Raw genomic sequence first — 55,076 nt, 5'->3', positions numbered from 1 at the left:
AGATAAGCCATGTCGGACGCATTGAGAAAATCCAGCCCGTCGCGCTGCTTCAGCATGGTGATGGTGGAACAGCTGCCGGCCGCCACCGCCACCGGCGCCAGCACGCTGACCGAGCGCCAGTAGCGCACCGGCATACCATCGCGCGGATCGAGAATGTGGCAATAGCGCTGCCCATCCAGTTCAAAAAAGCGCTCGTAGTCGCCGCTGGTGGCCAGCGCGCCCTCGCTGACATTGATCGTCGCCAGCACGCCCTCCGGATCACGCGGGTCCTGAATGCCGATGGCCCACGGCCTGCCATCCATGCGCGGGCCGATGAAGCGCATGTCGCCCCCCAGGTTCACATAGCCGTGCCGCACGCCGGCTTCCGCCAGCAGCGTGGCCGCGCGGTCGGCCGCATACTCCTTGCCGAAACCGCCGAAGTCGATCTCCATGCCGGCACGCCGCAGATACACGTCGAACACGCCGCACTCCACGTGATGCCAGCCCACCAGCGCCAGCAAGGGTTCCAGCACCTCCGCCGCCGGTACGCGCGGCTGGCGGAAATCCCAGGCCTTGCGCAGCACGCCGGACGTGATGTCAAACAAACCGCCGCTGGCGCCGTGCAGCGCCGCCGCGTAGCCGAACAGATCGGCCGTCTCGCTGTCGACCGACACTGCCTTGCTGCCGGCGGCGGCGTTGATGCGGGAAACGATGCTGTCCGCCCGGTAGCGCGAATATTTGTGCTCGATGCGGCGCACTTCATCCACCGCGCGATGCATCAGCTGCTGCGCGCTGTCGCCGTCCGGCGCGGCCAGCCGGATCTCGCAACGGCTGCCCATGGCGTCGAACAACATGCGGTGGATGGCGTCTACCATTGGCGGTTAATCGCTATCTGGATGGTTTGCGCGCGCAACGCGTCCAGTCCCGGACTGCCCTGATGGAACAGGCGCCAGCTGCCGCGCTGCTGGTAGGCGGACACCTTGGCGTCCACCGACCACAATTTATCGATCTGTTTGCTGGCCTTCAGTCCCAGGGTGACCGCGCCAAAGCCGGACAAGCGCTGGTCGGCCGACATATAGCCGGTGCCGTTGTACCCCGGCGGGAAGGGCGCACCAAGCTTGCTGTCGTACACCGGGTCATAATAAAAACTGGCGGCGCTTTGCGTGTACAGCCGGACCTCCGGCGTCAGCGTCCAACCGCCGGACAGCGGCTGCACGTACTCGGCGCCGAGCGTGTGGCCACGAATGCCGAAGCTGTCGCGGTAGTAGCGGTACGTCAGCCGCGAGGTGCCGTCAGTGGACGCGAAGTGGTGGTTCCAGCGCGCCAGCAGCGTGGTTTCGTAGCGGCTGCGCGGGCGGTTGTCGAAGGCCTTGTAGGGATCGGAGAAATAGCCGCTGCCGTCGTCGTAACCGAACGTCAGCTGCGCCACGTCGTTCACCGTCAGCACCTGCGTTACGCCCAGCAGGACGTTGGTGGTGCGCTTGCGTTCATTGGTGACGATGCGGTTGACCGGATCGATCTTGTCATCGGCATGGCCAATGCCGGCGGTCCAGGTGGTGTTGCGGTCCTCGCTCTCGTAGCTGCCCTGCAGCGACAGCGCGCGCGACACGTAATCATGCTCGGTCGAATACGCCGCGCCGACCGTCACGCTGCCACGGTCCAGGTAACGGGTCAGCGCCACGTCGCCGGCCTTGCGGTCATCGCTCATGCGCGAGGCGCCCGACACCGCCGTGTGATAGCGCGGCGACGCGCCGGAGACGTCATCCCGCACCAGCGAGCCGCTGACGCTCCACACCCCCGCCACCGGCGCCATGATGGACACCGACGGCGCATGCACGCGGATGCGGTCCAGGCCCGACTGGCTGTCGCGGTAGTCGAGATAACCGACGCTGATCACGCCGTTGGTCGGCGGCGCTTCGGCGTGCGCCTGCACACCCGGCAGCATCAGCGCCGCCGACAGGATGGATGCGGCCATGCCGCTTTCTTTGTTGATCGTCATGGGTCGCCCTTAATTGCAGCCGCAACCACCGCCACCCACGCCGGCGCCGCCGGAGGAGGCTTCGCGGCTGGTGTAGATATGGTCGTCGTAGCGGTTGAACAGCGTGCCGTCCTTGAAGGTCATTTCGCTACGCGCCAGCGTACCCTTCTCCCACGGCTGCACGTTGCCGATGGCGGCGCAGCCGCTCAGCGCGGCCACCAAGGCCAAGGTCAGCATGGCCCTCATTTGACGCCTCCCAGCGCGGATTGGATCCTGCTTTCCAGCTCCGCGCGGTCAGCCTCGCGGAAGCCCGAATGCTCCATCAGCACCTTGCCATCCGGCCCAATCAGCACGCTGCTCGGCATGCCCTTGATGCCGTAGCTGCGCGGCGTGGCGCCCTGCGGATCGAAGGCGATGGCGAAGCGCGCCGGCGTCGCGGCCAGGAACTGGCGTGCATCGTCGGTCTTGGCGTCGACATTGACGCCGACGATCTGCAAGCCCTTGGCGCCATAGCGCGCCTGCATCTCGTTCATCCATGGGAAGGACTGGCGGCATGGGCCGCACCAGGATGCCCAGAAGTCCACGTACACCACCTTGCCCTGCAGCTTGGCCAGCTTGACCGCGCCATCCAGGCCCGGCAGGTCGAACTGCGGCGCGGGCGCGCCCTTCTCCAGCGCCTGGGCCGAGGATGCCGCCAGCAAGGCGGCCAGCATCATCATCTTCAGTTTCATTTGGCACCTCCAGAGTTGCGGCGGCGATGACGCCAGCCGATAACGATCAGGGACAGGATCAGCAGCGCGGTCAGCGTCGGATCGGTGACGTCCTGCGAGGCCGAGCAACCGCCGCCACCGCGATTCGACGGCGCGGCATTCGGCGCCGCTGCCACGCCCTGTCCGCTCAAGGCGATGTTCCAGGTGGTGCCGCCGGCGGCCAGCGTGACGCCGCCATTGCTGGCGCCCGTGGTGCCAGGCGTGTAGCTGACCACCAGATCGCACGCGGCGCCCGGCTGCAGCGTGAACGGGAAGGCGGCGCAGCCGGTGCTGTCGGCGACGGCGGCGAACGGGCCGCTGAAGGTGGCGCCGGACAGCGTCACGGCGGCGGCGCCGCTGTTGGTCAGCGTGAAGCGGCGGGTCGGCGCGGCGGCGCCGATGGCGACCGAACCAAAGTCAAAGCTCTGCGGGCTGATGCTCAGCGACGGCGCGGTCACCACCACCGCCACGCCGTTGCCGTTCAGCGCCAGGTGGAACTGTGCGCCGCCGTCGGTCACCAGCAGCAGGTCGGCGCTGCGGGCGCCGGCCGCCGTCGGCTTGAAGGCGGTGGTAATGGTGCAGCTGGCGCCGGAGCTGACCGACACATTGGCCGCGCAGGTGCCGCCGACCACGAAGTCGCCCGGATTGGTGCCACCCAGCGTCAGCGTGGCGATCTTCAGCGCGGCATTGCCGCTGTTGCTCAGTGTGGTGGTGTGCGCGTCGGCGCTGCTGCCGACTTGCGTATCGGCGAACGCGATCGGGCCGGTCTCCGACAGCGCCGGCTGCGCCGTTGCCTGCGTGGTGCCGGTGCCGGTAATACCCACTTGCAGCGCCGGCGCATTCGACGCCACCGCCAGCGACGCCGTCACCGCGCCTTCCACCGTCGGCGCAAAGCGCACGGTGGCGACGCAGTTGGCACCCACGGCCAGCGTGCTGCCGCAGGTGTTGGCGCTCAGCGTCACGGCCGGCGAACCGGTCACACCGATGCTGCCGATGTTCAACGCCACATTGCCGCTGTTGGCCAGCGTGACGGTCTGCGTGGCGGCCGCCGTGCCGATGGTCTGCGCGCCAAACGCCACGGCGGACGGCGTCGCCGTCAGCGCGGGCGCCGGCGTGGCGGCGCTGCCGGTCAGGCTGACCGTCACCGAGCCGCCGGCGCTGGCGGCATTGGCCGCGTTGGAGGTCAGCGTCAGGCTGGCGGCAATGGCGCCGGCGCTGGCTGGCGTGGCCTGCACGGTCACCGTGCAGCTGCCGCCTGCGGCCACCGGCGTGCCGACCGCGCAAGTGCCGCCAAGCGCGATGATCGACGCATTGGCGCCGCCGATGGCGATACCGCTGAAGTTCAGCGCCGCCTGGCCGCTATTGGCGACGGTGATGGTCGCTACCGCCGATGGCGTCCCCACCAGCAGCTTGCCGAGATCAACGCTGGCGGCCGACAGCGCGATCGTCGCCTGCGGCGTCGCATTGCCGGTGCCGTTCAGCGCCACCGTGCTGCTGCCGCCGGTGGCGTTGTGGGTGATGGTGAGCGTGGCGGCGCGCGCGCCGGCGGCCGTTGGCGTGAAGCTGGCTTGCACGGTGCAGTTGGCGCCGGCCGCGATCGCGGCGCCATTGGCGCAGCTGCCGCCGGCCAGCGCAAAGTCGCCCGCCGCCGCGCCGCTGATGCCGATGGTGCCGATGTTCAGCGCGGCGTTGCCGGTGTTGGTCAGCGTGGCGGACAGCGGCGCGCTGGCCTGGCCGATGTTGGCGCCGCTGAAGGTCAGCGTGGACGGCGCCAGCGAGGCCGCCGGCGAGGCCGTCACGTTCGGATTGCCGATGAAGGCCGCCAAATCGGCGATCTCGGACGCCGAGAATTTGCCGTTGAACAGACTACCCATGCCGCCCTTGTTGGCGGCGAAAGCGCTGGAGATCACCGACGGCTGGTTGGCCGCTGCCAGGATGCCGTTCACATTGTTGGCCGGCGTGGGGCCGTGGCAGGATGCGCAGGTGGCGCCGCCGCCCACCGGGCCGTTCAGGTACAGGCTCTTGCCGTTCAGGGCGTCCGCCGCCTGCGCCGCCTGCCATGCCAGGCCAAGCAGCAGGACGGCGAATGCCGCCCGCGCTATCAATCGATTCATGCCATTCTCCAGTTGAAGTTATAGACCGCAGACAGAGATGGCAAAGGCATTCATCGCGCCATGGGCGCAGGCGCACCAGCGCCAGTCGCGCGTACGCTGATAGAGCATGGCCAGCACCAGCCCGGGCACGGTCACCGCCAGCGCATGCGGCCAGCCGGCGCGCACATGCAGCAGCCCGAAGACCAGCGCCGACGCCAGCACCGGCCACACCCGCGCCTGTGGCGCGCGCCGCATCAGCCATTCCTGTACGCCGGCGCGCACCACCACCTCCTCCAGCACGGGGGATAGCGCGAGCAGCAGCAATAGCCGCTGCCAATCAGGCGGTGATAACCAGCACACAGGAGGTGAACCTTTGCTTGCACATCTAGTCTGGCCGTGTATTCCGGCCAACGTGGCGAAGGTTCTAAGAAATCGGAATTATTTTTTGCCGATCAAACGGCCCAGCCATTTGACGGCGATGCGCTTATTGGCCTTGAAGGTATAGTCGAGCACCGCGAACTGCTCGTGCAGCGCTTCCTGCAGCACGCTGGCCGGATCAGCCGGCAGCAGTTTGAGGTAGGCGTCCGCCTCGCCGTACTCGCGGTGGATTTCCATGCCGGCCTTCTTCGCAATGTGCATCATGGTCTTGTTGGACGACAGGCAGTGCATGTACAGCGTATCCACGTCGTTGTTGCGGCAGTGGATGGCGGCGCGCTCGAACAGCCGGGAGCCGACGCCCATGCCGCGCGCCGAGCGGCTGACCGAGACGCCGAATTCCGCCACCCGTTCCTTGTCGGTGACGGTGCTCGATTCGTCGCGCGGCGCAAACGCCAGGTGGCCGACCGCCACCAGCCGGAACACGCGGTTGTACACGCCAAACACCATGTCGCGCGAGAAGTCGATGCCGTTCACATAGCTGGTGACCTGTTCATCCGGCAGCATGGAGCCGAAGCGCAGCAGGCGGTCGCTGTCCTCCAGTTCAAGAAAGTGGCGCAGCATGCGGCGCCGGTCGCGCTCGCGCAGTTCCTTCACCAGCACCGTCGGACGTTTGCCGTCGCGGTGCCTGCCCCAGCGGCGCAGTGGATTCTGGAACAAGTCACCCGAGTTCACTCGGGCGCCCCGTCGTCATCCGCCAGCTTGAGCGCCTGCTTGACGGCGCCGACGCGCGCCATGTGCACGCGCTCCGGAATGCGCTGCGGCTGGTCGGCGCAGGCTTGCGCGATCTCGCCGGCGTTGACGGCGCGGGCCGCCTCCAGCGCCGCTTCCAGATGCGCCATCTGCGGGAACGGCGTATCCGCAAAGCTGGCGCTCGGGCCGATGCGGCCGCGCGCGTCGCACTCGGTGGCCTGCAGCATCTGCACGAAGCGCGCCGGCTTACGGAAGGCGTCGCAACGCTCCAGCAGCTTGACGATGGTGTTGGCGCGCAGTTGCAGCGCGCGGCCGACGTTGCCGTGTTCGCGCGCCGTCATCACCGCCAGGTCGCGGCAGTCGGTCGGCACGCGCAGGCGCTTGCACACCTGTTCCACCAGCTTGACGCCCAGTTCTTCATGCCCGTGATGCGATGGCCATTTGTCGGACGGCGTCACGCCCTTGCCCAGATCGTGCATCATGCAGGCGAAGCGCACCGGCAGCTCGCGTTGCAGCCTGGCGGAGCAGTCCACTACTTGCAGCACGTGGATGCCGGTGTCGATTTCAGGATGCCATTTCTCCGGCTGCGGCACGCCCCACAGCGCGTCCAGCTCCGGCAGGATGCGCGCCAGCGCGCCGCAGTCGCGCAGCACTTCCAGCATGCGCGATGGTTTGGCTTCCATCAGCCCGCGCGACAGTTCCTGCCACACGCGCTCCGGCACCAGCGCATCCACTTCGCCGTCCGCCACCATCTGCTTCATCAGCGCGTTGGTCTCAGGCGCCACGGTGAAGTCGCTGAAGCGGGCGGCAAAGCGCGCCAGCCGCAGGATGCGCACCGGGTCTTCCGCGAACGCTTCGGACACATGGCGGAACACGCGCTGCTCGATGTCGCGCTGGCCGCCGTAGGGATCGGTGAGCGTGCCGTCGTCGGCGCGGGCGATGGCGTTGATGGTGAGGTCGCGCCGCACCAGGTCCTCTTCCAGCGTCACGTCGGGCGAGGTGTGGAACACAAAGCCCTTATACCCGGGCGCGGTTTTGCGCTCGGTGCGCGCCAGCGCGTATTCCTCCTGCGTTTGCGGATGCAGGAACACCGGGAAGTCCTTGCCGACCGGGCGAAAGCCCTTGGCGATCATGTCGTCCGGCGTGGCGCCGACCACCACGTGATCGTGATCCTTGACCGGCAGGCCAAGCAGCGCGTCGCGCACCGCGCCGCCGACTACGTAAGTGTGCATCATCTCAGTCCGGCATGTCGGCGTCGTGCTTGGGCGCCGTTTCGGTTTCCGCCAGCGCTTCGCTGACCCAGCGCGCCACCGCAGGGTGGGCCAGCACGCGCTGGCAGTAGGCGTCCAGCGCCGGCGCCAGCGTGACGCCGTAGGTGCGGAAGCGCAGCACCACCGGCGCATAGTAGGCGTCGGCCAGCGAGAAGTCGCCAAACAGGAACTGGTGGTGGCCGAAGCGCGACAGGCACTCCTCCCAGATTTCGCTGATGCGGCCTATGTCCGCCTGGGTGCCGGGCGTGCGGCCCTTGCCGGGGAAGCTGGCGCGGATGTTCATCGACATCGACGTGCGCAGGTCGGTGAAGCCGGCGTGCATCTCGGCGCACACCGAACGCGCCATGGCGCGCGCCGCCACGTCCTGTGGCCACAGATGCAGCTCGGGGAACTGCTCGGCCAGATATTCGCAGATGGCCAGGCTGTCCCAGATGGTCATCTCGTCGCCAGCCAGCAGCACCGGCACGCGGCCAGAGGCCGAGTAGCTGCAGATGCGGTTGGCGGTGTCCTCGCGGTCCAGCAGCACGCGCACTTCCTGGAACGGAATGCCGAAGGCGACCATCGCCACCCACGGCCGCATCGACCACGAGGAGTAATTCTTGTTACCGATGACGAGCGTGAGGCCTGGCTCGCGCGCCGCCGCAAGCGTTTGCGACAGGCTGGGATCGAGGTGGGTAGTCTGCATGGTACGAAGTCCTGGGTTGTAAGCGGTCAGCGGGCGAAGCTGGTTTCCTGTTCTTCCTGCTCCGTGTAGCCCTTGGGCAGCACGGTGCCAAGGCGTGCCTTCAGCGATTGCGGGCGTCCTTCAAACAGCGCCGCGTAGTAGGTTGAATTCGACATCACGTTTTTGACGTAGGTGCGGGTTTCGGCGTACGGAATCGATTCGATGAAGATGGTGCTGTCCATCGGCTTGGTCAGCGTCGAGCGCCAGGTGCGCAGGCGGCCCGGCCCGGCGTTGTAGGCGGCGGTGGCCAGCACCTCGTTGCCGTCCATATTCCCCAGCACCATGTTCAGGTAGTTCGTGCCCAGCATGATGTTGTAGCGGACGTCGCTCAGCATGTCCTGCGCAAAGTCGGTCAGGCCCAGCTTCTTGGCCACCCAGCGGCCGGTGGACGGCATCACCTGCATCAAACCGGATGCGCCGACGTGCGATTGCGCGTCCATGATGAAGCGCGACTCCTGGCGGATCAGGCCATACACCCAGGCCTTGTCCAGGCCCAGCGTCTGCGTGGCCGGATGCATGACGTCATTGTGCGGCGACGGGAAGCGCTGCGTGTAGTCGACCTGGATGCGGGTGCGCTCCGAGGTATTGACCATGCGGTCGAGGATATTGTTCTGGCGCGCGTATTCGGCGGCGGCCAGGTGTTCGCGCTCGCTCATGCCGCGCAGGCCCCAGTTCCATTCGCGCGTGCCCTCGAAGCGCAGGCGCATGCCGAAGAACTTCAGCGCGCGCTGGAAGTTGGGGTTGGCGGCGATCGGCGCGATCTCCGCCTGCGTGACCGGCGCGCCGGCAGCCGGGATGGTAATCAGCTTGCCGGATTCCTCCAGCGCCAGCTGGCCGTAGTAGTTCGACTGGTCCGAGATGCTGCGGAACAGTTGCAGCGCTTCGCCGCTCGGCTGGGTGGAGACGCCGTCGCGCGCCATCAGCGCGCGGCCCAGCCAGTAGATCCAGGTCGGCTCGTTGCGCAGCGCAGCCGGCATGGCGCGGATGTTGTTCTCCACCTGGCGCCAGTCGCCATTGCGCAGCGCGATGCGGGTCTTCCATTGCATCTGGTCGATGGACAGCGGCGCGCCGTTGGCGCGCTTCCAGTAATCGGTGGTTTCCGGCGCCAGCGTGTACGACGATTGCAGCGCGATCGCGGCCCAGCCTTCCTGCGCCTCCAGCGGCGTCATTTTCGGCGCGGCCTTGTTGAGCGCCAGCGTGGCCAGCTTGATGCTGGTCTTGGCCAGGCGGCCGATGGCGACGATGTAGATCTGGTGTTCCACCTTGCTCGGGCCCATGCCCTTGGCCACCGCCACCGTCGGCAGATCGACCGCCTGCACGGCTTTCTTTTCCGGGCCGTCGAGCAACGCGACGATGCGGCGAGCCTGGCCGGTGGCGTTGAATTCGCCGGACAGGCGCAGTTGCGCGTACAGGTCCTCGGTGGTGAACTGGCCGTTCTGGTACAGCGTGGCGATCAGGTCCGCGCAGGGCTGGCCGTAGACCGACGGGGATGTGAGCAAGGCGCGCGCCTCGTCGGCCACCTTCTGGCCCTTGAGCGCGCGCGAGATCAGCGCGTAGCATTTGACCTGGGTGTCGTCGTTGAGCACAAACTGCGGGTACTGCTCGTCGAAGGTGGCCCAGTCGCGCTTGCGGCCCAGTTCCAGCAGCCAGTCGTTGCGCAGGCGGTCGACGATGGCCTGGCCTTGATAACGCTGCATGAAATCGCGGATTTCGGCCTGGGTGGCATCCTTCAGATGGGATTTCAGCCGATAATAATCGACATAGGATGGAATGGAGTAGTTGGTCAGGCGGGCGGCGTAGAACTCCGCTTTGCTGGCATCGTCCTGGCGCACGGCGTCGCGCAGCAGCAGGAAGGCATCGTCGTCCCTGCGGCTGTCCGGGTTGATGTCGTCGGCATGGGCAAACGAGGTAAAGGCAACGACGACCGCGCCGGCAATCCATTTCGAAACAGAAATCAAAGTGCAACTCTCTATAGTCTTGAACCAAATATGACCAGCGACCCTAGAATACCACGCAGCGCATCCGGATCACCAGTACAGAAGGCGGATTTGCGCAAGCAGTTGCTGACCGCGCGGCGGGCGCTGGACCCTGCCACGCGCGCGCTATGGGACCGGGCGATCGGCGAGCGTGTGGTGGCGTGGTGGCAGGTGGCGCGGCCAGCGGCGCTGGGCGTCTACTGGCCCTTGCGCGACGAGCCGGATCTGCATCCGGCGTATGCGGAGCTGGCGCGTTTGGGCGCGCGGCTGCTGCTGCCGGTGGTGGTGCAAAAGGATGCGGCGCTGGAGTTTGCCGAGTGGCGCATCGGCGAGCCGATGGTGAAGGATAAGATGGGGGTCGCGGTGCCGGCGGATTTGCGTTTGCAGGCGGCGTATCCGCCGGCGTTGCTGGTGCCTTGCCTGGGATTCAATCCGCAGGGTTATCGATTGGGCTATGGCGGCGGGTTTTATGACCGCACGCTGGCGCGGCCCCCCCGCCCGCGCACGGTGGGCATCGCGTACAGCAGCTTGCAGGTCGTTTTCGCCGAGGACGCGCACGATGTGGCGCTGGACTGCATACTTACCGAAGCCGCCGCCCTTCAACCCGCACTGCGGCCAGCAGGGGTCTGACCCCGTACGGGGTCAGACCCCACGCCTCCGGTGTGCGGGGTTGGCTCAGACCAGCCGTTGCCACAGCGCGGTGGTCGCCGCGGCCTGGTTCATGCTGTAGAAGTGCAGGCCGGGCGCGCCGCCTTGCAGCAGGCGTTCGCACAGCGCCGTCACCACATCCAGCCCGAACGCCTTGATCGACGCCGTGTCGTCGCCAAAGCTGGCCAGCTTCAGTCGCACCCAGCGCGGGATCTCGGCGCCGCACATGTCGGAGAAGCGCATCAGCTGCGTGTAGTTCGTGATCGGCATGATGCCGGCCACCACCGGCACGTCGATGCCCAGCTTGCGCACCTGCTCGACGAACTGGAAATAGGCGTCCGCATTGTAGAAATACTGCGTGATCGCCGAATTGGCGCCGGCCTTGATCTTGCGCTCGAACGCCAGCAGATCGTCCTGCGGCGAGCGCGCCTGCGGGTGCACCTCCGGATACGCCGCCACCTCGATGTGGAACCAGTCGCCGGTCTCCTGGCGGATGAACTCCACCAGCTCATTCGCATACCGGAACTCGCCCGCCGCGCCGTAGCCACTCGGCAGGTCGCCGCGCAGCGCGACGATGCGCTTGATGTTGTGCGATTTGAATTCCTGCAGAATCGCGCGGATCGACTCGCGCGTGCCGCCGACGCACGACAGGTGCGGCGCGGCGTCATGGCCGGCAGCCAGGATCTCGACCACCGTGTCCAGCGTGCCACGCTGCGTGCTGCCGCCGGCGCCAAAGGTCACGGAAAAATACTTGGGATTCAGCTCGGCCAGTTTGGCGCGCGTGGCGCGCAGCTTTTCCGCGCCTTCCGCCGTCTTGGGCGGAAAAAATTCGATACTGAAATTGGGGTTATCCATCTGAGTTCTTCAAAAGTAAGGTGGAAAGAGCCCAGGAAATAATGCTGTACAACACGGCGCCACCGACAGCGGACAGGAAGCTGTCGACATGGAAACCATCCACCCATTGCGCCACCAGCCAGAACATGAAGCCGTTGACGATGAAGATGAACAGGCCGAGCGACACCAGCGTCACAGGCAGCGTCAGCAGGAGCAACACCGGCCGTATCAGCGTATTGACCAGGCCCAGTACAAGAGCCGCGACGAGGGCTGCGCCTATGCTTGTGACATCGACGGAATGCATCAGGTAAGGCACGGCCAGCAGGGCCAGCGCATTGATTAACCAGGTAAGGACCAAACGCATAAGAAGTTCTCGCTGCAAGAGAAGCCGTCATTCCGGCGCAGGCCGGAATGACGGGGTGGTTTTTAGTAACGGTAGTGGTCTGGCTTGTACGGACCTTCCTGCGTCACGCCGATGTAAGCGGCTTGCTCAGGGGTCAGCACGGTCAGCTGCGCGTTCAGCTTCTTCAGCTGCAGGCGCGCCACCTTCTCATCCAGATGCTTCGGCAGCACGTACACGCCGACCGGGTACTTGTCGGTGTTGGCGAACAGCTCGATCTGGGCGATGGTCTGGTTGGCGAACGACGACGACATCACGTACGACGGGTGACCAGTGCCGCAACCCAGGTTGACCAGGCGGCCTTCGGCCAGCAGGATGATGCGCTTGCCGTTCGGGAAGATCACGTGATCGACCTGCGGCTTGATGTTTTCCCAGGTGTACTTCTTCAGCGCGGCGACATCGATCTCGTTGTCGAAGTGGCCGATGTTGCAGACGATGGCCTGGTCCTTCATCTTGAGCATGTGCTCTTCGGTCAGGATGTGGTAGTTGCCGGTGCAGGTGACGAAGATATCGCCGTGTTCGGCGGCGTAGTCCATGGTCACCACGCGGTAGCCTTCCATCGCGGCCTGCAGCGCGCAGATCGGGTCGATCTCGGTGACCCACACCTGTGCCGACAGCGCGCGCATCGCCTGCGCCGAGCCCTTGCCGACGTCACCGTAGCCGGCGATCACGGCGATCTTGCCGGCGATCATGACGTCGGTGGCGCGCTTGATGCCGTCCACCAGCGACTCGCGGCAGCCGTACAGGTTGTCGAACTTGGACTTGGTGACCGAGTCGTTGACGTTGATGGCCGGGAAGGCCAGCTTGCCTTCCTTGTGCATCTGGTACAGGCGGTGCACGCCGGTGGTGGTTTCCTCGGTCACGCCCAGGATGTGCGGCAGGCGCTTGGAGTACCAGGCCGAGTCCTTGGCCAGGTGGGCCTTGATGGCGTTGAACAGGCAGATTTCCTCTTCCGAGCCCGGCGCGGCCAGCACCGAGATGTCTTTTTCAGCGCGCGCGCCCAGGTGCAGCAGCAGCGTGGCGTCGCCGCCGTCGTCCAGGATCATGTTCGAGTAGACCGGGTTGCCGGCGGCGTCGTTCGGCCATTCGAAGATGCGGTGGGTGTAGTCCCAGTATTCATCCAGGGTTTCGCCCTTGATGGCGAACACCGGCGTGCCGTTGGCGGCGATGGCGGCGGCGGCGTGGTCCTGGGTCGAGTAGATGTTGCACGAGGCCCAGCGCACTTGCGCGCCCAGCGCTTCCAGCGTCTGGATCAGCACGGCAGTCTGGATGGTCATGTGCAGCGAACCGGTGATGCGCGCGCCCTTCAGCGGCTGGGCGGCGGCGAATTCCTCGCGGATCGCCATCAGGCCTGGCATTTCGGTTTCAGCGATCTTGATTTCTTTGTTGCCCCATGGCGCCAGGGAGATGTCGGCAACCAGGTAGTCTTGAGCGGATTTGAGTACGGCGTTCATCACGCCCTCCTTTCATGTGTTGAAAAAAGTAACGTGAGCGCGGTTGGGGATCTCCGAGCCTGGCGAAGTGCATTCGTCGCAGCGCTCCTCGGAACGTGCATTTTAGCATCGTTCCCCGGCGCTGGCGACAACAATCCGCCCGTTTGTGCCAGCGCAAACCCTGCCGTTGCGGGCCGGCTTATGCTGTTTTTTTATGCAGAGCTCATCATGAATACTGATCCGCGCGATGCTATCTGGAATGAAGCATACGCATTGCTGTATAACACCAGCTATTCGGAGGAGCTGGAACTGGCCTTGCTTGGCCGGTGGACGTGGCTGGATAGTATCAGCAAGATTACCGTCGCCATCGCATCGGCGGGCTCAGCGCTGGCCGGCCTCATCTTCTGGGAAAACAGCAACTATGCCTTTTTATGGCCGCTCTTCACTTCGACCAGCGCGTTACTGGCCATTATTTCCAAACAACTATCGGTGGGTGAAAAGCTCAAAATTCACGCCGGGCGGTGACGGAGCTTTCAGGATTGATGATCGACATCAATGCCTTCATCATCAGAATGAAAATTAATGCAGAATTTTCGGTCGCCGACTTTGAAAAGAAGCTACTCGGTTTACACGGCAGGTATCGCATAGAAAACGGGGATTCGCCGTACGATTTGCTGCTTACCGCGCGCCTACGCGCCAAAATACAGCGTAAGATCGATGCTGTGTTTTCTGACTGACACCGGAGGCCATATGTACTGGGAAAATCAACGCGACAAATATCTGCCGCTTAAACCACCGCCACCGCCACCCAAGCGCCCCAAATGACAACGCCCCGGAATCCGGGGCGTTGGTGTTTTTAGCTACGGCAGAGGCTGATTACTTCAGGCCGGCGGCGGCGCGGAGGATGGCGGCCTTGTCGGTGCGCTCCCACGAGAATTCCGGCTCTTCCCGGCCGAAGTGGCCGTAGGCGGCGGTCTTGCCGTAGATCGGACGCAGCAGGTCCAGCATCTGCACGATGCCTTTCGGACGCAGGTCGAAGTGCTCCATCACCAGCTGGGCGATTTTCTCGTCCGGGATCACGCCGGTGCCCTCGGTGTAGACGGTGATGTTGATCGGACGGGCCACGCCGATCGCGTACGACACCTGCACCTGGCACTGGCGCGCCAGGCCGGCGGCCACCACGTTCTTGGCCACGTAGCGGGCGGCGTAGGCGGCCGAGCGGTCCACTTTCGACGGGTCCTTGCCCGAGAACGCGCCGCCGCCGTGCGGCGAAGCGCCGCCGTAGGTGTCGACGATGATCTTGCGGCCGGTCAGGCCGCAGTCGCCCTGCGGGCCGCCGATGACGAAGCGGCCGGTCGGGTTGACCAGGTACTTGGTGTCCTGCAGCCATTCCTTCGGCAGCACCGGCTTGATGATCTCCTCGATCACCGCTTCCTCGATCTGCTTGTGCTGCATTTCCGGCGCGTGCTGGGTCGACAGCACCACGGTGTCCACCGCCACCGGGCGGCCGTTGACATAGCGCAGCGTGACCTGCGACTTGGCGTCCGGCCGCAGCCATGGCAGGCGGCCGTCCTTGCGCAGTTGCGACTGGCGCTCGACCAGGCGGTGCGCGTAGTGGATCGCGGCCGGCATCAGTTCATTGGTTTCGTCGCAGGCGTAGCCGAACATCAGGCCCTGGTCGCCGGCGCCCTGGTCCAGGTCCAGGCCGGCGCCCTCGTCCACGCCCTGGGCGATGTCGGGCGACTGCTTGTCGTAGGCCACCAGCACCGCGCAACCCTTGTAGTCGATGCCGTAGTCGGTGTTGTCGTAGCCGATGCGCTTGATGGTTTCGCGCGCGACCTGGATATAGTCGACGTTCGCGTGGGTGGTGATTTCACCGGCCAGCACGACCAGACCGGTGTTGCACAGCGTTTCCGCCGCCACACGGGCTTTCGGGTCCTGGGCCAGAATCGCGTCGAGGATAGCGTCGGAAATCTGGTCCGCTACCTTGTCCGGGTGACCTTCCGAGACGGATTCCGAGGTGAAAAGATAATCATTAGACATGCGCAAGCTCCTGATATGTTTGAAAATTCTGTCGCATACCAACACGGCTTGCGACGCTTTAGCGACATTTATATCCCGCATCGCAAGTTGTCATTAACTCAGCGGCTACTACTTAACGTGGTATTTTACGCTTTTTTGAAAAACCTTGCTTTCCAACACAGGGCAGATTTCCAACATGCTGGTTCCAATTTTCCGTTTTTTATCAATCTTCCCGTTGTCCGTGCTGCACGCCATCGGCGCCGCCATGGGCTGGCTGGTGTACTGGGCCTCGCCCGCCTACCGCCGCCGCCTGCGCGCCAACCTGGCCCAGGCCGGCTTTAGCCAGCACCTGCACGCCGCCGTCGCCGAGGCCGGCAAAAGCATGTTCGAGCTGCCCTTCATCTGGTGCGCCGATCCGGCCCGCGTGTCGCGCCACGCCACGCTGGAAAACTGGGACCTGGTGCAAACCGAGCTGGACGCCGGCCGCGGCATCGTCTTCATGACACCGCACCTGGGCTGCTTCGAGATTGTGGCACAGGAAATCGCCCTGCGCACTGAACTGATGGTCATGTACCGCCCTCCGAAAAAAGAGGCACTCAAGCCGCTGATCGAGGGCGCGCGCGCGCGCAAGAACCTGTTGCTGGCGCCGGCCAACATGTCCGGCGTGCGCATGCTGGCCAAGTTCCTCAAGAAGGGCCAGCCAGTTGGCGTGCTGCCCGACCAGGTGCCGCAGGAGGGCGAAGGCGTATGGGCCACCTTCTTCGGCCGCGCCGCCTACACCATGACCTTGCCGGCCAAGCTGGCGCAGCTGGGCGACGCCACCGTCATCATCACCTACGCCGAACGCCTGCCGGGCGGACGCGGCTATGTGGTACGCTTCGTGCCCTTCGACGGCTCGCTGGACGGCGACAGCGCGTCCCAGGCGCAGGCCATCAACCACGCCATGGAGCGCCTGATCGCCCGCAGCCCGTCGCAATACTACTGGAGCTATAACCGCTACAAGGTGCCGCATGGCATTGCGGCACCGTCGGCGGGAGAACACGCATGAAACTGTTGTTGGGATTGATGTGGCTGCTGCACTGGCTGCCGCTGCCGCTGCTGGGCCGCCTCGGCGACGCCGTCGGCAGCCTGTTGTTTGTCGTCATGCGGCCGCGCCGCCAGATCGCGCTGACCAATCTGCGCCTGACCATGCCTGAGCTGAGCGAGGCCGAGCGGGTCGCCATCGCCCGCCGCCATTTTCAGGCCTACTCGCGCAGCGTGTGGGAGCGCGCCATCCTGTGGTGGGCGCCGGAGTCGCGCCTGAAGCGCCTGATCACGATCGAGCCGGGCGGCGCAATCCCGGTGGCGGCCATGACCGGGAAGCCGACCATCCTGCTGTGCCCGCACTTCGTCTGCCTCGACGTGGCCGGCGCGGCGATCGCCATGGAAGCGTCGGCCTCGTCGATGTACGTGACGCAGAAAAACGCCGCCTTCGACGCCGTGCTGCGCGCCGGCCGCGCCCGCTTCAAGCCGGTCAAGCTGTTCACCCGCCAGGACGGCATCAAGCCCATCCTGCGCGCGCTGCGCGACAAGCTGCCCTACTTCATGCTGCCGGACATGGATTTCGGCGAAAAGGACGCCGAGTTCGTGCCCTTCTTCGGCGTCCAGGCCGCCACGCTGACGGCCACCGCCCGCATCGCCGCGACCACCGGCGCGCAGGTGATGCCGGTGATCGCCACCTTCCTGCCCAATTACCAGGGATGGCGTGTGAAATTCTATCCAGTGTGGGACAATTATCCGGGCGAGGACATGGTGGCCGCCACCCGCCGCATGAACGAGTTCATCGAGGAACGCGTGCGCGAGACGCCGGCTGAATATTTCTGGACCCACAAACGCTTCAAGACCCGCCCCAACGGCGAGCCGTCGCTGTACAAAAAATAAACTGCCCATGAAACTCAAATTCACCAAAATGCACGGCGCCGGCAACGACTTCGTCGTCATCGACGGCATCAACCAGCACATCGACTTCACGCCCGCGCAGTGGAAGCTGCTGGGCGACCGCCGCTTTGGCGTGGGCGCCGACCAGATCCTGCTGGTGGAAAAGCCCACCGAGGCCGGCTGCGATTTCCGTTACCGCATCTTCAACGCCGATGGCGGCGAGGTCGAGCAGTGCGGCAACGGTTCGCGCGCCTTCGTCAAATTCGTGTCGGAAAAAGGCCTGACCGACAAGCAGTCGATCACGGTGCAGACCAAGGCCGGTGTCATCGCGCCACGGCTGGAGGCCAACGGCAGCATCACCGTGGACATGGGCGCGCCGATCCTGGAACCGGGCCGCGTGCCATTCGACGCCGACGGCCTGCAAGGCCAGCGGCAAGGCGACGACACGCTGTGGCCGCTGGTGCTGGAACTGGGCGGCGCGCGCGAGAGCGTGCTGATTTCGGCGGTGTCGATGGGCAATCCGCACGCGGTGCAGGTGGTGGACGACGTCGAGACGGCGCCGGTGGAACTGACCGGGCCGCTGATCGAGCACCACGCGCGCTTCCCCAACCGCGTCAACGCCGGCTTCATGCAGGTGCTGGACCGCCAGCACGTGAAATTGCGCGTGTTCGAGCGCGGCGTCGGCGAGACGCTGGCGTGCGGCACCGGCGCCTGCGCGGCGGCCGTGGCCGGCATCCGCCGCGGCCTGCTGGACAGCCCGGTGAGGGTCGACGCGCGCGGCGGCCAGTTGTCGATCAGCTGGGCCGGCGAAGGCCAGCCCGTGTTCCTGACCGGTCCGGCGGTCACCGTGTTCGAAGGCGAAATCGACATCTGACCAGTCGTTGCGGCGCAAGCCGGAACCCATAGAACGCCAGCGCGGCATAGACCGCGCAGCGACCGCCGAACGACGCGGGTCACGCCGCCGCCAGCAAATCTTCCTGCAACCAGGTCTTCAGCCGGTACAAACGCTGGCGGTAATTGCCCTCCAGCCCCTCCGGCCCGCTATCAATCGACTCGAACAGGCGCACGATGCGGTCCAGCGCCTGCCGCTCGCGCGCCGTGCGCAGCAGCACCAGCCGGCGCTTGCTGCGGCCATAGCTGGCGCGGATATCCACCACCAGGCAATGGCCCTGATCGGCCGCCTTCACATCCAGCAGCAACGCTTCCGCCCGGCTCAGGCCGAACAGCGCGGCCAGTTCCAGCCGCGCCGCCAGCAGCGGCTGGCTCTCCAGCAACTCGCGCGTCAGGCAGGTGACCACGCTGGTCATCCAGTCCGCCTCCTTGGGCGCGGCGGCCACGCGCTGCAGCGCCGCCTCCGCCTCGGCGCAGCCCTGCGCGGCCGCCTTCTGCAGCCAGTAGGCGGCGCGCACGTCGCTGTGCTCGTCGGTGCGGCGGTTGCGCCAGGCATACATGCCGCACTCCAGCTGGGCGCCGCAGTGGCCCATCTCGGCCGCGCGCTCCAGGTAACTTTGCGCCTCGGCCACGCAGCGCTGTGAAAACTCCGGCTTCAGATAAATGCGCGACAGCGCGAACCACGCCTCGGCCAGCCCCTGCTCGCCGGCCAGCGTCAGCCAGCGGATGGCGCGCTTGAAGTTGACGGCGGCAATGCCGTGACTCAGGCGCTTGCCGTCGCTGTCCATGCGCGCAAACCACAGCCCCAGCGCCAGCTGGGCGTGGCGTTCGCCGGCGTAGGCCGCCAGCTCGCGGCACTGGTGCAGCGCGGCATCGGCGCCGTCCGCCGGCGCCAGCGCGGCGCAGCGCGACAGCAGGCACAGCAATGGCGGCGCGGCGTGCCAGTCGGCCAGCCGCGCCGCTTCCGCGTCGGCCGGCGCCTCGGCCAGCAAGCGCGCCAGTAACGGCCGCGCCTGCTGAAGAAAGGCCGGCCGCTGGTGCGGCCACAGCGGCTCCAGCCGCGTCAGCTGCAACGTCTGATCGGTGCTCAGCGCCAGCGCGCCGCCGCACGAAGCAACGGCCATCGAAGCGGCGGGGGAAGGCGCGTTTGGCGGCGGCACGGCCTGCGGGCGCAAGGGCGCGCCGCGCGGCGGCGTCTGCTGCCGCAACTGCGCCAGCACCTGGGCGGCGGCGGCAATGCCGGCGTCGCTGGCGCGCTGATACCAGCGCAGCACGTCCGGCAGCGCCTGGCGCGCGGTGTCAACGGGAATATGGCTGCCGATCAGGCGCCACGCCTCGTCGCGCTCCTGCTGTGCCGCGCGCGCCAGCCAGTGCAGCGCGGTCGGTACATTGAGCGGCAGGCTGGCGCCACCGAACAGATACAGCTTGCCCAGCGCCAGTTGGCAGTCCGCGTCTCCGGCGCGGGCGCCCCTGATGATCCCTAACTCTTCTCGATTGGCCATTGTCTCTCTATGATTCATCGAAGCGGGAAGCGCCGCTGTGCGGTCTGCGGCGCGATTTGATTTGTGTCTTAGTGTAACGTGCCATCCGCGCCACACCCTAAAACAATATGCGCGCGCGCTTGATATGCCACAAGCGGCGCCCCCCCTGCCCGCTTGTACGCTAGAGCTGTTTTCATGCCCGGATGAAAGCAAAAGCAGTCGCAAAACGGGCCGACCGAGGCGCCTGACAAGCGTTTCAAAAATACAACAAGAAGCCGGGCTGGCACGGCTTTCGACCAAAACAAACCGTTCCAATCGACCATTCCGGCTCCACGGCGCCAGCGACCCATTAAGGTTTCAGCAACCGGTCAAGCAGCGGGGATGAGAAATACACTTATAAAGGAATAACAAATGAAAAAAACTTTGGCGGCTCTGGCTCTCACTGGCGTGGCATGCGGCGCGTCCGCGCAATCGTCGGTCACCATTTACGGCACCCTGGACGCCGGCGTTTCGCGCCGGACCGACACCGACGTCACCGCCGTGGGCAAGCGCGACAACAACAAGCTGGGCTTCCGCGGCGTGGAAGACCTCGGCAGCGGCCTGAAAGCGCTGTTCCAGTTGGAAATCCGTTACGAGCCCGACACCGGCGCAATCGAGAACACCGTGCGGCCGCTGTTCCAGGGCCAGAGCCGGGTCGGCCTGCAGGGCGACTTCGGCACGCTGCGCTTCGGCCGCGCGCTGAGCGCCTTCCAGGAAACCAGCACCGCCTTCGAGCCATGGTCCGGCATGCCGGCCGTGGCCGGCTACCAGACCGACCTGCAAGTGGCCGGCTACACCAGCGACCCGCTGAGCGTGGCCGGCAACTCGCTGAACCGCTTCTCCAACGCGGTGTTCTACAACTCGCCGGTGATCGGCAACATCTTCCAGCTGAACATCACCGTGGCCAGCAAGGAGGCCAACAACAACCCGGCCATCATCGGCCGCGGCACCGCCGCCGCGCCGCAGTTCCCGGCCAACAGCATGGCGCCGGTCAACCCATACTCGGTCAGCGCCACCGTCACCCAGGGCCCGTTCGCCGCCTACGGCGCCTACGAGCGCAACGCCGTGTCCACCAAGCTGTGGTCGGTGGGCGCCTCGTACAAGCCGATCAACGACCTCAAGCTGATGGCCACCTACCAGCGCCAGGACCAGGACTACAGCGTGCCGGTCAACCCGATCACCAAGGCCTGGATGGTGGGCGCCAACTGGAACGTCGGCCTCGGCCTGGTGCGCGCCGGCATCGGCCGCAAGACGCCGGACAACATCTTCAACAGCCCCAACATCGCCAAGACCAAGCAGTTCTCGCTGGGCTACGACTACAATCTGTCGCCGCGCACCTACGTGTACGTCGACGGCACGCGCCGCAAAGCCACCGCCGCCGCCACCTTCAACTACTACAGCGTCGGCATCCACCACAACTTCTAAGCGGGCGTGGCGTCGCCATGACGGGCATGGGTCCACCATGCCCGTTTTTTTTCGTTTAAAATTGCACACCACCTTGCCTACAACGTATCTCTCATGACCGCCCCACTGGATTCCACCCTCGTCGCACAGTACCTGACCGAGCACCCGCAATTCTTCGAAGAACACGCCGACTTGCTGGGTGAGATCAAACTGGCCAGCCCGCTGACCGGCCGCGCCGTCTCGCTGCAGGAACGCCAGATGGAAGTGTTGCGCGACAAATACAAAACGCTGGAACTGCGCATGAGCAACCTGATGCGCCTGGCCTCGGAAAACGAAGCCATCGCCAACAAGTTCCACCGCTGGACGCAGGTGCTGCTGCAGTCGGAGGACGTCGGCTCGATGCCGCACGCCGTCACCAACGGCCTGAAGACCGCCTTCGACGTGCCGCAAGTGACGGTGCGCATCTGGGGCACCGCGCCCGACTATGTCGACGAATGGTTCGTCAAGGGCGTGTCGGACGACGCCCGCATCTTTGCCAACAGCCTGCTGGCCCCGTACTGCGGCGCCAACAAGGACTTCGAGGCGGTGCGCTGGCTGGACGACCCGTCGGCCGTGGTGTCGACCGTCATCATCCCGCTGCGCAAGCCGGGCGACAAGCAAGCCTTCGGCCTGCTGATCATGGGCTCGCAGGACGCCAACCGCTTCACCTCGCTGATGGCCACCGACTTCCTGGTCCACATCGGCGAGACCTCCAGCACCGCGCTGGCCTGGCTGCTGGCCTGAGCACCGCGCCATGAGCGACGCTCCAGACAGCAAACTGGCCTGGATCGACGCCTATCTCGCCCACCTGCAGCGCGAACGCCAGCTGTCGCCGCACACCTGCGCCGCCTACGCCCGCGATTTGCAGGCGCTGGCGGCGCTGACCGGCGCCAGCGCCTGGCCGCAGCTCGACCACCACGCGGTGCGCCGGCTGACCGCCAAACTGCACGCGCAGGAACTCGATCCCCGTTCAATCGCCCGCAAGCTGTCCAGCTGGCGCGGCTTTTTCCGCTGGCTGGGCGAGCAGATGCCGCTGGCCGCCAACCCGGTGCAGGGCGTGCGCGCGCCGAAACGCGCCAAAACCCTGCCGCGCGCGTTGTCGGTGGACGACGCCGTGCAGCTGGTGGCGCCGTCGCGCCCGGCGGCCGGCAACGGCGACGATCCGGCCGCGCTGTGCAACCGCGCCATGTTCGAGCTGCTGTACTCCAGCGGCCTGCGGGTGTCCGAACTGGCCGGGCTGGACCTGACGCCCAGCAAGCAAGCGCTCGGCTGGGTGGACCTCGGCAACCGCGAGGTGACCGTCACCGGCAAGGGCAACAAGCGCCGCACGGTGCCGGTCGGCGCCGCCGCGCTGGACGCGCTGCACGCCTGGCTGGCGCTGCGGCCGGCGCCCACCGACGGCGGCGACGCCCTGTTTCTCAGCAGCCGCGGCACGCGGGTGTCGCCGCGCGTGATCCAGCAGCGGCTGCGCCAGCACGGCGTGGCGCACGGGGCGCCGGTGCAGGTGCACCCGCACATGCTGCGCCACTCGTTTGCCTCGCACGTGCTGCAGTCGTCCGGCGATTTGCGGGCGGTGCAGGAGATGCTGGGCCACGCCAGCATCAGTTCGACCCAGGTGTACACGGCGCTGGACTTCCAGCACCTGGCCGAGGTCTACGACAAGGCCCACCCGCGCGCCAAAGTGAAATAGCACACGTGTGCTGATATTGCTCAATTGGACGAATTGCTAGCGTCCGAAAAATTCCGGCATAATCAGCCGATTGCATTAACGCATTTTCAAATAAGACAACCATGGCCATGATTCCCACCACCATCCTGACCGGCTTCCTCGGCGCCGGCAAGACCACGCTGCTGAACCGCATCCTGCAGGAAGAACACGGCATGCGCATCGCCGTCATCGAAAACGAATTCGGCCAGGAAAACATCGACAACGAAATCCTGGTGCAGGACACCGGCGAGCAAATCGTCGAGATGAACAACGGCTGCATCTGCTGCACCGTGCGCGGCGACCTGATCGTGGCCCTGAGCAACCTGGCGCAGAAGCGCGAGGCCGGCGAGATCCAGTTCGACCGCGTGGTGATCGAGACCACCGGCCTGGCCAATCCCGGCCCGGTGGCGCAGACCTTCTTCGTTGACGAGGAAGTGGGCGCTCACTACATGCTGGACGCGGTGGTCACGGTGGTGGACGCGCGCCACGCCATGGACCAGCTGGACCAGCACGAGGAAGCCCAGCGCCAGGTCGGGTTCGCCGACAAGCTCCTGCTGTCCAAAACCGACCTGGTGAGCGAGGAGCAACTGGCCGCGCTGACCGCCCGCCTGTCGCGCATCAACCCGCGCGCGCCGATCAGCAAGTCCGACTTTGGCCGCGCGCCGATCAGCGGGGTGCTGGACCTGAAAGGCTTCAACCTCAACGACAAGCTGGAACTCGACCCGGACTTCCTGCTGAGCGAGCAGGCGCACGAGGAAGGCCATGTGCACGACGAGCACTGCGGCCACGACCACCACCCTCATGACCACGGCCATGATCACGACCATCACCACAGCCATCACACCGACGACATCGCCGCTTTTGTGTTCAAGAGCAACCGTCCGTTCGACACGGCCAAGCTGGACGAGTTCCTTGGCGGCCTGGTCAATGTGTACGGTCCTCGCATGCTGCGCTACAAAGGCGTATTGTTTATGCAGGACGCCGACCGCAAGGTGGTGTTCCAGGGGGTGCACCAGATTATGGGCAGCGATCTGGGCGCAAAATGGGGGGAAAACGACGTTCGTGGCAGCAAAATGGTATTTATTGGCAAAAATCTGCCCAAAGACATCTTTATTAGCGGTTTAGAACAATGTCTGGTATAAACTATCCGGGTTTTGTGGGGATGGCTAAAAAGCCACAAAATTCGGGCTGATTAATTGAAAACTCTGTCGTATCGAAGGTAAGCGAAGTTATGACCAAAACTAATAAATCGACCCCCGCAGCCGCCGAGCGCATCCTGACCGAAGAAGAAATTCTGAAGATGGATGACAAGGATTATATGAATCCAGCGCAAATGGCCTTCTTCAAGGCCAAGCTGCAAGCCCTGGAAAAAGAGCTGCTGAAAAACGCCGGCGAAACCACCGAACACCTGCGCGAAACCGTGCTCGTGCCGGACCCGGCCGACCGCGCCACCATCGAAGAAGAGCACGCGCTGGAGCTGCGCACCCGCGACCGCGAGCGCAAGCTGCTGAAGAAGGTTCAGCAGTCGATCGTTGCGATCGATAACAATGATTATGGCTGGTGCGAGGAAACCGGCGAACCGATCGGCATTCCACGCCTGATCGCGCGACCGACCGCGACCTTGTCGCTGGAAGCACAGCAGCGCCGTGAGCTGAAGCAGAAGCTGTACGGCGATTGATATAGAGCCACCACGAAAAAAAAGCACGCAGACCAGCGTGCTTTTTTTTTCACCCCGACCGAAAGGGTCTGACCCCGTACGGGGTCAGACCCTGGCGCAGCGGTGTGCGGGGTAAACGGGTGCCATCCGCCGCCAAGGCGTTCTTTACCTGAATTTTCATTTCCCATCCCACCCGTAATGCGGCAACCCCGCCGCTTGCGGCTACACTATGCCGATGGGACTGTTCTCTCTCTTCAAGAAAGCCGACACGCTGCCGCCGCTCACCGACGACGAGCAGGCGCGGCTGGCCGCCAACAGCGAACTGGAACGCCAACACCTGCAGGCCCGCCAGCGCGAACTGGCCCGCGCCACCGCCATGAAGATCGACGCCATCGAGTCGGCCATGGAAGCCGACATCTTCAACCTGCCCGAGCCCGCCTGGGGCAGCCAACGCCCCCCCCGTCCCGTCGCGGCCACCACCGCCGGCGATGCGGTCGCCACCACCCTGCTGCTGACCGAAGCGCTGCCGCTGGCCCAGGCCGACGACCACGCGTCGGCGGTCGACGAAATCGCCATTCTCTATGCCAACGGCCAGGCCGCCGTGGCGCAGCAGATGCTGCTGGCGGCGGTGGCCGACAACAACCGCCTCAACAGCGACCGCAGCGCCTGGTGGATGCTGTTCGATCTGTACCAGGTGAGCGGCCAGCAGGACGCCTTCGACAACCTGTCGATCGACTACGCCAGCACCTTTGAAACCTCGCCGCCGCCGTGGCAAGCGCCGGCCGCGCTGGCCGCCGCCTCGCCGGACTGGGCCGGCCTGACGCCAACCGTCGCGCTGTCCGGCCTGCTGGACGCCGGCATCGCGCCCCAGCTCGACCGCCTGCGCCAGCAGGCCGACGCCAGCCCGGTGCTGCGGCTGGAATTCAGCCGCGTGACGGCGGTGGACGCCGCCGGCTGCGCGCTGCTGCTGGCGACGCTGCGGCAGTTGCAGGCCGGGCAGCGCGAACTGATCCTGGTCGGCGCGCCGGCGCTGGCCACGCTGCTGCGCAACGGCATCGCGGTCGGCCGCCGCGACGACGGCGAGGCGCCCTGGCTGCTGCTGCTGGAACTGCTGCAACTGCAGAACCGCGAAAAGGAATTCGAACACGCGGCCATGGACTACTGCGTGACGTTCGAGGTATCGCCCCCCTCCTTCACGCCGCCGCACAAGGTGGCCATGGCGCCGGCACAACACCTGTCGTCGTCGCCCGACCGCTTTATGTTGCCTCCCGTCATAGAACATCAACTGGGCCCTTTACTGCCGGCGATCCGGCAGTATGCTGATGAGTATGCAGCGCTGGTGTTCGACTGCTCGCGCCTGACCCGCATCGACTACCCCAGCGCCATCCAGCTGCACGGCGTGCTGCAGGCGATGGCCGACGCCCAACCGGGCCGCCACATCGCCTTCCGCGACGTCAATCACCTGGTGACCGCGTTGCTGCGGCTGCTGGGTTTTGCCACGTTGGCAAGAATCTACGCCCACAAGTACTAGCTTGCAATTTCGCTTTCCAGCCCCACTTTTCGGTCTTGACGCAGTCTGCATCATTACTTTGAGGTAACTATGGAACAATTTCACGGCACCACCATCCTGTGCGTGCGCCGCGGCAAGCAAGTCGCGCTGGGCGGCGACGGCCAGGTCACGCTGGGCAATATCGTCATGAAGGGCACGGCCCGCAAGGTACGCAAGGTCTACCAGGGCAAGGTCCTGGTCGGCTTCGCCGGCGGCACCGCCGACGCCTTCACCCTGCTGGACCGCTTTGAAGGCAAGCTGGAAAAACACCAGGGCAACCTGCTGCGCGCCTCGGTCGAACTGGCCAAGGACTGGCGCACCGACCGCGTGCTGCGCCGCCTGGAGGCGATGCTGCTGGTGGCCGACGCCGACTCGACGCTGGTCATCACCGGCAACGGCGACGTGCTGGAACCGGAGGACGGCGTTGGCGCCATCGGCTCCGGCGGCACCTATGCGCAATCGGCCGCCAAGGCCCTGGTCGAGAACACGGAACTGTCGCCGGCGGACGTCGTCAAAAAGTCACTGACCATCGCCGGTGAACTGTGCATCTACACCAATCTGAACCACATCATCGAGACACTGGACCCAGCATGAACATGACTCCGCAAGAAATCGTCGGCGAACTCGACAAACACGTGGTGGGCCAGGGCAAGGCCAAGAAGGCGGTCGCCATCGCGCTGCGCAACCGCTGGCGCCGCCAGCAGGTCGAGGAGCCGCTGCGCCACGAGATCACGCCGAAAAACATCCTGATGATCGGCCCCACCGGCGTCGGCAAGACCGAGATCGCGCGCCGCCTGGCCAAGCTGGCCGACGCGCCGTTCATCAAGATCGAGGCCACCAAGTTCACCGAGGTGGGCTATGTGGGGCGCGACGTCGACACCATCATCCGCGACCTGATCGACATCGGCGTCAAGCAGACCCGCCAGGCCGAGATGGCCAAGGTGCGCGCGCGCGCCGAGGACGCGGCCGAGGACCGCGTGCTGGACATCCTGCTGCCGCCGGCGCGCGACTTCGGCTTCACGCCGTCGGGCACGGAAACGCCGAAGGACGACAGCACCCGCCAGACCTTCCGCAAGCGCCTGCGCCAGGGCGAGCTGGACGACAAGGAGATCGAGATCGAACTGGCCGAGGCCGGCCCGCAGATGGAAATCATGGCGCCGCCCGGCATGGAGGAAATGACCGAGCAGATCAAGACCATGTTCTCCGGCATCGGCGCCCAGCGCAAGAAGGCGCGCAAGGTCAAGATCAAGGAAGCCATGAAGGTGCTGATCGACGAGGAAGCCGCCAAGCTGGTCAACGAAGACGAGATGAAGCAGAAGGCCATCCAGAACGTCGAGCAGAACGGCATCGTGTTCCTGGACGAGATCGACAAGATCGCCTCGCGTTCGGAAGTGGGCGGCGCCGACGTCTCGCGCGCCGGCGTGCAGCGCGACCTGCTGCCGCTGGTGGAAGGCACCACCGTCAACACCAAGTACGGCATGATCAAGACCGACCACATCCTGTTCATCGCCTCGGGCGCCTTCCACCTGGCCAAGCCGTCGGACCTGATTCCCGAGCTGCAGGGCCGCTTCCCGATCCGCGTGGAACTGGAGTCGCTGTCGATCGCCGACTTCGAGCGCATCCTGACCAGCACCGACGCCTGCCTGACCAAGCAGTACGAGGCGCTGCTGGCCACCGAGAACGTCAAGCTGGAGTTCGCGCCGGACGGCATCAACCGCCTGGCGGAGATCGCCTACTCGGTTAACGAGCGCACCGAAAACATCGGCGCCCGCCGCCTGTACACGGTGATGGAAAAGTTGCTGGAAGAACTGTCGTTCACGGCGACCGAAGACAGCGGCAAAACCATCGTGGTCGACGCCGCCTACGTGAACGCGCGCCTGGACGCGCTGGCGGTCAACGAAGACCTGTCGCGCTACGTGCTGTAAGGGCAGTCCAACCGTCAGCGGGCGCCGGGGGTGGCGCCCGCTCTCGGGTTATCGTTTCAAAAGCCGACCGACACGCCGGTCGACACCATCGTGTGATCGACGTTATCCCGGACGCCGAGCTTGACCTGCGTGTAACCGACATCGGCCCGCAGCCGCACGTTCTCGCTCAGCGCATACGAAGCGCCCAGACTGGTCAGCGGCGCCACCTTGGCATAACTGCCGCCAGGCTCGCTGCCCGGCCGGCCCACATCGGCATGGTTGTAGGCCACGCCTACCCTGCCGGCCAGCGCCACCCGGTCAGTCACTTTCAGCATCGGCGCCCACGCCAAGGCGGCACCTACCACCCGCGCTTCGCGCTGGAAGGTGTAGCCATGGCTGCTCCGGTCAGCGCGAAAGCGCATTTTGTACAACTGCGCTTCGGCCGCGTTGACCAGCTCCATGCCCAACAATTGCGCAGTGCCGAGCTGGTAGCCGAGATAGACGCGGCCATTGCCGCCCACCTGCGTATGATTGCCACCGGTACCCACATCGAAGCCGGCGTACCATGCTTGATCGTCGGCGCTGGCGCAACCGCAAGCGCCCAGCGCGATCATCCCTGCAACAAGTAACTTCATCACATCCTCCAGAAAGTCTAGAAGCCGTACCCCACGCCCACGGAATACATATTGACGCTGGTCTTGTCGCCGGCGCCCAGCTTGACCGGCACGTGCAGCCAGTCGCCATGCAGCGACCAGTGCTTGTCCAATGCGTACGACAGGCCCAGGCCGTAATTCACGCCAACGCGGTTATGCCGCACGCTGCCATTCGCGCCATAGTTGTCCAGTCCGGTCATGGTGGCGTACTGCACGCTGCTGCGCGCGAGGCTCAGGCCGACCTTGCCCCGCAGCGACAGCCCCTGCGTCAACTCCAGTCCCGACACATAATTCAGCGAGCCACCATAGACCTTGCTTTTACCGTTGAGATAAAACGAATCAGCGGCCTGAATCACGCTGCGCGCGTGGCCAAAACCAAATGCGCTGAGTTCCAGCGCATGCGTATTGCGAAGGTCAAACAAAGGGCTGCTGCCCAGCGTGTAGCCGCCATACAGGCGTCCGCTGAAATCGCCACGGTCATCGCAGTCGTTCGCCGTCGGGCAACGCAAGTCCTTGTATTGGCTGCTGACGCCAAGATCGGCGCCGAGGTAGTACGGCGAGGTTTCCTGCGCCCGTGCGCTGCAGGCGGCCAGCAGCAACAAACCACCTGCAAGTTTCAATGTACAAGACATGATTTCCTGGCGTTGAAGTGAGTCCTGGTGCCGCCCCTTCTGCGAGGGGCGACGCATTGCAGTGTGCTACACAGCAGACTCATGTACTAATTGATTATTCCAAGCGCAGGTTTTCAGACCGTCGGGTATCGTGCTACGATACCTTGATATCTTTGCAAGGCTGACATATGAGTTCACCGGAATTGCTGTTGCAAGTGCTGCGGACGCAGATGCGCGCCGCTGGCGTCACCTACAAAATGCTGGCCGAGCGCATCTCGATGAGCGAATCGAGCGTCAAGCGCATGTTTGGCCAGCAAGACATGTCGCTGTCGCGGCTGGCGCAAATCTGCAAGGCCGCCAACATCCCGCTGGAAGACGTGCTGCGCGGCGCCGCCGACGCCACGCCGCAGGCCGACTGCCTGACGCTGACCCAGGAAAAATCGCTGCTGGCCAATCCCCACCTGCTGCTGATGGCGATCTGCTGCCTCGGCCACTGGACGCTGGAGCAGGTGCTGGAAACCTACGAGCTGACCGAGCCGGAATGCATCGTCCTGCTGGCCGAGCTGGACCGCCTTGGCCTGATCGAACTGAAGCCGCTCAACCGCTACCGCCTGCGCGTGTCGAACGCCTTCCGCTGGCTGCCGGACGGCCCGGTGCAGCAATTCTTCCGCGCGCACGCGGTGCACGACTATTTCAGCGGCAGCTTCGACGGCGCCGGCGAGACGCTGCTGTGCCTGCCGGCGCGGCTGTCGCTGCCGAGCGCACAGGAACTGGTCGGCCGCATCCAGCAACTGGCCGGCGAACTGGCGCGCCTGCACCAGGGCGACCGCCGCCTGGCGCCAACCGAACGCGACGGATTTACATTGCTGGTAGGATTCCGCTCCTGGGAATTCGCAGCGTTCACCGCGCTGCGCCGTACAGCACCAAGCAAACCGACATGAAAATCGCAACCATCATCAGCCTGGCCGGCACTGTCACCAGTGCCGGCATCTTCACCGCGCAAAAACAATGGGTGCTGGCCGCCGCCTTCATCCTCATGACCCTCTACACCGTGCTCGACAAAGTCTTCCGCATCGGCGCCATTCCACCGATGGTGGTGGACGCCTTTCCGCTGGTGGCGCTGGTGCTGATCCTGTACGAAGTGCTGCGCAAGGTCGTGGCCAAATAATGGCGCGGCGGGTCGCAGGGCTGCTGTGCGCCGCGCTGCTGACGGCACCCGTGGCGCGCGCCGCCGACTGGGTGGCGTTCCGCTGGACCGGCCCGCACGCTTTTCCGCATGCCGCAGTGCTGTTGCCGGCCAGGGTCGATGGCATGGACTGCTATGTACAGCTCGACACCGGCGCCAATGGCCGCTTCATCCCCGCCGGGCGTGCCGACGCCACCGATACGCCAGCGCGCGAAGTGACGGTCAGCGTGGCTGGCCACAGCGTCAAGGCCAGCGTGCCGCAGGTGCTACTGGTGGCGCTGTCCAGCGACGGCCATCGCCGCGCCGGCACGGTGGGCAACGGTTTCTTCGAAAACGGTACGCTGACGTTGGATCTGCGGCACGCGCGCGTTTCCTACAGTGACGACGCGCTGCTGCGCGACGACAGCGACGCCGCGCCCATCACCTACGTGCGTCATGAAGGCTGGGAAGGTGGCCACATCACCGTGCCGATCACGCTGCCCGGAGAGCCGCAGCAGCAGGCGCTGTTCGATACCGGCGCCGCGCTGTTCACCTTTGCGCCGCTGCGGCAATCGCTGTATGAGGCACTGCGCAGCGCGGAGAGCCGGCCACTGACTGCATCCAGCTGGGGCGAGGACATCGGCTGCGACATCAGCCCACTAACCACACCGCTGCGGGTCAGCCAGTACACGCTGGATAGCGGCGTGCTGGGTCACTGCAGGAAGGCCGTCGACATTGGCGTGCCGATCGCCGGCATCGTTGGCCTGGGCGGCTTTGCCGACCGGACCATCACCATCGATTACCCTTCGCGCAAATGGAAGGTCACCAGATAGGACCGAGGAACAGATAGGCGCTGCTGTTGCCGCCCTTGGTGGTGCCGGCGCCGAAGTACAGCGGCCCGAATCGCGTATCGACGGCGATGAAGCCGCTGGCCGAGTTTTTCAGTTTCCCCCAACGCAGCGGGTCCTGCGGACTATACGCGCCGCCGGCTTCCAGCGAAAAGCCGAGCCGCACATCGCCGCCCAGCGCGGCCGGCATGGCGCCGATGCTGCGCGCCATCACCACCCGCCCCAGCACCGTGCGGCTGCCCACCACCGAATCCGGCGTGGTGCCGGACAGGCGCAGGAAGCCGCCCAGATTGTTGTCCGACGCCCCGCCCTGGCTGCGCGCCCACTCCGCATACACGTGGCCCGCCCAGCGCCCGGTGTGGAACGCCTCCATCCCCTTCACTTCCTGCCGCGCCGGTACCGCCGCCGTGGTGCCGCCACTGTGCAGGGCGCGTTGCCATTCGAGGTTGAACAAGGTGCCGCGCGTCGGGAAGGCGATCGTATCCAGCGTATCGACATTGAAGCTCAGCGCCTGCACCGTCTGCGACACATGCTGCCGGTTCAAGTCTTCCGGAATGATGAAGTGCGCGTTGCTGTTGGTGCGCGCCACCGCGTAGCGCAGATCGCCCCAGCGGCCCAACTGGCGGCCCATGGCGATGGCGGCCGACGTGGCGTCGTAGGCATAGCGCGACTGGCGCAGGCCGTAGTTGTTGAAGATGTCGCTCGCGCCGGACGAATACTCCAGCGTCGGCGCAACATACCACTGCGAGCCGGCGCCCAGCGGCTGCCAGAACTGCGTATTCAGCACCCGCGCCGTGCCCACGCGCGCGGTGGTGCGCAGCTCCGCGCCCCAGTCGTTGAGCGACGACAGCACGTGCAGCGCCTTGATCTCGAAGGCGTTGTTCTCGCTGAAATCACTATTCAGCTCCAGGCCCACGCGCAGGCGGCTGTGCGCCCAATCGGCCTCGGTCGGCTTGATCAGCACACTGCGGCCGCTCTCGTCGTCGCGCACCTCGGTTTCCACGCGCGCCAGGTCGCCACGGCCGAACAACTGGTTGCCGGCTGCCGTGGCCTGCTCGCTGGTGACCAATTGGCCGATCCGCAGGCCGGACTGCACTTCCAATTCCTTCGGATTGATGCGGCCACTCGGCGCCACTTCCAGCTTGGCCAGCCGCACCGGCTGGTCGATCGCCAGCGGCGCCGACAGGCGCTTTACCTCATACGCCGCATACTGCGCCTCCGGCAGCGCAAGCTTGACCAGTTGCTCGCTCATGGCGCGCACCGCCGCCTCGCCCTCCTTCATGGCGCGGTCGTAACGGCCGAAGTCGAGGAAGCCGATGCCGCCCAGATTCGGCTGCACCAGGATATCGTTCGGCCGCAATTCCTTCAGCGAGCGCTGAACGTTTTGCTCGGTCAGGATCTGCAGCATCTGCTGCGCCACGCTGACCGCGCTGACCAGTTCCTTCTCCGGCGCCAGCGGCGTGCCGACGTTGACGGCAATGATGATGTCCGCGCCCATTTCGCGCGCCACGTCGACCGGCAAGTTGCGCACCAGGCCACCATCCACCAGCAGGCGCTGATTGACGCGCACCGGCGCGAACACGCCCGGCACCGCCAGCGAGGCGCGCATGGCCAGGAACAGCGGCGCGTCGCTCAGCTCCACCAGCTCCCCGGTCACCAGGTCCGAGGCGATGGAGCGGAATGGCAGTTGCAGCAGATTGGCCGGCTTGTCGCGCGCGCCGGCCGGCAGCACGCTGGTCAGCGCCAGCTCCAGCGCCTCGTTGCCGGCGGCGGCCGGCGGCAGCGACACGCCATCTTCGTGCACGCCGAATTCAATCCGCGACGGCAGCAGCAGGTCTTCCTCGCGGCGGCGATAGATCAGCTCATCGCGCGGCGGACGGTCGGCCACCACGGCGTTCCAGTCGGTACGGCGCACCAGCTGCTCGAGCTGCTCGACCGAGCTGCCGGCCGCATAGGCGCCACCCACCACGCTGCCCATGCTGGTGCCGACCACGAAGTCCACCGGCACGCGCAGCTCCTGCAAGGCGCGCAGCACGCCGATGTGGGCGAAGCCGCGCGCGCCGCCGCCGGACAGCACCAGCGCAATCTTCGGCCGTGGCTTGATGCTGGCATCCGGCGCCACCGAGGTGGCACCAGGCTGCTGCGACGCCGGCGCTGGCGCCGCGAGTGCGGCAGACAAGAAAAAGCCGCAGCATAAAGCTGCGGCCAGTGTGCGGATGGAAGCCATGGGCTTGTCCTACTGACGATCGTTGGAGGGAATGGACGGAATCCCCATCGGCGCGATGGGTCGCTGCGAGCCGTTTTGCGATTGCGCCGGCACCTGGGGCTGGGCCTGTACCGCCGGCTGCGGCATCGACGGCGTCGACGGCAGCGGTTGCGCCGCCGGCTGCGGCTGCACCGGCATCGCTTGTACCCCCGGCGGGCTGGCCATGCCTGGTTGCGCCGCCATGCCCGGCATACTGGCCGGCCCGCTGGACACGCCCACATCGCTCGGCAGGTCGACCCGCTTGTTCACGCCGCCCTCGGACAGGATCACGTGCTTGGCATGGACTTCCTTCACCGTCACGCCCGGCACTACTTCCTTGCCGATGGCGATGGCCAGCGCCGGCTTGTTATCCACCGAGATGATGGCCGCGCTGTCGTCGCCGCGCGCCGCCACCACGCCTTTCAGCTGGTAGTTGCTGACCGCCGCCACCACCACCTGACCGCCGAACAGGCCCTTGGCGGCGTCCAGGTTGATGCCCAGCGGCGCGGGCGGCGGCGGCGCGGCAATCGCGCGCTGCTGCGGTTTGAACAATTGCAGTCCCCAGTAAGCCAGCGATGCCGACAACAGCACCACGGCGAGAACAGTAACGATTAAGGGCAAACGCTTCATGGTGTCCTTGTTGTATTCCTGACGATCAGCGTACCAGCTGATTGATTTCGATAATAGGCATCAGCACCGCCAGCACGATCAGCAGCACCACCACGCCCATGGCCAGGATCAGCGCCGGCTCCAGCAGGCCGGCGATGGTCAGCGTGCGGCGCTCCAGGTCGGCCTCCTGGGCGGCGGCTGCGCGGTCCAGCATGGCCGGCAGTTCGCCGGTGATTTCGCCGGCGCGGATCATGTGGATCAGCATCGGCGGGAAGTGCTTCTGCGCCGACAGCGCGCGCGCCAGGCTGACGCCTTCGCGCACGCCGTCGCTGGCCTCCTCCACCAGCTCCTGCATGGCGACGTTGTTGAGCGTATCGCGGCTGGTTTCCAGCGCGCGCAGGATCGGCACGCCCGAGCCGGTGGTGATCGCCAGCGTGCTGGCGAAGCGCGCGGTGTTCAGGCTGCGCTCAAACTTGCCGTACAGCGGCGCGGTCAGCAGCCAGGTGTGCCAGCGCCGCTTCAACGCCACGTTCTGCAACGCGCGCCGCCAGCCGAACCAGGCGCCGATCAGCGCGATGGCGACCACGATGCCGTAGTGGCGCACGAAGTCCGACACCGCCAGCATGACGATGGTCAGGAACGGCAGTTTCTGCTTGGTGTTGGCGAACACCGAGACGATCTGCGGCACCACATAGGTCAGCAGGAAGATCACGATGGAGAACGCCACCACCGTCACGATGGCCGGATAGGTGAACGCCAGCCGGACCTTCTGCATCAACGCGTTGCGCCGCTCGATGTAGTCGGCAAGGCGCGACAGCACGCGCGACAACTGGCCAATCTGCTCACCGGAGGCCACCAGCGCGCGGTAGATTTCGGCGAAGTCGCGCGGGTGGCGGCCCAGCACCACGGACAGCGCATCGCCGCCGATGACCTCCGAGCGCACCGACGCGATCAGGTCGCGCAGATACGGGCGCTCGGCCTGCTCCAGCAGCGCGGTGAAGGCCTGCTCCAGCGGCAGGCCGGCCTCCAGCAAACTGGCCAGCTGGCGCGTGAACAGCGCCAGCTCGGTCGAGGTCAGGCGCTCGCCAAAGCCGCGGCTTTTGGCCACGCCGGCGGCATCCACCTGCGCGGCGATGGCGTCGACCTTGAGCGGCACCAGTCCCTGCGCGCGCAGCTCGGCGCGGGCGGAACGTGCGCTGTCCGAATTGAGCACGCCTTTTTTGGTGGCGCCGCCGGCATCGACGGCTTCATAACGAAATGCGGGCATGGTGGTTCGCCTAGTCCTTGGTCACGCGCATCAACTCGGCCTGCGTGGTGACGCCTTGCGCCAGCCAGCGCTCGCCGTCGTCGCGCATGGTCTGCATGCCGTCACCGATGGCGGCGGCCTTGATCTCCGCCTCCGAGGCGCGGTTGTGGATCTGGGCGCGGATATGCTCCGTCGTCTCCAGGAATTCGTACACGCCCACGCGGCCCTGATAGCCGGTGTGGCCGCAATGCTCGCAGCCGACCGCGTGCCACTGCTGACCGTCGAAGGTCTTGCAGCTCGGGCACAGCTTGCGCACCAGGCGCTGGGCCAGCACGCCGAGCAGCGTGGACGACAGCAGGAACGGCTCGATGCCCATGTCCAGCAGGCGGGTGACGGCGGCGGCGGCGTCGTTGGTGTGCAGCGTGGCCAGCACCAGGTGGCCGGTCAGCGAAGCCTGCACCGCGATCTGCGCGGTTTCCAGGTCGCGGATCTCGCCGATCATGATCACGTCCGGGTCCTGGCGCAGGATGGCACGCAGGGCCTTGGCAAAGGTCATGTCGATACGCGGGTTGACCTGGGTCTGGCCGACACCGGCCAGGTCGTATTCGATCGGGTCTTCCACCGTCATGATGTTGGTGGTGGAGGCGTTCAGCAGCGACAGGGCGGCGTACAGCGTGGTGGTTTTACCGGAGCCGGTGGGACCGGTTACCAGCACGATGCCGTGCGGCTGGTTGATCATGGCGTCGAACTTCGGCAGCATGGTGTCGCTCATGCCAAGGTGGTTCAGGTCGAGGCGGTTGGCTTCCTTGTCCAGCAGACGCAGCACCGCGCGCTCGCCGTGGCCGGTCGGCAGCGTCGACACGCGCACGTCCACCGGCTTGCCGCCGATGCGCAGCGTGATGCGGCCATCCTGCGGCAGGCGCTTTTCGGCGATGTCCAGTTGCGCCATGATCTTGATACGCGAGATCAGCGAGCCGTGGATGGCCTTGCGCGGACGGACGATGTCGCGCAGCGTGCCATCGACGCGGAAGCGCACCACCGAGGTCTGCTCGAACGGCTCGATGTGGATATCGGAGGCGCCGTCGCGCAGCGCCTGCGTCAGCAGCGCGTTGATCATGCGGATCACCGGCGCGTCGTCGGACGATTCCAGCAGGTCCTCGATGGCCGGCACGTCCTGCAGCAGCTTGGTCAGATCGAGGTCGGCGTCAAATTCCTCCGCCACCATGGAGGCGTTGCCGCCCGAACTGGCGTAGGCGGCGGCGATGGCGGTTTCCAGGTCGGCGCGCGTCATGTGCTTGAGCTGAATGCGGCCGAAGCGGCGCGACACCTCGGCGATGGCGGCCGGCGCGGTGGCGCCGCACATCAGCACGTCGACGGTGTTTTCCGCGTCCTCGCTGGGCTGGGCCAGCACCACGAAATCGCGGGCAAAGGCGTAGGGGAGTAGATTGCTCATATCACTGTTGCGGTTGCGCCGCTGGCTGGAGGTTGGAGGCGCCGCCCGGCAAACGGGCCGGCAGCGGCGCCGGCGGCACCGGCGCGGCCACCGCGCCGCCGCTGACCGGGGCGCCGTTCTGCAGTTGCGGCAGCAGCGGCTGGCCCAGGTCCTTGACCAGCGCGCCTTCCGGCGGGGCGATGTTCTCCTGCTGGCCGCGCATGTAGTCGTAACGGTCGGTGGCCAGGCTCACGCTCTGCTCCTTGCTGCGGATGACCACGGGACGCAGGAACACCATCAGGTTGGTCTTCTTGCGGGTGCGGCTCTGGTACTTGAACAGATTGCCCACCACCGGCAGGCTGCCCAGGCCCGGCACCTTGTCGGTGCCATCGCCCTCGGTGTCCTCGATCAGGCCACCCAGCACGATGATCTGGCCATCGTCGGCGATGACGTTGTTCTCGATGACACGGTTGTTCAGCGTGATGCCGGAAGCGGCGGTCAGCGTCGACTTGTCGACGCTGGAAGTCTCGTGATAAATCGCCAGCTTGATGGTGCCGCCTTCCGAAATCTGCGGGCGCACCTTCAGCGTCAGGCCCACGTCCTTGCGGTCGATGGTCTGGAAGGGATTGCTGTTGGTGCCGGAGGTGGTGGTGAACTGGCCGGTCAGGATAGGCACGTTCTGGCCGACGCGGATGGTGGCCAGCTCGTTATCCAGCGTGATCATGTTGGGCGTGGACAGGATGTTGGCGTTGGCGTCCGACTCCAGCGCGTGCGCCAGCAGGCCCAGGCCGGTCTTGTTGAACAGGCCGAGCGAGATGCCGTTGCTTGGCAGGACCGTGCCCTTGCCGGCGTAGATCGAGGTCAGGTTGTTGTTGGTGCCGCCGGTGGTGAACGACTGCAGCACGCCCACGCGGGTGGAGCTGTTGGAATTGCCGGAGGCGCCCAGCCACTGCACGCCAAACTCGGACGCCTTGTCCGACGTGACCTCGACGATCAGCGATTCGATGTAGACCTGGGCGCGGCGCACGTCCAGCTGGTCGATCACCGCGCGCAGATTGCGGTACACCGATTCCGGCGCGGTGATGATCAGCGTGTTGGTGGTGGCGTCGGCCTGAATGAAGCCGGCCGTGCCGCCGCCGCCCTGCTGCTGCGTGTTGTTGTTACCGGTCAGCAGAGGATTGGTCGGGCCGGAGTTGGAGCTGCCGGAGCCGCTGGTGCTGCTGTTGTTCAGATTATTATTGAAGCTGCTGTTGCCGCCGCTATTCTGCGTGTTGCTACCGGTGCCGGTATTGGAGCCGCTGTTGGTCTGCGCAGTGTCGCCGGAGACCACCGAGCGCAGCGTCTGCGCCAGCTTGGTCGCTTCCGCGTTTTTCAGGTAGACCACGTGCACATTGCCCAGCTCCTGGGTCGGCTGATCCAGCTTGGCGATCAGCGACTTGGCCAGGTTGGCGCGCGCCAGCGACGGTGCGCGCAGGATCAGCGAATTGGTGCGCGGATCGGCCAGCACCGACACCTTGCCGGCATCGCCGGCACCGGCGCCGCCGCCGGAACCGTCCAGCAGCTTGTTGATCATCGCCGCCAGGTCGCTGGCGATGGCGTAGCGCACCGGGATCACATCCAGGTCGGTGACGGCCGGCGTGTCCAGCGCGGCGACGATTTTCGCCAGGCGCTTGACGTTGTCAGCGTAGTCGGTCACCACCACGCTGTTGTTGCCAGGGTTGGCGTTGACCGTGTTATTGGGCGAGATCAGGGGACGCAGCACCGTCACCACGTTGGCCGCCGACTCGTAATTCAGGTGGAAGATCTGGCTGACGATCTGGTCGCCCTTGGCGGCCGGCTGCGAGCCCACCTGCGTGGGGCTGGCCTGCAGCTTGGCGTCCGCCTCCGGCACCACCTTGGCGAAGCCGTCGCCGCTGACCACCGCGTAGCCCTGCAGGCGCAGCGCGGAGGTCAGCAGGCTGAATGCCTGCGACTTGGTCACCGGTTTTTCCGACACCACGGTCAGCGTGCCTTTCACGCGCGGGTCGATGACGAAGGTGATGTTGGTGTAGTGCCCCACGGCCTTGATGACCGACTCGATGTCGGCGCCGACGAAATTCAGCGCGGCGTCGTCCGCGGCGGCCTGCGCCAGCGTCGGCGCCAGCAGCAGCGCGGCGGTGGGCGCGGCGCTGATCGCGCAGCACAGCATCGCACCCGCGCTCAGGCGGCGCAGCGCGGGAAGACGGGATTTGCTAACGGACTGTTTTTTCATGGTCGGACTTTAAATTAGTGGAACTCTAATGCGATGACGTTACGGTCGCTACCTGGCTTGCGCTGGCCCAGCAAATTCAACAGATTGGCCAGCGTCTCTTCGTATCCTTGTGCTGCCTCGGCCTGCCCGGAGAACTGCAGGCGGCCGTTGTTCAAACTGCCCTGGCCACTCAGCAGCAGCGGCCCTTTGACGGAACTGAGCGCGAGCTGCGCCTGCTGGCCGTGCCAGTCCAGCGCCAGCGCATAGCTGCCCAGCGGCCGGATCGACGACAGCCGCGAGGCCATGTCGCTCATTTCCAGCGTGGTGCGGCCATTGACGCTGGCCTGGCGGTTTTCCAGCGCCAGCTCCAAACCGGTCCACGACAGCCGCATGGTGCCGCTCGGCGCCAGCGTGTTGAGCGGCGCGCCCAGGCCGGACAGGCCCTCGGCCGGCAGCAGCAGCGCCGACGGGCTCAGTTGCCAGCGCGACCAGCTGCCGCGGAAGGTCACCGGCTGCGCCAGCGCGTCCGGGTTCTCCAGCTGCAGCTCGACCATGCCGATCAGCGACAGCGGCGAAATCTTCCAGCTGAAGCGCCCCGGCAGCAGCGGCGTGACCGGGCTGTTGTTGCCGGCCGCGCCGCCAATGAAGGCCGAACCGCGCCACAGCGTACCTTGCGCATCCCCCAGCGTCAAACGGCCGCCGGTGCGCGCTTCGACGATGGAACCGAGCCACGCCGCCGGAAAGAATACCAGCAGCGTGATGGCCATCGTCAGCGCGACAGTCAGCAACCATAGCACGGCGCGTTTCATCGGACTCCCTGGCGCAGCGTCAGCGTGGCGTTGACCACGCCCGGCGCGTCCTGCGCGGTAAAGCTGGCGTCCACCACGTTGATGCGGCTCTCGGTGCGGATCGCGTCCAGCCAGGCCACGATGCCGGCGTACTGCGCGCCGTTGAACTGCAGCTTGGCGTATTCGCCGGTGACGTTGAGCGACTGCGGATTGAGGCCGCGCGCGGACAGGCCGGCATTCAGCGTCTCGCGCGTCATCGGCGTCGGCGCGATGGTGTTCTGGCCTTGCAGCGCCTGCGCCTCGCGCGCCATCACCTGCATTTCTGCGGCCTGCTGGTGCAGCTGCGGCAGTTCCTTGTGCAGCCGCGCGGCGCCGTCCATCGCCGGGCCGATGGCGATGCTGTAGAACAGCGCCAGGCCGACAACGATGCCGCCGATACGCAGCAGCTTGCGTTCCTGCTCGGTGCGCACCTGCCAGAAGGCGTCGGCGCGCGCGCGCAGCGTGTTCAATGGATTCGGCTTGCTCATGATTTTCCTCCAGCGGTGAGCGGCTGGATTTTCCATGCGCCCGGCGACGGTTCCTGCATGTCCAGCTTGCGGCCGGCCAGCGCGCCGCGCAGCTGCTGCACGGCGGCGCCGTCCACGGTGTTCGGCTTGATCTTGACCAGCAGCGCGCGGTCCTTGTACTCCAGCGAAGCGATGATGTCCTTGCGCGGCAACACGTTCAGCGCCTCGCCAAAGCCGGCGCTGAGGGTGACGAATTCGTCGCCGCCCGCCTCGCCGCTATTGGCCTTGGCCAGGCCGATGTTGCGGCGCATCTGGTCCATCGGCGCCACCCGCAGCGGCTCGTTCGGGTAGACCGACTTGAAGGTCTGGATCATCGACAGGCTGACCGCCTGCGCTTCGCGCTTGAGGCGCATCCATTCGATGTTCAGGCCCACCACGTTGACCAGCACCGCCAGCGCAGCGATGCGCAGCGGCCAGCGCCAGCGCTGCCAGGCGCGCGCCGAGGCGCCGGTGTTGCCCAGCGCCGGCGCCAGGTCCAGGCCGGCGCCGCGCGCGCCGGCCACCCAGTGCGCCCAATGGTCGTCCTCCAGCGTCAGGTGCGGGATGTCGGCGGCCAGCGGCGCCAGTTGCGCCCTCTGCGCGGCCGACACGTACAGCGTGACCGGCTGCTCGCCGGCCAGCGCGCGCAGCGTCTGCAACGCGGCCTGCGGCTGCGCCGGCAGCGTCATGCCCAGGCCCTCGAATTGCGACTGGCGCAGCACCAGGTCGAAGCCGGCGTCGCCAGCCACCAGCGCGGCCGACACGGCGCCCGGCTGGAACGGCAGGCACAGTTGCGACGGCACCACCGACACCGCCTGCGCGCCCTGCGCCAGCAGCGCCTTGACCAGCACCTCCAGCCACGCGCGCTGCACCACGGCCACGCTGCGCATGCCGTCATCGTCGGCGGCGGTGGCGGCCAGCACGCAGTCGGCCGGATCGCCCAACACCTGCTCCTCCACCAGCGCCGGCAGCGCCGCCTTCAGTTTGGCGCCCGACAGCGGCGGCGTTTTCACGCGCAGCAGCGCGGTGTCCGACGCCGCCAGCAGCAGCGTCACGCGGCGCGCGGCGGCCACCATGGCGCCCAGGTTGCCCAGCGGCGCCGCGCCCTGCTGCAGCAGATTGCCGCCGTCGCCCACCAGCGCGAACGCGCAGGTCTGGCCGGCGCCGCTGTCGACGCTGGCCTTGGCCGGATAGCGGATAATTAGTGTAGTCAAAGGATCTCGCTTTCGTTCATCGCTGTTCTAGTATTCCCGTATCCAGGCCACCGTGGTGGTCGGCACCCGCCCCGGCCGCGCCAGCAAGGCCTGCGTTTCCAGCGTCGCCCGGTCGAGTTTTACCCGGCTGTAGGCCAGGAAGTAATCGCTGCGCACATCATACGGCACAAACACCTGCTTGCCGGACATCTGCGCCGTGCCGGTGAAGTCGGCCTTCTGGCGGTAGTACACGGTCTTGCGGGCGTTGACCATGGCCGCCGCTTCCGACAGCGACAGTTGCGGCACCAGCGCCGACAGCAGCTCGGCCGGCGCGGTGTTGACGTTGATGTTGGTCCCGTTGGTGGGCAGCACGATCACATAGTCCCGCAGCTGGTCGATGGCCGGCGGCGTGAAGCCGCTCACCGCCAGCAGGTCTTCCGCCCGCACCAGCTCCATCGGCTCGTCGGTGGTGGCCTGCTTCTGCTGCAGCGGCAGCGTTTGCGAGCGCGCCACCAGGTCGGCCACGCCCTGCGCCAGGCCGGGGTCCAGCCGCAGATTGGTCAGCAGCTTCTGGAACACGGCCAGCTGGTTCGGATCCACCTGCTTCGACGCGGCCAGGTTGGCGAGATTGTAGCGCGACTGCGCGTCCGTCATGCGGCCGGACAGCGTGGCGTCGAAATTTTCGCCCTGCAGGCGTTCGCGCTCGACATAGTCGTCCAGCCGCGTTTCCTCCAGCGGCGTGGCCCACACGCCGTTCAGCTGCGTGATGTTGGGCGAGTCCATCACGTCCTGGTTCAGAATCAGCCGGCTCAGGTCCAGCGCGCCGCGCAGGATCCAGCGCGTTTGCAGTTGCAGGCGCTGGTTCTCCATCGAGCGCACCTGCACCTGCTGCTGCCAGAACAGGCTGGCGACGATGGTCACCGCCAGGGTGGTCAGCAGCAGCGCGGTGATCACCGCGACCCCGCGTTGGCGCCGCAGCTTCATAGCGCCCCCAGCAGGAAGGACTTGATCAGCGGGACCTGCTGGCCGCGCAGCGTCAGCGCCACTTCCAGCCCGGTCGGCAGGCCGGCCACGCCGGCGCTGGAGACGCCGGCCGCCGCCACCCAGCCGCCGGCGTTGGCGGGGGTGGGCGCCGCGCCGGCCGCCGCCGACGGCACCCACAGGCGCATGTTCATGCTCTGCACGTTGGACTGCAGCGCCACCGCGCTGTTGGCGTCGGCCGTGTCGGTGTCGCTGAGCGCCGCCTGCCACAGGCTGTCGAGCTGCGTCAGCTCGCGGGTGGCGTTCGATTCGCGCCGCGTCAGCACGCCGTCGGCGTTCACGCGGTAGGACACCACCTGCAGCCGCGTGGGCTGGTTCTCGGCCATTACCACGCGCACCAGCGTGACGCGGTTGTCTTCGGCCTGGATGAAGGCGCGGCGGTGCAGCAGCGCGCTGCCGGCCAGGTTTTCGCAATCGCTCTGCAACTGCGCGAAGGCCAGTTGCAGGCCGCGGGTCTGCTCCATGTCGCTGGTCAGCGTCACGCGCGAGCGGATGATGCTGTCCAGCCCACGCCAGCCCAGCACCGCGATGATGGCCAGGATGGAAATGGCCAGCAGCAGTTCGATCAGCGTGAAGCCACGCGCGCGCGCGGTCATGAATTCAGCACCAGTTGGACCAGCTTGATGATGCGGCGCTCCGGATGGCTGGCCTCATACACGCTGACCTCCACCCGGCGGAAACGCGGATTGGGGCTGGCGATGACTTCTTCCTCGCACACCAGTGGCAGGTCGCCCTGCGGGCATTCAAAGGTGGTCTTGCCGATCGGCGGGAACACGCGCGACAGGCGCAGTTGCACCAGCCGGTTCTCGGCCGACCAGGTGGCCATCATGTTGGCGCGCAGGCCGTCACTGTTGCCGGTCAGGCTGCCGACTGCGCGCAGCGAGGCGATCAGCGCCGTGGCCACGATCATCAGCGCGACCAGCACTTCCAGCATGGTGAAACCGCGAGAGGAACGGCGCATGGTCAGTCCACCGTGAAGTGGCCGATGCCGTCGGCGCGGATGGCGACCGTGGTGCCGTCGCTGGCGGCCATGGTCAGCACGAAGGGTTTGTCGACCGGCTCGCGGCCGAAGACGATGCGCAGGTTGGCGTCCTGCAGCGCCGGCGCCGGGTCCAGCAGCAGCGTCACCGGGGCGTTCTTGAATTCGCGCTCGCGCAGCAGGTCGTCCTGCACTACCTGCTCCCATTGCTTGTTGTCGTTGCGGATCATGAAGCGGTAGCTGTCGCTGCCCGCCTCAAAGGCGATCTGGCGGTTGCGCACGATGGCCTCGTCGCGCGCCAGTTGCAGCAGCAACGCGATGCGCCTGGCATCCTGCTGCATGGCCTGTTTCTGGCCCGGCATGGCGCTGAGCGACACCAGCCCCAGCGTGATGCCCAGGATGACCATCACCACCAGCAGTTCGATCAGCGTGAAGCCACGCTGGCCGGCGCGCATGATCCCGCGTCCCGTCTGTGATCAGTTTTCCCAGGAACCGATGTCGGCGTCGTCGCCCGTGCCGCCCGGCTGGCCGTCGGCGCCGTAGGAGAACACGTCCACCTCGCCCTTGATGCCCGGCGACAGGTACTGGTACGGATTGCCCCACGGGTCCTTCGGCATCTTCTCGACGTAGCCGCCGGCCTTCCAGCCGTTGGCGGCCGGGCCGCTGGTCGGCTTTTCGATCAGCGCCTGCAGGCCCTGCTCGGTGGTCGGGTAGCGCTGGTTATCCAGCTTGTACAGCTTGAGCGCCTGCATGATGGTGGCGATATCGACCTTGGCGGCGGCCACTTTCGACTCGCCGGCGCGGTTCAGCAGCTTGGGCACCACCAGCGCGGCCAGCACGCCCATGATGACCACCACCACCATGATTTCGATCAGCGTAAAGCCGCGTTGCAGGCGTTGCGCGGCGCGGCGGCGAAGTGTGAGCTTTTTCATAATTTGATAACAAATTCAAAGAGTGCAGAGTATAAGGCGGAATCAGGGCGATGGCGATATCTACTTACTCAGTCGCGCTTGCGGGCGCTGGCGTCGATGCGGGCACGGGCACCGTCGTTGCTGCCGCCGTAGTCCGCCGTCGCCGGCGCGGTGGCGGTCATCACCTTGGGGGCGTCGGCGACGAAGGGCGCGATGCCCAGCGCCGCGTCGATCTCGCGCGGGTAGATCAGGAAGCCGCGCGTGATCACCGCCGCCACCTTGCGCACGTCCTCGATGTTCTTGGTCGGGTCGCCGTCCACCAGCACGATGTCGGCCAGCTTGCCCGGCGTGATGCTGCCGCGCTCATTGCTGGTGCGGGTGTAGCGCGCGCCGTTGCGGGTGGCCACCTGCAGCGCCTGCGCCGGCGTCAGCCCGGCCTTGACCAGCAGCGCCAGCTCCGAGTGCAGCGTAAAGCCGGGAACGTCGTCGGTGCCGGCCACGATCGGCACGCCGGCCTTGTACATGATGCCGACGAATTGCACCATCTTGGCGTACGACTTCTCGTAGCGCTTCAGTTGGGCGTCGCCTTCGATCTTCATGGTGCCTACCTTGAAGCCGCGCGCCACGTCCGGCGGCATGTGCGACGCCACCGCCGCATACGGCTCGTTCATGTCGCCGTCGCGCTGCTTGAGGAAGGCGAAGGTGGCCATGGTCGGGTCGATGGAAATCTGCTTCTTCGCCAGGTAGGCGACGAAGTCCTTGACCGGCCTGGAATTGAAGTCCAGGTCCGCCACCTTCTCGGCCGGCAGCACGAAGCGGTTGAGATTACGGGTTTCGGTGTCCGGCTTGACCAGGAAATTCAGCAGCACCTGGTTGATGTGCTGGATTTCGTCGTAGCCGGCGTCCAGCGCCTCCTGCGCGCGCAGCCCGGCCGGAATGTGGCCCGAGACGCGCATGCCGCGGCTGTGCGCATACGCCACCGTCTCCTTCAGGATGGCTTTCGGGAACGAGTTATAGATCTTCAGCTGCGGATAGCCGCGCTCCGCGTACCAGTCGATGGCCTCCTTGGCCTGCTTCAGGTCCTTGATGACGAAGCCGTTGTTGGCGCTGTACGGGCTTTCGCCCTCCAAAAAGCCGGCCGGCACCACCTGCGGCGCCAGCAGCTTGCCGGCGGCGGTTTCGTCCAGCATGGCCTGCAGCTGCTTGTTGTCGTTGCCCATGTCGCGCACGCTGGTCACGCCGGTGGACATATTCAGCGCGCCGCCCCAGCGGTCCACGTGGCCGTGCAGGTCGAACAGGCCAGGCAGCACGATGCGGCCGGCGGCATCGATGGTGTTGTCGGCCTCGCGCACCGGCGAGCCGGCCGGCAGCACGGCGGTGATGCGGCCGCGCAGCACGTAGATGTCCGACGGCTGGCCGACGCTGGCCTTGTCGCTGTCGAAGATGCGGGCGTTGCGCACCACCGTCAGGCCGGTGAGCGGGTGCTGCAGCTTGTCGGCCATGGCGGTCAGCAGCTTCTGTTCGGCCGTTTTCTGGCGCGCGGCCAGCGTGGCGGTGGCGCCCTGCCAGCCCTCTTCCAGCATGCTGGCGAAGCCGGGGATGATGACGCCGAACAGGCGCGGTTGCGCATCGGCGGTGGCCCAGTAGAACGAGGGCGACAGGCCGACGCCGGTCTGCGCCAGCAGGCGCACGGTCTGTTTCTGGCCGGCCGCGCTGGTGACTTCCACGCGGTCCAGCTCCTGCTGCGACAGGGTGCCCGATGGCAGCAACGGCAGCTTGCCGTCCGGCGCTTTCGCCAGCGCGGCAATGGCAATCGACTCCACTTCGAATGAGCTGTTCAGCGGCAGATAGGCGGCCGGACCACTGACGGTTTTCTGGCCCTGCTCGGAGGTCGACTTCCACTGCGCCTGGTCGCCCTGGCGGCTGAACTGCTCGTCGACCACGGCGCCGAAGGTGGAGTTGCCCTTGACCGCGTACTCGGTCATGGTGCCGTCCGCCCCCAGGCGGAACTGCTCGGTCAATTCCGGGCCGCGGCCATTGTCCTTGTAGATGAAGCGCACCTTGGTCAGGCCGTCGTCCTCGCGCGTGACGACCTGCTCGCCGATCTGCTTCTGGTTTTCCGCGATGATCAGGTACCTGGTGGTGGTGGCGGCGTGCGCGGCGAAGGCGGCGGCTAAAGCGAACGGCAGGACGGCAAGTCGTTTCATCGGTTTCCTTGGTTAAGTGTGAGCGGCGCACACCGGGCAGGCGCCGTTGCGGGCGACGCCGATGCTGGTCCATTCCATGCGCAGGCCATCGAGCATCAGCAGGCGGCCGGCCAGCGAGGTGCCCACGCCCATCAGCAGCTTGAGCGCCTCGGCCGCCTGCATGGCGCCGACCACGCCCACCAGCGGCGCGAACACGCCCATGGTGGAACAGGCCACGTCCTCGAACTTCTGGTCCTGCGGGAACAGGCAGGAGTAGCACGGCTGCGCGCCGCCGCGCGGATCGAAGACGCTGATCTGGCCGTCGAAGCGGATCACGGCGCCGGACACCAGCGGTGTATTCGCCGCCACGCAGGCGCGGTTCACCGCGTGGCGGGTGGCGAAGTTGTCGGTGCAGTCCAGCACCACGTCGGCGTCGGCCACCAGCTGCGCCAGGCGGGCGTCGTCCACGCGCTCGTTCAGCGCGGTGACGGTGATCTCGGGATTGATCTGCTGTAGCGTGAGGCGCGCCGATGCGGCCTTGGACTGGCCCACGCGTTCGGTGGTGTGGGCGATCTGGCGCTGCAGGTTGGTCAGGTCGACGGTGTCGTCATCGACCAGCGTGATGCGGCCGACGCCGGCCGACGTCAGGTACATGGCGGCCGGCGAACCGAGGCCGCCGGCGCCGATCACCAGCGCGTGCGCATCGAGCAGCGCCTGCTGGCCCTCGATGCCGATTTCGTCGAGCAGTATGTGGCGCGAGTAGCGCAGCAGTTGTGAGTCGTCCATCGTCTCTATGCGGCACGGGCGCGCATCCGGTTATTTGGCTTTGGTGTCGGGCTTGAGCAGTGTCTCGGTCTTTACCGGCGTATCCGGCTTGGTTTCGCCGACATCGTTGGCCGGCTTGGCGTCGGCCTTCGACACCTGGACCGGCAAGCCCTTGAAGTGGTTCAGCGCCTGCGCCAGCTGGAAGTCGTCGCGGGAGCCGAATTCCACCGGCTTCCATTTCTTCGACAGCGCCGCCATGCGCTGTTCGTCTTCCAGCACATCGCGCTTGTTGGCGACTTCCGGATCCTTGTCGTTGCCGAGGTGTTTTTGCAGGTCGGCCTCGCGCACGCGCAGGCCGTTCAGGCCATCGCCTTCGGCGGTTTCGTCGACCAGCAGATCGGGCGTGATGCCGCGCGCCTGGATGGCGCGGTTCTTCGGCGTGTAGTAGCGCGCGGTGGTCAGCTTGACGGCGGTATCGGCGGTCAGCTGGCGCAGCGTCTGCACCGAACCCTTGCCGAAGGTCTGCTGGCCGATGATGGTGGCGCGCTTGTAGTCCTGCAGCGCGCCGGCCACGATCTCCGAGGCCGAGGCGGAACCGGCGTTCACCAGCACCACCATCGGCACCTCCTTCAGCGCCGCCGGCAGCTTGGCCAGCGGGTCGTTACGGGAACGCGGCGCGTAGAATTCCTGGCGGCCGTAGAAGGTCTCCTTGGAGCTGGCCAACTGGCCATTGGTCGAGACGATCACCGCATCCTTGGGCAGGAAGGCGGCCGATACGCCAATGGCGCCCGGCACCACGCCGCCCGGATCGTTGCGCAGGTCCAGCACCAGGCCCTTGATGTGCGGGTCCTGCTGGTACAGGGCGGTGATCTTCTTCGCCATGTCGTCCACGGTCGGTTCCTGGAACTGCGAGATGCGCACCCACGCATAACCCGGCTCGATGATCTTGGCCTTGACGCTCTGCACGCGGATTTCCTCGCGCGTGATGTTGAACACCAGCGGCTTGTCCTCGTCCTTGCGGCTGATGGTGACGCTGACCCTGGAGTGCGGCTCGCCGCGCATCTTCTTCACCGACTCGTCCAGCGACATGCCCTTGATCAGGGTGCCGTCGATGCGGGTAATCAGGTCGCCGGCCTTGATGCCGGCCTTGAAGGCCGGCGTGTCCTCGATCGGCGACACCACCTTGATGTAGCCATCCTCCATGCCCACCTCGACGCCGATGCCGACGAATTTGCCGGCCACGGTTTCGCGCATTTCGCGGAAGGCTTTCTTATCGAGGTAGACCGAGTGCGGATCGAGCGACGACACCATGCCGGAAATGGCCTCGGTCAGCAGCTTCTTGTCGTCCACGGTTTCGACGTAGTCGGTCTTGATCAGGCCAAACACGTCCGACAGCTGGCGCAGTTCCTCCAGCGGCAACGGCGCGCCGGTGACCTTTTGCGCGATGGCGGAAAACTGGAACGAGGCGGCAACCCCAGCCACCATACCGAGGCCGATCAGGCCGATGCTCTTGACTTTGTTGCCCATATTGTCCGCGTTACCTTAAAACTTGACCCAGCCCGCCGGGTCGAATGTCGCGCCCTGATGGCGAAGTTCGAAGTATAGCCCTGATTCCTCGCTACTGCCGGTATTGCCAACGCTGGAAATCACCTCGCCCGGCTTGACGGTGTCGCCCGGCCGTTTGAACAGCGATTCGTTGTTCGCATACAAGCTCATGTACTGGCCGCCGTGGTCGATGATGATCAGGTTGCCGAAGCCGCGCATCCATTCGGCGATCACCACCCGGCCGGTGGCCACCGCGTGCACCTCGGCGCCCTCGCTGGCGCGGATGAACACGCCTTTCCAGGTCGGCCCCTCGCCGCGGCGGGAGCCGTACTTGGCCGTGACCTTGCCGGCCACCGGCGCGCGCAGCTGACCTTTCAGGCTGGCGAAGGCACCGGCCGGCGCCACCGGCGCCAGCGCGATATCGGCCGGCTTGGCAGGCGTCTCGTCCACCGGCGCCGGGGCCGGCGTCGGCCTGACAGCAGCCACTTTCGGCGGCTCGTCGGCGTCGATCGCGTCGGCCGGGTTGGGCGCGGCCGGCTGCGCCGGCTTGATGGTGCCGGATTTGTTCTGGTTGGCCCGGGCCAGGCGCTGGCGCTCCGCCTCGGCGGCGGCCTTGGCCTTGGCCAGCGCGCGCGCCTCGGCCTCCGCCTTGGCCTTGGCCGCCTTGGCGGCAGCCACCTGTTCCTGGCGTTTCTTCTCGGCGGCGGCAGCGGCGGCCTGCTCGGCGATCAGCTTGTTCAGCTTGTCCACCAGGGCCGTCATGCGCTGCTCGTCGCGCTCCAGGTTGCCCGCCTCCTTGCGCTGGACCACCAGTTTGTTCGACAGGCTGGCCAGCAAGGCCGCGCGGCGGCCCTTTTCCTGCTCCAGTTTCGCTTTCTGCTGCAACTGTTCCTGGGCGATTTCTTCCAGCTCGTCCTTGGCGTTCTGCGCCTGCTCCTGGTTGACCTCGACGGCCTTGAGGTTGGCGCGCAGCGCCTCCAGCAGCCGCGCCTGCGCCTGCGACACATAGGCCAGCATCTGCAGGTCGCGGTTGATGCGGTTGGGATTGTCGCCGGACAACAGCAGCTTGATGCGGTCCTCGTTGCCCGCCACGTACTGCTCGCGCAGCAGCCTGGCCAGCTGCTGTTTCTGCTGGGCGACCGTGGCCGCCAGCCGCTCGTGCTCGGACGACAGCTGCTGCAGCTTGACGTTGGTGTCGGCCTGCTCCTGCTGCAGGTCGCGCAGCGCGCGGTTGGCGTCGGAAATCGCCTGCTCCGACTCGGCCAGCGTGTCGGCCGCGTCGTCCTTGGCGCTCTCGGTCTTGCTGATGTCCTTTTTCAGGGCCGACAGCTTTTGCTGCACGCCGGCGCGCTCGGCCTCGGCCGCCGCTTTCTGCTTGCTGCGCTCGGTCACCTTGCCGAACGGCGCCGCCGGACTGATGCCGGCCGCGCCCATCGACAACATCAGCAGCAACGCTGCCACATGGCGGTACGAAGAAGCCAAATTACTTGGCCTTGCCCTGGTTGGCCACGGCCGCCTGGGCGGCGGCGATGGCGTCGGCGTCGCCCAGGTAGTAGTGGCGGATCGGCTTCAGGTTCTCGTCCAGCTCGTACACCAGCGGGGTGCCGTTGGGAATGTTCAGGCCGACGATGTCGCTGTCGCTGATGCCGTCCAGCATCTTGATCAGCGCGCGCAGGCTGTTGCCGTGGGCCGAGATGATGATCTTCTTGCCGGCCTTGATGGCCGGGGCGATTTCCTCGTCCCAGGCCGGCACCACGCGCGCCACCGTGTCCTTCAGGCACTCGGTCAGCGGAATTTGCTCTTTCGACAAGCCGGCGTAGCGCGGGTCGTTGAAGGAGGCGCGGTCATCGGTCGGCTCCAGCGCCGGCGGCGGCGTGTCGTAGCTGCGGCGCCAGACCAGCACCTGCTGGTCGCCGTACTTGGCGGCGGTTTCCGCCTTGTCCAGGCCCTGCAGCGCGCCGTAGTGACGCTCGTTCAGGCGCCAGTCGTTCTTGATTGGCAGATACATCATGTCCATCTCGTCCAGCGCCAGCCACAGCGTGCGCACGGCGCGCTTCAGCACCGAGGTATAGGCCAGGTCGAAGCTGTAGCCGCCCTCTTTCAGCAGCTTGCCGGCCTGCCTGGCCTCGTTGCTGCCTTTTTCGGTCAGGTCAACATCGGTCCAGCCGGTGAAGCGGTTCGACAGGTTCCAGGTGGATTCGCCATGGCGCATGAAAACGATTTTGTACATGTGGACTATCTTTTCAGGAAAAGTTGGAAAACCGTGTAATAAGAACTTCAAACAGCTTCTATTTTATAATGCGCGGATTAAGTTCAACCATTGGAATCCTGTGAAATTCTTCATCGACAATATTTTTCTGATTGCCATCGTGCTGATTTCCGGCGGCGCCCTGCTGTGGCCGTCGCTAACCGTGCGCGGCAAGCGTGGCAGCCCGCAAGACGTTACCATGTTGATTAATCGCGGCAAGGCCACCATCTTGGATGTGCGCGACGCCAAGGACTACGCCGACGGCCACTTGCCTGAAGCCAAGAACATCCCGCTGGCCGATCTCGACAAGCGCCTGTCCGAACTGGACAAGTTCAAGAGCCGCAGCCTGATCGTGGTGGGCAAGACCGACGCCCGCGCCTCGGCCGCCGCGGCCAAACTGGGGAAAGCCGGCTTTGCCGACGTGGTCAACCTGGAAGGTGGCATTGCAGCCTGGCAAAAAGCCGGCCTGCCACTGGCCAAATAATTGGGAGAATCATCATGACTGCCGAAGTAATCATGTATACCACCGCCGTCTGCCCCTACTGCGTGCGCGCCGAGCGCCTGCTGGAGTCCAAGGGCGTGACCGGCCTGAAGAAGATCCGCGTCGACCTCGACCCGGAACAACGCCTCACCATGATGCAGAAGACCGGCCGCCGCACCGTGCCGCAAATCTACATCGGTGACACCCACGTCGGCGGTTTCGACGATTTGTATGCGCTGGATCAAGCGGGCGGCCTGTCCCCCTTGTTAAATGGCTAATGCGCCCCATAATTGACGCAGGGCCGGGAAACCCTTTAAAACCAACATGGTTTTGATACAATGGCCCTCGCGTTTGATTTGAGCTGTCTTCTAGCCATACCAAGCATACATCATCGAAACTACAACGAAAGCGTTCCATGTCTGAAGAAAATCTGCAACCAGTATTCCAAATCCAACGCGTCTACCTGAAAGACCTGTCGCTGGAACAACCTAATTCGCCGGCGATCTTCCTGGAACAGGAAGCCCCAACCATCGAAGTGGCCCTGGATGTGGGCGCCGAGCCGCTGGCGGACGGCATCTTCGAATCGACCGTGACCATCACCGTGACCGCCAAGGTCAAGGACAAAGTGGCATTCCTGGTGGAAGGCAAGCAGGCTGGCATCTTCGAAGCCCGCAACATTCCTGCGGACCAGCTGGACCCACTGCTGGGCATCGGCTGCCCGAACATCGTTTACCCATACCTGCGTTCGAACATTGCCGACGTCATCACCCGCGCCGGCTTCCCGCCAGTGCACCTGGCGGAAATCAACTTCGAAGTGTTCTACCAGCAGCGCCAGCAGGCGATCGCCGAAGCTGCCGCCCAGGCGCCAGCCGCTGACGCGACCCACTAAGCACCACGCAATACCCTCGCCGCCGGACGCTCGTCCGGCGGTTGTTTCATCCTCTCAAGGTAAGCCATGACATTTCCCCGTTGGATCGCTGCTCTGACCATGACGCTGGCCGCCGCCGGCAGCCAGGCATACGACTTCAAAACGGTGGGCGCCAATCCCGTCATCCTGTACGACGCGCCCTCGACCAAGGGGGGCAAACTGTTTGTCGTGCCGCGCGGCGCGCCGCTGGAAGTGGTGCTGGCCTACGGCGAATGGCTCAAGGTGCGCGACGTCAACGGCGAACTGGCGTGGACCGAGGCCAAGGGCCTGAGTCCGAAACGCAACGTCATCGTCCGCGCCGCCAACCTGAAAATCCGCGCCACGCCGGATGACGGCGCCGCCGCCGTGTTCACCGCCGACAAGGGCGTGCTGCTGGAACTGTCGGAAACCGCGGCCGGCGGCTGGATCAAGGTGCGTCACCGCGACGGCCTGGCTGGCTACGTCAAACAATCGGAAGTCTGGGGCATATAATTGCCGTAGCGGCGCCGCCCCGACGCGCCGGATGAGATCCCATGCAAGAAAACACTAGCAAACATGCGGGCGTGGCCCGCAAGGTGAGCGTGCTCGGCGCAGGCGCCTGGGGCACGGCCGTGGCCATGGCGCTGGCCCAGCGCCACGACGTGCTGCTGTGGGGCCGCAACGCGGCCGCGCTGCGCGACATGGCGCGCGACCGCGTCAACGCCGCCTACCTGCCCGGCCAGCCGTTCCCGGACCGCCTGCAGGTGGCGCCCGACTTCGACGCGGCGCTGGCCCACGTGGCCGCGCCCGGCAGCCTGCTGATCGCCGCCTGCCCGGTGGCCGGCCTGCGGCCGCTGCTGCAATCGCTGCAGGGCCGCGCCATCCCCAACGTGGTGTGGCTGTGCAAGGGTTTTGAATACGATACCGGCCTGCTGCCGCACCAGATCGTCCGCGAGGTGCTGGGCGACGCGGTGCCGGGCGGCGCGCTGTCCGGGCCGTCGTTCGCGCAGGAAGTGGCCAAGGGCCTGCCGTGCGCGCTGACCATCGCCTCCGACTCGGCCGCGCTGCGCGCCTGCGTGGTGGACACCGCGCATGGCGGCAATATGCGCGTCTACTCCAGCGAGGACCTGGCCGGCGTGGAAGTGGGCGGCGCGGTCAAGAACGTGCTGGCGATCGCCACCGGCGCCGCCGATGGCCTGGGACTGGGGCTGAACGCGCGCGCCGCGCTGATCACGCGTGGGCTGGCCGAGATTACCCGTCTGGGCGTGGCGCTGGGCGGCAAGCCGGAAACCTTCATGGGCCTGACCGGCATGGGCGATCTGATCCTGACCTGCACCGGCGACCTGTCGCGCAACCGCCGCGTCGGGCTGGGGCTGGCGCAAGGCAAGCCGCTGGCGGTGATCGTGCAGGAGCTGGGCCACGTGGCGGAAGGCGTGCCGTGTGCCAAGGCGGTGCGCGAACTGGCGGGCAAGCTGGGCGTCGAGATGCCGATCACCAATGCGGTGGCGGGGGTGTTGTTCGATGGCGACCAACCCCAGACCATGGTCGCCCGCCTGCTGTCGCGCGACCCCAAAGACGAATAACCCCGCGACACCGTCCGGTCTGGCCCGTGCGCCGATATGGGGTCTGACCCCGCACGGGGTCAGACCCCGTGGAGCTTGCGGGGTTACGCCTCTTCCAAATCCGACTTCGCCTCGCGCATCCACTGCACCAGCGGATACGCGTCCTTCAAGCCCGCGGCGAGAACAGGCACCAGCTTCTCCGGCTGATTCAGCGGCAAATCGATCTCGGTCCACACAAAGAAACTCTTGAGCTTGATGTACTCGATATGCTCATGCTCGGGATCGAAGCCCTTGGGCGGCCGCATCAGCTTGCCCTCGTCCTGGATATCGCCGTAGGTGGCCACCAGCCGCTTGTTCTTCAGCACCTTGCGGAAGCCGGCCGCGTCATCGACCATGTGCTGGCGCAGCGCCTTCAACCGGTGCGGCGGCGGCATGTACTCGCCGGCGCCAAACAGCAGCTTGCCGTGGCCATCGATCTGCATGTAATAAGTCGGCCCGCCGGCCTTGCTCGGGCGGCGCATGTCGTTCGGCGCCACCGCCGCCGAAAAGCGCGTCTTGTACGGGCTTTTATCGTGGGCGAAGCGCACGTCGCGGTTGATGCGGAACATCGCCTTCTTCGGATTGCTGAACTTGACCTGCGCATCGAACTTGCCCAGTTCCGCAATCATCTGCGTCACCACCTGCAGAAATTCCTCGCGCAGGATGTCATAGCGCGGCTTGTTCATGATGAACCACGGCCGGTTGTTGTTGTCCGCCAGTTCGCGCAGGTATTGGGTCAGATCGCGCAGATGCATTACATTCCTTATTTGGTGTTGGCCGGCCGCTTGCCGACCGTGATGTCGAGCGTGGTTTCCCGGTTCTTGCGCAGGACCGTCATTTTAGCTTTTCCGCCCGGAACCAGCTGGGCGATGAGATTGAGCATGCTGTTGGTGTCCGTCACCGGTTGGCCGTCGACCGACAGCAAGATGTCGCCCGGCTTGATGCCGCCCTTGTCGGCCGGGCCGTTGCGCACCACGCCGGCGATGATGGCGCCGCTCTGGCGCTGCAGGCCGAAACTGCTGGCCAGCTCGGGCGTGATCTCCT

General features: G+C 65.9%; 59 protein-coding genes and 1 riboswitch (2 of these 60 running past the window's edge). Of the genes, 22 read left to right on the top strand and 37 right to left on the bottom strand.

Features of this window, described 5'->3' with window-relative positions:
* From FHW58_RS21355 to FHW58_RS21310, 10 genes are all read right to left on the bottom strand, one after another.
* Positions 1-854 carry the 5' portion of an FAD:protein FMN transferase gene (locus tag FHW58_RS21355; protein ID WP_179675188.1) on the bottom strand. The gene continues 46 nt to the left of window position 1, outside the view, so 854 of the gene's 900 nt are visible here — the first part of the coding sequence; it begins with the start codon at positions 852-854; its stop codon lies off the left edge, out of view.
* The gene (locus tag FHW58_RS21350; RefSeq protein ID WP_179675187.1) at positions 848-1,978 is read right to left on the bottom strand and encodes a DUF3570 domain-containing protein; all 1,131 of its coding nucleotides are present in this window, start codon (positions 1,976-1,978) and stop codon (positions 848-850) included. Before FHW58_RS21350 ends, FHW58_RS21355 begins: the two co-directional genes overlap by 7 nt.
* A 9-nt stretch (positions 1,979-1,987) precedes the next feature.
* Positions 1,988-2,194, bottom strand: coding sequence for a DUF4266 domain-containing protein (locus tag FHW58_RS21345; RefSeq protein ID WP_308937279.1), 207 nt, complete (start codon positions 2,192-2,194; stop codon positions 1,988-1,990).
* Positions 2,195-2,199: 5 nt separating this feature from the next.
* A complete protein-coding gene (locus FHW58_RS21340; RefSeq protein ID WP_179675185.1) occupies positions 2,200-2,688 on the bottom strand; it encodes a TlpA disulfide reductase family protein in 489 nt (162 codons plus the stop codon).
* Entirely contained in the window at positions 2,685-4,820 is a 2,136-nt protein-coding gene (locus FHW58_RS21335) for a choice-of-anchor D domain-containing protein (RefSeq protein ID WP_179675184.1), read from the bottom strand. Before FHW58_RS21335 ends, FHW58_RS21340 begins: the two co-directional genes overlap by 4 nt.
* A gap of 18 nt (positions 4,821-4,838) precedes the next feature.
* Positions 4,839-5,123 (bottom strand): JDVT-CTERM system glutamic-type intramembrane protease, encoded by a 285-nt coding sequence (gene mrtJ / locus FHW58_RS21330; protein ID WP_229265430.1) that lies wholly within the window; start codon positions 5,121-5,123, stop codon positions 4,839-4,841.
* A 114-nt stretch (positions 5,124-5,237) separates the two neighbouring features.
* The gene (locus FHW58_RS21325; RefSeq protein ID WP_218892829.1) at positions 5,238-5,894 is read right to left on the bottom strand and encodes a GNAT family N-acetyltransferase; all 657 of its coding nucleotides are present in this window, start codon (positions 5,892-5,894) and stop codon (positions 5,238-5,240) included.
* Between the two features lie 11 nt (positions 5,895-5,905).
* The gene (locus FHW58_RS21320; RefSeq protein ID WP_179675181.1) at positions 5,906-7,159 is read right to left on the bottom strand and encodes a multifunctional CCA addition/repair protein; all 1,254 of its coding nucleotides are present in this window, start codon (positions 7,157-7,159) and stop codon (positions 5,906-5,908) included.
* Positions 7,160-7,163: 4 nt separating this feature from the next.
* Positions 7,164-7,883 carry a glutathione S-transferase family protein gene (locus tag FHW58_RS21315; RefSeq protein ID WP_179675180.1) on the bottom strand — a complete coding sequence of 240 codons (720 nt, stop codon included), beginning with the start codon at positions 7,881-7,883 and terminating at the stop codon, positions 7,164-7,166.
* A gap of 26 nt (positions 7,884-7,909) precedes the next feature.
* Complete coding sequence (locus FHW58_RS21310; protein WP_179675179.1) at positions 7,910-9,880, bottom strand: lytic transglycosylase domain-containing protein; 1,971 nt, start codon at positions 9,878-9,880, stop codon at positions 7,910-7,912.
* Positions 9,881-9,910: 30 nt separating this feature from the next.
* Between FHW58_RS21310 and FHW58_RS21305 the strand changes: the two genes are divergently transcribed.
* On the top strand, positions 9,911-10,528 hold the full coding sequence (locus FHW58_RS21305) for a 5-formyltetrahydrofolate cyclo-ligase (RefSeq protein WP_179675178.1): 618 nt from the start codon (positions 9,911-9,913) through the stop codon (positions 10,526-10,528).
* Between the two features lie 45 nt (positions 10,529-10,573).
* Here the strand turns inward: FHW58_RS21305 and metF are convergent, their stop codons facing one another.
* The 3 genes from metF to ahcY form a co-directional block, all read right to left on the bottom strand.
* Positions 10,574-11,401, bottom strand: coding sequence for a methylenetetrahydrofolate reductase [NAD(P)H] (gene metF / locus FHW58_RS21300; protein ID WP_179675177.1), 828 nt, complete (start codon positions 11,399-11,401; stop codon positions 10,574-10,576).
* A complete protein-coding gene (locus tag FHW58_RS21295) occupies positions 11,394-11,744 on the bottom strand; it encodes a phage holin family protein (protein ID WP_179675176.1) in 351 nt (116 codons plus the stop codon). The genes metF and FHW58_RS21295 overlap by 8 nt, the downstream gene beginning before the upstream one ends.
* Positions 11,745-11,806: 62 nt before the next feature.
* On the bottom strand, positions 11,807-13,234 hold the full coding sequence (gene ahcY / locus FHW58_RS21290; RefSeq protein ID WP_179675175.1) for an adenosylhomocysteinase: 1,428 nt from the start codon (positions 13,232-13,234) through the stop codon (positions 11,807-11,809).
* A gap of 28 nt (positions 13,235-13,262) precedes the next feature.
* Positions 13,263-13,330, bottom strand: a riboswitch (S-adenosyl-L-homocysteine riboswitch).
* Positions 13,331-13,441: 111 nt separating this feature from the next.
* Between ahcY and FHW58_RS21285 the strand changes: the two genes are divergently transcribed.
* A complete protein-coding gene (locus tag FHW58_RS21285) occupies positions 13,442-13,738 on the top strand; it encodes a hypothetical protein (RefSeq protein ID WP_179675174.1) in 297 nt (98 codons plus the stop codon).
* Positions 13,739-13,752: 14 nt separating this feature from the next.
* The gene (locus FHW58_RS21280) at positions 13,753-13,950 is read left to right on the top strand and encodes a hypothetical protein (protein ID WP_179675173.1); all 198 of its coding nucleotides are present in this window, start codon (positions 13,753-13,755) and stop codon (positions 13,948-13,950) included.
* Between the two features lie 139 nt (positions 13,951-14,089).
* On the opposite strand, the gene metK is transcribed toward FHW58_RS21280, so the two are convergent.
* Positions 14,090-15,256, bottom strand: coding sequence for a methionine adenosyltransferase (metK, locus tag FHW58_RS21275; protein ID WP_179675172.1), 1,167 nt, complete (start codon positions 15,254-15,256; stop codon positions 14,090-14,092).
* A gap of 175 nt (positions 15,257-15,431) precedes the next feature.
* Between metK and FHW58_RS21270 the strand changes: the two genes are divergently transcribed.
* The 3 genes from FHW58_RS21270 to dapF are packed head-to-tail and all read left to right on the top strand — an operon-like array spanning position 15,432 to position 18,026.
* Entirely contained in the window at positions 15,432-16,283 is an 852-nt protein-coding gene (locus FHW58_RS21270; protein ID WP_179675171.1) for a lysophospholipid acyltransferase family protein, read from the top strand.
* Complete coding sequence (locus tag FHW58_RS21265; RefSeq protein WP_179675170.1) at positions 16,280-17,155, top strand: lipid A biosynthesis acyltransferase; 876 nt, start codon at positions 16,280-16,282, stop codon at positions 17,153-17,155. The genes FHW58_RS21270 and FHW58_RS21265 overlap by 4 nt, the downstream gene beginning before the upstream one ends.
* Positions 17,156-17,162: 7 nt before the next feature.
* Positions 17,163-18,026 (top strand): diaminopimelate epimerase, encoded by an 864-nt coding sequence (gene dapF, locus FHW58_RS21260; protein ID WP_179675169.1) that lies wholly within the window; start codon positions 17,163-17,165, stop codon positions 18,024-18,026.
* A 79-nt stretch (positions 18,027-18,105) separates the two neighbouring features.
* On the opposite strand, the gene FHW58_RS21255 is transcribed toward dapF, so the two are convergent.
* The gene (locus FHW58_RS21255) at positions 18,106-19,545 is read right to left on the bottom strand and encodes a tetratricopeptide repeat protein (RefSeq protein WP_179675168.1); all 1,440 of its coding nucleotides are present in this window, start codon (positions 19,543-19,545) and stop codon (positions 18,106-18,108) included.
* A 390-nt stretch (positions 19,546-19,935) separates the two neighbouring features.
* Between FHW58_RS21255 and FHW58_RS21250 the strand changes: the two genes are divergently transcribed.
* From FHW58_RS21250 to hslU, 8 genes are all read left to right on the top strand, one after another.
* Positions 19,936-20,988: a porin gene (locus FHW58_RS21250; protein ID WP_179675167.1), complete on the top strand. Its 1,053-nt coding sequence runs from the start codon at positions 19,936-19,938 to the stop codon at positions 20,986-20,988.
* 93 nt (positions 20,989-21,081) lie between these two features.
* A complete protein-coding gene (locus tag FHW58_RS21245) occupies positions 21,082-21,750 on the top strand; it encodes a DUF484 family protein (protein ID WP_179675166.1) in 669 nt (222 codons plus the stop codon).
* 10 nt (positions 21,751-21,760) lie between these two features.
* On the top strand, positions 21,761-22,696 hold the full coding sequence (gene xerC, locus FHW58_RS21240) for a tyrosine recombinase XerC (RefSeq protein ID WP_179675165.1): 936 nt from the start codon (positions 21,761-21,763) through the stop codon (positions 22,694-22,696).
* A 101-nt stretch (positions 22,697-22,797) separates the two neighbouring features.
* Positions 22,798-23,856 (top strand): GTP-binding protein, encoded by a 1,059-nt coding sequence (locus FHW58_RS21235; RefSeq protein WP_179675164.1) that lies wholly within the window; start codon positions 22,798-22,800, stop codon positions 23,854-23,856.
* An 89-nt stretch (positions 23,857-23,945) separates the two neighbouring features.
* Positions 23,946-24,392 (top strand): RNA polymerase-binding protein DksA, encoded by a 447-nt coding sequence (gene dksA, locus FHW58_RS21230; RefSeq protein ID WP_072788156.1) that lies wholly within the window; start codon positions 23,946-23,948, stop codon positions 24,390-24,392.
* Between the two features lie 208 nt (positions 24,393-24,600).
* Complete coding sequence (locus FHW58_RS21225; protein ID WP_229265428.1) at positions 24,601-25,902, top strand: STAS domain-containing protein; 1,302 nt, start codon at positions 24,601-24,603, stop codon at positions 25,900-25,902.
* A gap of 69 nt (positions 25,903-25,971) precedes the next feature.
* A complete protein-coding gene (gene hslV, locus FHW58_RS21220) occupies positions 25,972-26,514 on the top strand; it encodes an ATP-dependent protease subunit HslV (protein ID WP_179675163.1) in 543 nt (180 codons plus the stop codon).
* Positions 26,511-27,845 (top strand): ATP-dependent protease ATPase subunit HslU, encoded by a 1,335-nt coding sequence (gene hslU / locus FHW58_RS21215; protein WP_179675162.1) that lies wholly within the window; start codon positions 26,511-26,513, stop codon positions 27,843-27,845. Before hslV ends, hslU begins: the two co-directional genes overlap by 4 nt.
* Before the next feature lie 56 nt (positions 27,846-27,901).
* Here hslU and FHW58_RS21210 read toward each other — a convergent pair whose 3' ends face one another.
* Positions 27,902-28,459: an outer membrane beta-barrel protein gene (locus FHW58_RS21210; RefSeq protein WP_179675161.1), complete on the bottom strand. Its 558-nt coding sequence runs from the start codon at positions 28,457-28,459 to the stop codon at positions 27,902-27,904.
* Between the two features lie 17 nt (positions 28,460-28,476).
* On the bottom strand, positions 28,477-29,109 hold the full coding sequence (locus FHW58_RS21205) for an outer membrane beta-barrel protein (protein WP_179675160.1): 633 nt from the start codon (positions 29,107-29,109) through the stop codon (positions 28,477-28,479).
* 167 nt (positions 29,110-29,276) lie between these two features.
* Between FHW58_RS21205 and FHW58_RS21200 the strand changes: the two genes are divergently transcribed.
* The 3 genes from FHW58_RS21200 to FHW58_RS21190 are packed head-to-tail and all read left to right on the top strand — an operon-like array spanning position 29,277 to position 31,086.
* A complete protein-coding gene (locus FHW58_RS21200; RefSeq protein WP_179675159.1) occupies positions 29,277-30,029 on the top strand; it encodes a helix-turn-helix transcriptional regulator in 753 nt (250 codons plus the stop codon).
* A complete protein-coding gene (locus FHW58_RS21195) occupies positions 30,026-30,256 on the top strand; it encodes a hypothetical protein (RefSeq protein WP_179675158.1) in 231 nt (76 codons plus the stop codon). Before FHW58_RS21200 ends, FHW58_RS21195 begins: the two co-directional genes overlap by 4 nt.
* On the top strand, positions 30,256-31,086 hold the full coding sequence (locus FHW58_RS21190; RefSeq protein ID WP_179675157.1) for a hypothetical protein: 831 nt from the start codon (positions 30,256-30,258) through the stop codon (positions 31,084-31,086). The genes FHW58_RS21195 and FHW58_RS21190 overlap by 1 nt, the downstream gene beginning before the upstream one ends.
* Here FHW58_RS21190 and FHW58_RS21185 read toward each other — a convergent pair.
* The 18 genes from FHW58_RS21185 to gpmA all read right to left on the bottom strand — a co-directional run bounded on the left by FHW58_RS21185 (position 31,076) and on the right by gpmA (position 51,046).
* Positions 31,076-33,280 carry a patatin-like phospholipase family protein gene (locus FHW58_RS21185; RefSeq protein WP_229265427.1) on the bottom strand — a complete coding sequence of 735 codons (2,205 nt, stop codon included), beginning with the start codon at positions 33,278-33,280 and terminating at the stop codon, positions 31,076-31,078. The two genes, FHW58_RS21190 and FHW58_RS21185, sit on opposite strands and share 11 nt — an antisense overlap.
* Positions 33,281-33,337: 57 nt before the next feature.
* Entirely contained in the window at positions 33,338-33,976 is a 639-nt protein-coding gene (locus FHW58_RS21180; protein ID WP_179675155.1) for a type II secretion system protein N, read from the bottom strand.
* Positions 33,977-34,001: 25 nt separating this feature from the next.
* Entirely contained in the window at positions 34,002-35,222 is a 1,221-nt protein-coding gene (gene gspF / locus FHW58_RS21175) for a type II secretion system inner membrane protein GspF (protein ID WP_179675154.1), read from the bottom strand.
* Between the two features lie 10 nt (positions 35,223-35,232).
* Positions 35,233-36,654, bottom strand: a complete 1,422-nt coding sequence (gene gspE, locus FHW58_RS21170; RefSeq protein WP_179675153.1) for a type II secretion system ATPase GspE — start codon at positions 36,652-36,654, stop codon at positions 35,233-35,235.
* Between the two features lies 1 nt (position 36,655).
* Positions 36,656-38,884, bottom strand: a complete 2,229-nt coding sequence (gspD, locus tag FHW58_RS21165; protein ID WP_179675152.1) for a type II secretion system secretin GspD — start codon at positions 38,882-38,884, stop codon at positions 36,656-36,658.
* A 14-nt stretch (positions 38,885-38,898) separates the two neighbouring features.
* On the bottom strand, positions 38,899-39,672 hold the full coding sequence (locus tag FHW58_RS21160; protein ID WP_179675151.1) for a type II secretion system protein N: 774 nt from the start codon (positions 39,670-39,672) through the stop codon (positions 38,899-38,901).
* Entirely contained in the window at positions 39,669-40,178 is a 510-nt protein-coding gene (gspM, locus tag FHW58_RS21155; protein ID WP_179675150.1) for a type II secretion system protein GspM, read from the bottom strand. Before gspM ends, FHW58_RS21160 begins: the two co-directional genes overlap by 4 nt.
* Complete coding sequence (gspL, locus tag FHW58_RS21150) at positions 40,175-41,410, bottom strand: type II secretion system protein GspL (RefSeq protein ID WP_179675149.1); 1,236 nt, start codon at positions 41,408-41,410, stop codon at positions 40,175-40,177. Before gspL ends, gspM begins: the two co-directional genes overlap by 4 nt.
* Positions 41,411-41,437: 27 nt before the next feature.
* Positions 41,438-42,373, bottom strand: a complete 936-nt coding sequence (gene gspK, locus FHW58_RS21145; protein WP_179675148.1) for a type II secretion system minor pseudopilin GspK — start codon at positions 42,371-42,373, stop codon at positions 41,438-41,440.
* Positions 42,370-43,026 carry a type II secretion system protein J gene (locus FHW58_RS21140; RefSeq protein ID WP_179675147.1) on the bottom strand — a complete coding sequence of 219 codons (657 nt, stop codon included), beginning with the start codon at positions 43,024-43,026 and terminating at the stop codon, positions 42,370-42,372. The genes gspK and FHW58_RS21140 overlap by 4 nt, the downstream gene beginning before the upstream one ends.
* Complete coding sequence (gene gspI, locus FHW58_RS21135; RefSeq protein ID WP_179675146.1) at positions 43,023-43,391, bottom strand: type II secretion system minor pseudopilin GspI; 369 nt, start codon at positions 43,389-43,391, stop codon at positions 43,023-43,025. The genes FHW58_RS21140 and gspI overlap by 4 nt, the downstream gene beginning before the upstream one ends.
* A 2-nt stretch (positions 43,392-43,393) precedes the next feature.
* On the bottom strand, positions 43,394-43,864 hold the full coding sequence (gene gspH, locus FHW58_RS21130; RefSeq protein WP_179675145.1) for a type II secretion system minor pseudopilin GspH: 471 nt from the start codon (positions 43,862-43,864) through the stop codon (positions 43,394-43,396).
* A gap of 21 nt (positions 43,865-43,885) precedes the next feature.
* Positions 43,886-44,341: a type II secretion system major pseudopilin GspG gene (gene gspG, locus FHW58_RS21125; protein ID WP_179675144.1), complete on the bottom strand. Its 456-nt coding sequence runs from the start codon at positions 44,339-44,341 to the stop codon at positions 43,886-43,888.
* Positions 44,342-44,409: 68 nt separating this feature from the next.
* Positions 44,410-46,527 (bottom strand): amidohydrolase family protein, encoded by a 2,118-nt coding sequence (locus tag FHW58_RS21120; RefSeq protein ID WP_179675143.1) that lies wholly within the window; start codon positions 46,525-46,527, stop codon positions 44,410-44,412.
* A gap of 12 nt (positions 46,528-46,539) precedes the next feature.
* A complete protein-coding gene (locus FHW58_RS21115) occupies positions 46,540-47,292 on the bottom strand; it encodes a HesA/MoeB/ThiF family protein (RefSeq protein WP_179675142.1) in 753 nt (250 codons plus the stop codon).
* 30 nt (positions 47,293-47,322) lie between these two features.
* Entirely contained in the window at positions 47,323-48,798 is a 1,476-nt protein-coding gene (locus FHW58_RS21110; RefSeq protein ID WP_179675141.1) for a S41 family peptidase, read from the bottom strand.
* 15 nt (positions 48,799-48,813) lie between these two features.
* Complete coding sequence (locus tag FHW58_RS21105) at positions 48,814-50,259, bottom strand: murein hydrolase activator EnvC (RefSeq protein ID WP_179675218.1); 1,446 nt, start codon at positions 50,257-50,259, stop codon at positions 48,814-48,816.
* Positions 50,260-50,299: 40 nt separating this feature from the next.
* The gene (gpmA, locus tag FHW58_RS21100; protein ID WP_179675140.1) at positions 50,300-51,046 is read right to left on the bottom strand and encodes a 2,3-diphosphoglycerate-dependent phosphoglycerate mutase; all 747 of its coding nucleotides are present in this window, start codon (positions 51,044-51,046) and stop codon (positions 50,300-50,302) included.
* 100 nt (positions 51,047-51,146) lie between these two features.
* On the opposite strand from gpmA, the gene FHW58_RS21095 reads away from it, so the two are divergent.
* From FHW58_RS21095 to FHW58_RS21075, 5 genes are all read left to right on the top strand, one after another.
* Positions 51,147-51,548, top strand: a complete 402-nt coding sequence (locus tag FHW58_RS21095) for a rhodanese-like domain-containing protein (protein ID WP_179675139.1) — start codon at positions 51,147-51,149, stop codon at positions 51,546-51,548.
* 14 nt (positions 51,549-51,562) lie between these two features.
* Positions 51,563-51,823, top strand: coding sequence for a glutaredoxin 3 (gene grxC / locus FHW58_RS21090; protein WP_179675138.1), 261 nt, complete (start codon positions 51,563-51,565; stop codon positions 51,821-51,823).
* 137 nt (positions 51,824-51,960) lie between these two features.
* Entirely contained in the window at positions 51,961-52,434 is a 474-nt protein-coding gene (gene secB, locus FHW58_RS21085) for a protein-export chaperone SecB (RefSeq protein WP_179675137.1), read from the top strand.
* Between the two features lie 66 nt (positions 52,435-52,500).
* The gene (locus tag FHW58_RS21080) at positions 52,501-52,944 is read left to right on the top strand and encodes an SH3 domain-containing protein (RefSeq protein ID WP_179675136.1); all 444 of its coding nucleotides are present in this window, start codon (positions 52,501-52,503) and stop codon (positions 52,942-52,944) included.
* A 41-nt stretch (positions 52,945-52,985) separates the two neighbouring features.
* A complete protein-coding gene (locus tag FHW58_RS21075; RefSeq protein WP_179675135.1) occupies positions 52,986-54,014 on the top strand; it encodes an NAD(P)H-dependent glycerol-3-phosphate dehydrogenase in 1,029 nt (342 codons plus the stop codon).
* A gap of 83 nt (positions 54,015-54,097) precedes the next feature.
* Here FHW58_RS21075 and FHW58_RS21070 read toward each other — a convergent pair whose 3' ends face one another.
* Positions 54,098-54,787 (bottom strand): DUF2461 domain-containing protein, encoded by a 690-nt coding sequence (locus FHW58_RS21070; RefSeq protein ID WP_179675134.1) that lies wholly within the window; start codon positions 54,785-54,787, stop codon positions 54,098-54,100.
* Between the two features lie 8 nt (positions 54,788-54,795).
* Positions 54,796-55,076: the 3' end of a S1C family serine protease gene (locus tag FHW58_RS21065; protein ID WP_179675133.1), read on the bottom strand. The gene runs 883 nt beyond the window's last position; the window shows 281 of its 1,164 coding nt (coding positions 884-1,164); the start codon falls outside the window, past its right edge — the gene reads right to left on this strand; it ends in the stop codon at positions 54,796-54,798.

Origin of the sequence: Duganella sp. 1224, from assembly GCF_013408245.1 — a bacterium.
Lineage (GTDB): Bacteria > Pseudomonadota > Gammaproteobacteria > Burkholderiales > Burkholderiaceae_D > Rugamonas.
Note: the sequence above shows the minus strand (reverse complement) of the source record. Positions and strands in the feature narration are given on the sequence as shown.

Excerpts from the sequence above, each read along its gene's own strand:
- FHW58_RS21350 (WP_179675187.1), bottom strand. The coding sequence starts at position 1,978 with ATGACGATCAACAAAGAAAGCGGCATGGCCGCATCCATCCTGTCGGCG.
- FHW58_RS21345 (WP_308937279.1), bottom strand. The coding sequence starts at position 2,194 with ATGCTGACCTTGGCCTTGGTGGCCGCGCTGAGCGGCTGCGCCGCCATC.
- FHW58_RS21340 (WP_179675185.1), bottom strand. The coding sequence starts at position 2,688 with ATGAAACTGAAGATGATGATGCTGGCCGCCTTGCTGGCGGCATCCTCG.
- FHW58_RS21335 (WP_179675184.1), bottom strand. The coding sequence starts at position 4,820 with ATGAATCGATTGATAGCGCGGGCGGCATTCGCCGTCCTGCTGCTTGGC.
- FHW58_RS21320 (WP_179675181.1), bottom strand. The coding sequence starts at position 7,159 with ATGCACACTTACGTAGTCGGCGGCGCGGTGCGCGACGCGCTGCTTGGC.
- FHW58_RS21315 (WP_179675180.1), bottom strand. The coding sequence starts at position 7,883 with ATGCAGACTACCCACCTCGATCCCAGCCTGTCGCAAACGCTTGCGGCG.
- FHW58_RS21305 (WP_179675178.1), top strand. The coding sequence starts at position 9,911 with ATGACCAGCGACCCTAGAATACCACGCAGCGCATCCGGATCACCAGTA.
- metF (WP_179675177.1), bottom strand. The coding sequence starts at position 11,401 with ATGGATAACCCCAATTTCAGTATCGAATTTTTTCCGCCCAAGACGGCG.
- FHW58_RS21295 (WP_179675176.1), bottom strand. The coding sequence starts at position 11,744 with ATGCGTTTGGTCCTTACCTGGTTAATCAATGCGCTGGCCCTGCTGGCC.
- ahcY (WP_179675175.1), bottom strand. The coding sequence starts at position 13,234 with ATGAACGCCGTACTCAAATCCGCTCAAGACTACCTGGTTGCCGACATC.
- FHW58_RS21285 (WP_179675174.1), top strand. The coding sequence starts at position 13,442 with ATGAATACTGATCCGCGCGATGCTATCTGGAATGAAGCATACGCATTG.
- metK (WP_179675172.1), bottom strand. The coding sequence starts at position 15,256 with ATGTCTAATGATTATCTTTTCACCTCGGAATCCGTCTCGGAAGGTCAC.
- FHW58_RS21270 (WP_179675171.1), top strand. The coding sequence starts at position 15,432 with ATGCTGGTTCCAATTTTCCGTTTTTTATCAATCTTCCCGTTGTCCGTG.
- FHW58_RS21265 (WP_179675170.1), top strand. The coding sequence starts at position 16,280 with ATGAAACTGTTGTTGGGATTGATGTGGCTGCTGCACTGGCTGCCGCTG.
- dapF (WP_179675169.1), top strand. The coding sequence starts at position 17,163 with ATGAAACTCAAATTCACCAAAATGCACGGCGCCGGCAACGACTTCGTC.
- FHW58_RS21255 (WP_179675168.1), bottom strand. The coding sequence starts at position 19,545 with ATGGCCAATCGAGAAGAGTTAGGGATCATCAGGGGCGCCCGCGCCGGA.
- FHW58_RS21250 (WP_179675167.1), top strand. The coding sequence starts at position 19,936 with ATGAAAAAAACTTTGGCGGCTCTGGCTCTCACTGGCGTGGCATGCGGC.
- FHW58_RS21245 (WP_179675166.1), top strand. The coding sequence starts at position 21,082 with ATGACCGCCCCACTGGATTCCACCCTCGTCGCACAGTACCTGACCGAG.
- xerC (WP_179675165.1), top strand. The coding sequence starts at position 21,761 with ATGAGCGACGCTCCAGACAGCAAACTGGCCTGGATCGACGCCTATCTC.
- FHW58_RS21235 (WP_179675164.1), top strand. The coding sequence starts at position 22,798 with ATGGCCATGATTCCCACCACCATCCTGACCGGCTTCCTCGGCGCCGGC.
- dksA (WP_072788156.1), top strand. The coding sequence starts at position 23,946 with ATGACCAAAACTAATAAATCGACCCCCGCAGCCGCCGAGCGCATCCTG.
- FHW58_RS21225 (WP_229265428.1), top strand. The coding sequence starts at position 24,601 with ATGCCGATGGGACTGTTCTCTCTCTTCAAGAAAGCCGACACGCTGCCG.
- hslV (WP_179675163.1), top strand. The coding sequence starts at position 25,972 with ATGGAACAATTTCACGGCACCACCATCCTGTGCGTGCGCCGCGGCAAG.
- hslU (WP_179675162.1), top strand. The coding sequence starts at position 26,511 with ATGAACATGACTCCGCAAGAAATCGTCGGCGAACTCGACAAACACGTG.
- FHW58_RS21210 (WP_179675161.1), bottom strand. The coding sequence starts at position 28,459 with ATGAAGTTACTTGTTGCAGGGATGATCGCGCTGGGCGCTTGCGGTTGC.
- FHW58_RS21205 (WP_179675160.1), bottom strand. The coding sequence starts at position 29,109 with ATGTCTTGTACATTGAAACTTGCAGGTGGTTTGTTGCTGCTGGCCGCC.
- FHW58_RS21200 (WP_179675159.1), top strand. The coding sequence starts at position 29,277 with ATGAGTTCACCGGAATTGCTGTTGCAAGTGCTGCGGACGCAGATGCGC.
- FHW58_RS21195 (WP_179675158.1), top strand. The coding sequence starts at position 30,026 with ATGAAAATCGCAACCATCATCAGCCTGGCCGGCACTGTCACCAGTGCC.
- FHW58_RS21190 (WP_179675157.1), top strand. The coding sequence starts at position 30,256 with ATGGCGCGGCGGGTCGCAGGGCTGCTGTGCGCCGCGCTGCTGACGGCA.
- FHW58_RS21180 (WP_179675155.1), bottom strand. The coding sequence starts at position 33,976 with ATGAAGCGTTTGCCCTTAATCGTTACTGTTCTCGCCGTGGTGCTGTTG.
- gspF (WP_179675154.1), bottom strand. The coding sequence starts at position 35,222 with ATGCCCGCATTTCGTTATGAAGCCGTCGATGCCGGCGGCGCCACCAAA.
- gspE (WP_179675153.1), bottom strand. The coding sequence starts at position 36,654 with ATGAGCAATCTACTCCCCTACGCCTTTGCCCGCGATTTCGTGGTGCTG.
- gspD (WP_179675152.1), bottom strand. The coding sequence starts at position 38,884 with ATGAAAAAACAGTCCGTTAGCAAATCCCGTCTTCCCGCGCTGCGCCGC.
- FHW58_RS21160 (WP_179675151.1), bottom strand. The coding sequence starts at position 39,672 with ATGAAACGCGCCGTGCTATGGTTGCTGACTGTCGCGCTGACGATGGCC.
- gspM (WP_179675150.1), bottom strand. The coding sequence starts at position 40,178 with ATGAGCAAGCCGAATCCATTGAACACGCTGCGCGCGCGCGCCGACGCC.
- gspK (WP_179675148.1), bottom strand. The coding sequence starts at position 42,373 with ATGAAGCTGCGGCGCCAACGCGGGGTCGCGGTGATCACCGCGCTGCTG.
- FHW58_RS21140 (WP_179675147.1), bottom strand. The coding sequence starts at position 43,026 with ATGACCGCGCGCGCGCGTGGCTTCACGCTGATCGAACTGCTGCTGGCC.
- gspI (WP_179675146.1), bottom strand. The coding sequence starts at position 43,391 with ATGCGCCGTTCCTCTCGCGGTTTCACCATGCTGGAAGTGCTGGTCGCG.
- gspH (WP_179675145.1), bottom strand. The coding sequence starts at position 43,864 with ATGCGCGCCGGCCAGCGTGGCTTCACGCTGATCGAACTGCTGGTGGTG.
- gspG (WP_179675144.1), bottom strand. The coding sequence starts at position 44,341 with ATGAAAAAGCTCACACTTCGCCGCCGCGCCGCGCAACGCCTGCAACGC.
- FHW58_RS21120 (WP_179675143.1), bottom strand. The coding sequence starts at position 46,527 with ATGAAACGACTTGCCGTCCTGCCGTTCGCTTTAGCCGCCGCCTTCGCC.
- FHW58_RS21115 (WP_179675142.1), bottom strand. The coding sequence starts at position 47,292 with ATGGACGACTCACAACTGCTGCGCTACTCGCGCCACATACTGCTCGAC.
- FHW58_RS21110 (WP_179675141.1), bottom strand. The coding sequence starts at position 48,798 with ATGGGCAACAAAGTCAAGAGCATCGGCCTGATCGGCCTCGGTATGGTG.
- FHW58_RS21105 (WP_179675218.1), bottom strand. The coding sequence starts at position 50,259 with ATGTTGTCGATGGGCGCGGCCGGCATCAGTCCGGCGGCGCCGTTCGGC.
- gpmA (WP_179675140.1), bottom strand. The coding sequence starts at position 51,046 with ATGTACAAAATCGTTTTCATGCGCCATGGCGAATCCACCTGGAACCTG.
- grxC (WP_179675138.1), top strand. The coding sequence starts at position 51,563 with ATGACTGCCGAAGTAATCATGTATACCACCGCCGTCTGCCCCTACTGC.
- secB (WP_179675137.1), top strand. The coding sequence starts at position 51,961 with ATGTCTGAAGAAAATCTGCAACCAGTATTCCAAATCCAACGCGTCTAC.
- FHW58_RS21080 (WP_179675136.1), top strand. The coding sequence starts at position 52,501 with ATGACATTTCCCCGTTGGATCGCTGCTCTGACCATGACGCTGGCCGCC.
- FHW58_RS21075 (WP_179675135.1), top strand. The coding sequence starts at position 52,986 with ATGCAAGAAAACACTAGCAAACATGCGGGCGTGGCCCGCAAGGTGAGC.
- FHW58_RS21070 (WP_179675134.1), bottom strand. The coding sequence starts at position 54,787 with ATGCATCTGCGCGATCTGACCCAATACCTGCGCGAACTGGCGGACAAC.